This window comes from Mesorhizobium sp. M0663, assembly GCF_040320585.1.
Classification (GTDB): domain Bacteria; phylum Pseudomonadota; class Alphaproteobacteria; order Rhizobiales; family Rhizobiaceae; genus Mesorhizobium.
This window is the reverse complement of record NZ_JAMYPX010000005.1, coordinates 55564-110348: the sequence shown is the minus strand read 5'-3', so window position 1 is coordinate 110348 and position 54785 is coordinate 55564. Positions and strand designations below refer to the sequence as shown.

58 protein-coding genes and 1 pseudogene (2 of these 59 only partly in view) are annotated in these 54785 nt (G+C 61.8%); 29 read left to right on the top strand and 30 right to left on the bottom strand.

What is annotated here, in order from left to right; translation table 11 throughout:
- The 5 genes in view from pstC to phoB are tightly spaced (at most 32 nt apart) and all read left to right on the top strand, a layout consistent with a single transcriptional unit that may run on beyond the window.
- Positions 1-989: the 3' portion of a phosphate ABC transporter permease subunit PstC gene (gene pstC / locus NKI54_RS12705; protein ID WP_352691628.1), read on the top strand. The gene continues 1 nt to the left of window position 1, outside the view; only the last 989 of its 990 coding nucleotides appear in the window; its start codon straddles the left edge of the window (only 2 of its three bases are visible, at positions 1-2); its stop codon occupies positions 987-989.
- A 3-nt stretch (positions 990-992) separates the two neighbouring features.
- Positions 993-1844: a phosphate ABC transporter permease PstA gene (gene pstA, locus NKI54_RS12700; RefSeq protein ID WP_023678532.1), complete on the top strand. Its 852-nt coding sequence runs from the start codon at positions 993-995 to the stop codon at positions 1842-1844.
- The gene (pstB, locus tag NKI54_RS12695; protein ID WP_352691625.1) at positions 1841-2644 is read left to right on the top strand and encodes a phosphate ABC transporter ATP-binding protein PstB; all 804 of its coding nucleotides are present in this window, start codon (positions 1841-1843) and stop codon (positions 2642-2644) included. The genes pstA and pstB overlap by 4 nt, the downstream gene beginning before the upstream one ends.
- A gap of 32 nt (positions 2645-2676) precedes the next feature.
- Complete coding sequence (gene phoU / locus NKI54_RS12690; RefSeq protein WP_023678534.1) at positions 2677-3384, top strand: phosphate signaling complex protein PhoU; 708 nt, start codon at positions 2677-2679, stop codon at positions 3382-3384.
- 16 nt (positions 3385-3400) lie between these two features.
- Positions 3401-4090: a phosphate regulon transcriptional regulator PhoB gene (gene phoB / locus NKI54_RS12685; RefSeq protein WP_031212149.1), complete on the top strand. Its 690-nt coding sequence runs from the start codon at positions 3401-3403 to the stop codon at positions 4088-4090.
- A gap of 9 nt (positions 4091-4099) precedes the next feature.
- Here the strand turns inward: phoB and NKI54_RS12680 are convergent, their stop codons facing one another.
- Positions 4100-5344: an ROK family protein gene (locus tag NKI54_RS12680; protein WP_352634124.1), complete on the bottom strand. Its 1245-nt coding sequence runs from the start codon at positions 5342-5344 to the stop codon at positions 4100-4102.
- Positions 5345-5630: 286 nt separating this feature from the next.
- On the opposite strand from NKI54_RS12680, the gene xylF reads away from it, so the two are divergent.
- From xylF to NKI54_RS12660, 4 genes are all read left to right on the top strand, one after another.
- Positions 5631-6671 carry a D-xylose ABC transporter substrate-binding protein gene (xylF, locus tag NKI54_RS12675; RefSeq protein ID WP_352634122.1) on the top strand — a complete coding sequence of 347 codons (1041 nt, stop codon included), beginning with the start codon at positions 5631-5633 and terminating at the stop codon, positions 6669-6671.
- Between the two features lie 142 nt (positions 6672-6813).
- The gene (locus tag NKI54_RS12670) at positions 6814-8178 is read left to right on the top strand and encodes a sugar ABC transporter permease (protein WP_352634120.1); all 1365 of its coding nucleotides are present in this window, start codon (positions 6814-6816) and stop codon (positions 8176-8178) included.
- 77 nt (positions 8179-8255) lie between these two features.
- Positions 8256-9050, top strand: coding sequence for an ATP-binding cassette domain-containing protein (locus tag NKI54_RS12665; protein WP_292655543.1), 795 nt, complete (start codon positions 8256-8258; stop codon positions 9048-9050).
- A gap of 129 nt (positions 9051-9179) precedes the next feature.
- Positions 9180-10802, top strand: a complete 1623-nt coding sequence (locus NKI54_RS12660) for a CHASE domain-containing protein (RefSeq protein ID WP_352691620.1) — start codon at positions 9180-9182, stop codon at positions 10800-10802.
- A gap of 98 nt (positions 10803-10900) precedes the next feature.
- Here the strand turns inward: NKI54_RS12660 and NKI54_RS12655 are convergent, their stop codons facing one another.
- From NKI54_RS12655 to NKI54_RS12635, 5 genes are all read right to left on the bottom strand, one after another.
- Positions 10901-11146 (bottom strand): YMGG-like glycine zipper-containing protein, encoded by a 246-nt coding sequence (locus NKI54_RS12655; protein ID WP_006328050.1) that lies wholly within the window; start codon positions 11144-11146, stop codon positions 10901-10903.
- Positions 11147-11488: 342 nt separating this feature from the next.
- Positions 11489-11659 carry a hypothetical protein gene (locus NKI54_RS12650; RefSeq protein WP_023678539.1) on the bottom strand — a complete coding sequence of 57 codons (171 nt, stop codon included), beginning with the start codon at positions 11657-11659 and terminating at the stop codon, positions 11489-11491.
- Positions 11660-11791: 132 nt separating this feature from the next.
- Positions 11792-12826, bottom strand: coding sequence for a sensor histidine kinase (locus NKI54_RS12645; protein WP_023678540.1), 1035 nt, complete (start codon positions 12824-12826; stop codon positions 11792-11794).
- Positions 12827-13017: 191 nt separating this feature from the next.
- Entirely contained in the window at positions 13018-13182 is a 165-nt protein-coding gene (locus NKI54_RS12640) for a DUF1328 domain-containing protein (protein ID WP_023678541.1), read from the bottom strand.
- Between the two features lie 227 nt (positions 13183-13409).
- Positions 13410-14204, bottom strand: coding sequence for a response regulator (locus tag NKI54_RS12635; protein WP_023678542.1), 795 nt, complete (start codon positions 14202-14204; stop codon positions 13410-13412).
- Positions 14205-14421: 217 nt separating this feature from the next.
- Between NKI54_RS12635 and NKI54_RS12630 the strand changes: the two genes are divergently transcribed.
- Positions 14422-14625 (top strand): NepR family anti-sigma factor, encoded by a 204-nt coding sequence (locus NKI54_RS12630; protein ID WP_023678543.1) that lies wholly within the window; start codon positions 14422-14424, stop codon positions 14623-14625.
- Between the two features lie 3 nt (positions 14626-14628).
- A complete protein-coding gene (locus tag NKI54_RS12625) occupies positions 14629-15180 on the top strand; it encodes a sigma-70 family RNA polymerase sigma factor (RefSeq protein ID WP_023678544.1) in 552 nt (183 codons plus the stop codon).
- A gap of 29 nt (positions 15181-15209) precedes the next feature.
- Here NKI54_RS12625 and NKI54_RS12620 read toward each other — a convergent pair whose 3' ends face one another.
- Positions 15210-15590 carry a response regulator gene (locus NKI54_RS12620; protein ID WP_352634116.1) on the bottom strand — a complete coding sequence of 127 codons (381 nt, stop codon included), beginning with the start codon at positions 15588-15590 and terminating at the stop codon, positions 15210-15212.
- Positions 15591-15817: 227 nt separating this feature from the next.
- Between NKI54_RS12620 and NKI54_RS12615 the strand changes: the two genes are divergently transcribed.
- A complete protein-coding gene (locus tag NKI54_RS12615) occupies positions 15818-16144 on the top strand; it encodes an ElaB/YgaM/YqjD family protein (protein WP_023678546.1) in 327 nt (108 codons plus the stop codon).
- A gap of 10 nt (positions 16145-16154) precedes the next feature.
- Positions 16155-16634 carry a hypothetical protein gene (locus NKI54_RS12610; protein WP_023678547.1) on the top strand — a complete coding sequence of 160 codons (480 nt, stop codon included), beginning with the start codon at positions 16155-16157 and terminating at the stop codon, positions 16632-16634.
- 55 nt (positions 16635-16689) lie between these two features.
- On the opposite strand, the gene NKI54_RS12605 is transcribed toward NKI54_RS12610, so the two are convergent.
- Positions 16690-18216 (bottom strand): sensor histidine kinase, encoded by a 1527-nt coding sequence (locus NKI54_RS12605; RefSeq protein WP_352634114.1) that lies wholly within the window; start codon positions 18214-18216, stop codon positions 16690-16692.
- Positions 18217-18362: 146 nt separating this feature from the next.
- Between NKI54_RS12605 and NKI54_RS12600 the strand changes: the two genes are divergently transcribed.
- Complete coding sequence (locus tag NKI54_RS12600; RefSeq protein ID WP_292659198.1) at positions 18363-18536, top strand: hypothetical protein; 174 nt, start codon at positions 18363-18365, stop codon at positions 18534-18536.
- A gap of 58 nt (positions 18537-18594) precedes the next feature.
- Here the strand turns inward: NKI54_RS12600 and NKI54_RS12595 are convergent, their stop codons facing one another.
- Positions 18595-19515, bottom strand: a complete 921-nt coding sequence (locus NKI54_RS12595; protein WP_352634112.1) for a diacylglycerol/lipid kinase family protein — start codon at positions 19513-19515, stop codon at positions 18595-18597.
- A 252-nt stretch (positions 19516-19767) separates the two neighbouring features.
- Between NKI54_RS12595 and NKI54_RS12590 the strand changes: the two genes are divergently transcribed.
- Positions 19768-21144 carry a PRC-barrel domain-containing protein gene (locus NKI54_RS12590; RefSeq protein ID WP_352634110.1) on the top strand — a complete coding sequence of 459 codons (1377 nt, stop codon included), beginning with the start codon at positions 19768-19770 and terminating at the stop codon, positions 21142-21144.
- A gap of 52 nt (positions 21145-21196) precedes the next feature.
- Here NKI54_RS12590 and NKI54_RS12585 read toward each other — a convergent pair whose 3' ends face one another.
- The gene (locus NKI54_RS12585; RefSeq protein ID WP_352634108.1) at positions 21197-22789 is read right to left on the bottom strand and encodes an alkaline phosphatase family protein; all 1593 of its coding nucleotides are present in this window, start codon (positions 22787-22789) and stop codon (positions 21197-21199) included.
- A 208-nt stretch (positions 22790-22997) separates the two neighbouring features.
- On the opposite strand from NKI54_RS12585, the gene NKI54_RS12580 reads away from it, so the two are divergent.
- The 4 genes from NKI54_RS12580 (at position 22998) to NKI54_RS12565 (ending at position 26112) form a co-directional block, all read left to right on the top strand.
- Positions 22998-23930 (top strand): VOC family protein, encoded by a 933-nt coding sequence (locus NKI54_RS12580; protein WP_352634106.1) that lies wholly within the window; start codon positions 22998-23000, stop codon positions 23928-23930.
- Positions 23931-23940: 10 nt separating this feature from the next.
- On the top strand, positions 23941-24576 hold the full coding sequence (locus tag NKI54_RS12575; protein WP_352691615.1) for an alpha/beta hydrolase: 636 nt from the start codon (positions 23941-23943) through the stop codon (positions 24574-24576).
- On the top strand, positions 24569-24868 hold the full coding sequence (locus NKI54_RS12570; protein WP_352634102.1) for a GNAT family N-acetyltransferase: 300 nt from the start codon (positions 24569-24571) through the stop codon (positions 24866-24868). The genes NKI54_RS12575 and NKI54_RS12570 overlap by 8 nt, the downstream gene beginning before the upstream one ends.
- A 185-nt stretch (positions 24869-25053) precedes the next feature.
- Positions 25054-26112 (top strand): dipeptidase, encoded by a 1059-nt coding sequence (locus NKI54_RS12565; RefSeq protein ID WP_352634100.1) that lies wholly within the window; start codon positions 25054-25056, stop codon positions 26110-26112.
- Between the two features lie 42 nt (positions 26113-26154).
- Here the strand turns inward: NKI54_RS12565 and NKI54_RS12560 are convergent, their stop codons facing one another.
- Positions 26155-26415, bottom strand: coding sequence for a hypothetical protein (locus NKI54_RS12560; protein ID WP_352634098.1), 261 nt, complete (start codon positions 26413-26415; stop codon positions 26155-26157).
- Between the two features lie 2 nt (positions 26416-26417).
- On the bottom strand, positions 26418-26633 hold the full coding sequence (locus tag NKI54_RS12555; RefSeq protein ID WP_352634339.1) for a hypothetical protein: 216 nt from the start codon (positions 26631-26633) through the stop codon (positions 26418-26420).
- A 113-nt stretch (positions 26634-26746) separates the two neighbouring features.
- Here NKI54_RS12555 and betI point away from each other — a divergent pair, with 113 nt between their 5' ends.
- The 5 genes and pseudogenes from betI to NKI54_RS12530 all read left to right on the top strand — a co-directional run bounded on the left by betI (position 26747) and on the right by NKI54_RS12530 (position 30307).
- Positions 26747-27463, top strand: coding sequence for a transcriptional regulator BetI (gene betI / locus NKI54_RS12550; RefSeq protein WP_502898220.1), 717 nt, complete (start codon positions 26747-26749; stop codon positions 27461-27463).
- Positions 27464-27539: 76 nt separating this feature from the next.
- Positions 27540-28841, top strand: coding sequence for a flavin monoamine oxidase family protein (locus tag NKI54_RS12545; RefSeq protein WP_023678560.1), 1302 nt, complete (start codon positions 27540-27542; stop codon positions 28839-28841).
- A 20-nt stretch (positions 28842-28861) separates the two neighbouring features.
- A pseudogene (locus NKI54_RS12540) lies at positions 28862-29044 on the top strand (aspartate aminotransferase family protein); the annotation flags it as partial.
- Positions 29045-29210: 166 nt separating this feature from the next.
- A complete protein-coding gene (locus NKI54_RS12535) occupies positions 29211-29357 on the top strand; it encodes an SDR family oxidoreductase (RefSeq protein ID WP_502896713.1) in 147 nt (48 codons plus the stop codon).
- A gap of 155 nt (positions 29358-29512) precedes the next feature.
- On the top strand, positions 29513-30307 hold the full coding sequence (locus NKI54_RS12530; protein ID WP_352570624.1) for an inositol monophosphatase family protein: 795 nt from the start codon (positions 29513-29515) through the stop codon (positions 30305-30307).
- On the opposite strand, the gene NKI54_RS12525 is transcribed toward NKI54_RS12530, so the two are convergent.
- The 8 genes from NKI54_RS12525 to NKI54_RS12490 all read right to left on the bottom strand — a co-directional run bounded on the left by NKI54_RS12525 (position 30297) and on the right by NKI54_RS12490 (position 40955).
- Positions 30297-31373, bottom strand: a complete 1077-nt coding sequence (locus tag NKI54_RS12525; RefSeq protein WP_352589796.1) for an ABC transporter ATP-binding protein — start codon at positions 31371-31373, stop codon at positions 30297-30299. The two genes, NKI54_RS12530 and NKI54_RS12525, sit on opposite strands and share 11 nt — an antisense overlap.
- A complete protein-coding gene (locus NKI54_RS12520) occupies positions 31373-33661 on the bottom strand; it encodes an ABC transporter permease (protein ID WP_352574854.1) in 2289 nt (762 codons plus the stop codon). The genes NKI54_RS12525 and NKI54_RS12520 overlap by 1 nt, the downstream gene beginning before the upstream one ends.
- A 3-nt stretch (positions 33662-33664) precedes the next feature.
- Positions 33665-34693, bottom strand: coding sequence for an ABC transporter substrate-binding protein (locus tag NKI54_RS12515; RefSeq protein WP_352570620.1), 1029 nt, complete (start codon positions 34691-34693; stop codon positions 33665-33667).
- Between the two features lie 181 nt (positions 34694-34874).
- A complete protein-coding gene (locus NKI54_RS12510; protein ID WP_352570618.1) occupies positions 34875-37406 on the bottom strand; it encodes an NAD-dependent epimerase/dehydratase family protein in 2532 nt (843 codons plus the stop codon).
- Between the two features lie 190 nt (positions 37407-37596).
- Positions 37597-38544, bottom strand: coding sequence for an arginase family protein (locus NKI54_RS12505; protein WP_352691612.1), 948 nt, complete (start codon positions 38542-38544; stop codon positions 37597-37599).
- A gap of 316 nt (positions 38545-38860) precedes the next feature.
- Positions 38861-39361, bottom strand: coding sequence for a DUF6496 domain-containing protein (locus NKI54_RS12500; protein WP_352480832.1), 501 nt, complete (start codon positions 39359-39361; stop codon positions 38861-38863).
- Between the two features lie 122 nt (positions 39362-39483).
- Complete coding sequence (locus NKI54_RS12495; protein ID WP_352570616.1) at positions 39484-40161, bottom strand: dienelactone hydrolase family protein; 678 nt, start codon at positions 40159-40161, stop codon at positions 39484-39486.
- 11 nt (positions 40162-40172) lie between these two features.
- Positions 40173-40955: a phosphoribosyltransferase gene (locus tag NKI54_RS12490; protein ID WP_352634091.1), complete on the bottom strand. Its 783-nt coding sequence runs from the start codon at positions 40953-40955 to the stop codon at positions 40173-40175.
- Positions 40956-41206: 251 nt separating this feature from the next.
- Between NKI54_RS12490 and NKI54_RS12485 the strand changes: the two genes are divergently transcribed.
- A complete protein-coding gene (locus tag NKI54_RS12485) occupies positions 41207-41635 on the top strand; it encodes a CBS domain-containing protein (RefSeq protein WP_502898219.1) in 429 nt (142 codons plus the stop codon).
- Positions 41636-41723: 88 nt separating this feature from the next.
- On the opposite strand, the gene NKI54_RS12480 is transcribed toward NKI54_RS12485, so the two are convergent.
- Entirely contained in the window at positions 41724-42203 is a 480-nt protein-coding gene (locus NKI54_RS12480) for an Hsp20/alpha crystallin family protein (RefSeq protein WP_352634087.1), read from the bottom strand.
- Positions 42204-42468: 265 nt separating this feature from the next.
- Between NKI54_RS12480 and NKI54_RS12475 the strand changes: the two genes are divergently transcribed.
- The gene (locus NKI54_RS12475; protein ID WP_023677864.1) at positions 42469-42906 is read left to right on the top strand and encodes a DUF2267 domain-containing protein; all 438 of its coding nucleotides are present in this window, start codon (positions 42469-42471) and stop codon (positions 42904-42906) included.
- A gap of 49 nt (positions 42907-42955) precedes the next feature.
- Positions 42956-43426 (top strand): YbhB/YbcL family Raf kinase inhibitor-like protein, encoded by a 471-nt coding sequence (locus tag NKI54_RS12470; protein WP_352634085.1) that lies wholly within the window; start codon positions 42956-42958, stop codon positions 43424-43426.
- A gap of 24 nt (positions 43427-43450) precedes the next feature.
- Here NKI54_RS12470 and NKI54_RS12465 read toward each other — a convergent pair whose 3' ends face one another.
- The 5 genes from NKI54_RS12465 to dctP form a co-directional block, all read right to left on the bottom strand.
- Complete coding sequence (locus tag NKI54_RS12465; RefSeq protein WP_352634083.1) at positions 43451-44926, bottom strand: FAD-dependent oxidoreductase; 1476 nt, start codon at positions 44924-44926, stop codon at positions 43451-43453.
- 1 nt (position 44927) lies between these two features.
- A complete protein-coding gene (locus NKI54_RS12460; protein ID WP_352634328.1) occupies positions 44928-45923 on the bottom strand; it encodes a hypothetical protein in 996 nt (331 codons plus the stop codon).
- Positions 45924-46285: 362 nt separating this feature from the next.
- Positions 46286-47656, bottom strand: coding sequence for a TRAP transporter large permease (locus NKI54_RS12455; RefSeq protein ID WP_023677869.1), 1371 nt, complete (start codon positions 47654-47656; stop codon positions 46286-46288).
- 3 nt (positions 47657-47659) lie between these two features.
- A complete protein-coding gene (locus tag NKI54_RS12450) occupies positions 47660-48760 on the bottom strand; it encodes a TRAP transporter small permease subunit (RefSeq protein ID WP_031212033.1) in 1101 nt (366 codons plus the stop codon).
- Between the two features lie 58 nt (positions 48761-48818).
- Positions 48819-50105, bottom strand: a complete 1287-nt coding sequence (gene dctP / locus NKI54_RS12445; RefSeq protein ID WP_352634080.1) for a TRAP transporter substrate-binding protein DctP — start codon at positions 50103-50105, stop codon at positions 48819-48821.
- Positions 50106-50301: 196 nt separating this feature from the next.
- On the opposite strand from dctP, the gene NKI54_RS12440 reads away from it, so the two are divergent.
- The gene (locus NKI54_RS12440; RefSeq protein WP_352589771.1) at positions 50302-50676 is read left to right on the top strand and encodes a site-specific integrase; all 375 of its coding nucleotides are present in this window, start codon (positions 50302-50304) and stop codon (positions 50674-50676) included.
- Positions 50677-51054: 378 nt separating this feature from the next.
- On the opposite strand, the gene NKI54_RS36490 is transcribed toward NKI54_RS12440, so the two are convergent.
- Both NKI54_RS36490 and NKI54_RS12435 read right to left on the bottom strand, forming a co-directional pair.
- Positions 51055-51327, bottom strand: a complete 273-nt coding sequence (locus NKI54_RS36490) for a beta-barrel domain-containing protein (protein ID WP_502898218.1) — start codon at positions 51325-51327, stop codon at positions 51055-51057.
- A 116-nt stretch (positions 51328-51443) separates the two neighbouring features.
- Positions 51444-52541: a cupin-like domain-containing protein gene (locus tag NKI54_RS12435; RefSeq protein ID WP_352570606.1), complete on the bottom strand. Its 1098-nt coding sequence runs from the start codon at positions 52539-52541 to the stop codon at positions 51444-51446.
- A gap of 183 nt (positions 52542-52724) precedes the next feature.
- Between NKI54_RS12435 and NKI54_RS12430 the strand changes: the two genes are divergently transcribed.
- Positions 52725-52865, top strand: a complete 141-nt coding sequence (locus NKI54_RS12430; RefSeq protein WP_352589768.1) for a hypothetical protein — start codon at positions 52725-52727, stop codon at positions 52863-52865.
- A gap of 67 nt (positions 52866-52932) precedes the next feature.
- On the opposite strand, the gene NKI54_RS12425 is transcribed toward NKI54_RS12430, so the two are convergent.
- Positions 52933-54258 (bottom strand): HlyD family type I secretion periplasmic adaptor subunit, encoded by a 1326-nt coding sequence (locus tag NKI54_RS12425; protein ID WP_352618839.1) that lies wholly within the window; start codon positions 54256-54258, stop codon positions 52933-52935.
- A protein-coding gene (locus NKI54_RS12420; RefSeq protein ID WP_352691727.1) for an ATP-binding cassette domain-containing protein crosses the window boundary here: on the bottom strand, positions 54255-54785 show its 3' portion. 1113 nt of this gene lie beyond the right edge of the window; 531 of the gene's 1644 nt are visible here — the last part of the coding sequence; its start codon lies off the right edge, out of view; its stop codon occupies positions 54255-54257. The genes NKI54_RS12425 and NKI54_RS12420 overlap by 4 nt, the downstream gene beginning before the upstream one ends.

Below are 54785 nucleotides of genomic sequence, written 5' to 3'. Positions count from 1 at the left end.
TGACCATCGCTTCCGATGCCATGCCATCATCTGCAGCAGCCCGGGCCAGGGAAGCTACGGTGCGGCGCTTCGCGCTCACCGATGCCATATTCCGCGGACTCACCCGCGCTTCCGCAATTCTTGTGCTGGTCATCCTCGGCGGTGTCGCGATCTCGCTGTTTGCCGGCTCGTGGCAGGCGCTGTCGTCCTTCGGTTTCTCCTTCCTGACGACTGAAAGTTGGAATCCGGTCACGGAAAAATTTGGCGCACTGGCGCCGATCTACGGCACCCTGGTCACGGCGGCCATCGCCATCCTGATCGCGGTTCCGATCGGCATCGGCATTGCAGTCTTTCTCACCGAGCTCTGCCCGCGCCCGCTCAGGCGCCCGATCGGCATAGCGGTCGAGCTGTTGGCCGGCATTCCTTCGATCATCTACGGCATCTGGGGCCTGTTCGTGTTCGCGCCGTTCCTGCAGACGGCGATACAGCCCTTCATCATCAACGTCTTCCACGGCGTGCCGGGACTATCCAGCCTTTTCGCCGGCCCTCCTTACGGCATCGGCCTTCTGACCTCGGCGCTGATCCTTGCCATCATGGTGCTGCCCTTCATCACCTCGATCACCAAAGACGTCTTCGATACGGTGCCGGCGGTGCTGAAGGAATCGGCCTATGGCATCGGTTGCACGACCTGGGAAGTGACCCGGCGCGTGGTCATTCCCTATACCCGCATCGGCATCATGGGCGGCGTCATGCTTGGCCTGGGCCGGGCGCTCGGCGAGACCATGGCGGTGACCTTCGTCATCGGCAACGCCCACCGCATCAGTGCCTCCCTGTTCGCGCCGGGCACGACGATCTCGGCGACCATCGCCAATGAATTCACCGAGGCCGACGGCGACCTCTACACCTCCTCGCTGGTGGCGCTCGGCCTGATCCTCTTCGCCATCACCTTCCTGATCCTTGCCGCCGCCCGCTATATGCTGATGCGGATCGACGCCCGTACGGGAGCCTGACCGATGTCGACATCCTCATCGCTCCACAGCCGCCGCAAAGCCAGGAATTCGGTGATGATGGCGCTTTGCGTCGTCGCCGCCGGCATCGGGCTTGCCTGGCTGGCGCTCATTCTCGGCGCACTGGTCTATAAGGGCACAGCCGGGCTTTCGCTCGCGGTCTTCACCGAGATGACGCCACCACCGGGCGAGGCCGGCGGCCTGCTCAATGCCATCGCGGGCAGCCTGCTGATGACGATCATCGCCGTTGTCGTCGGCACGCCGATCGGCGTGCTGGCGGGAACCTACATGGCCGAGTATGGACGCTTTTCGCGCATCACCACCGTCGTCCGCTTCATCAACGACATCCTGTTGTCGGCGCCGTCGATCATCATCGGCTTGTTTGTCTATGAGCTGATGGTGCGGCCAATGGGACATTTCTCGGCCATTGCCGGCGCCGTTGCGCTTGCCATCCTGGTCATTCCGGTGGTCGTGCGCACCACTGAAGACATGCTCAACCTGGTGCCGAACGCGTTGCGTGAAGCCGGTGCCGCGATCGGCGCGCCACGCTGGGTGGTGATCCGTTCGGTCGCCTACCGCGCCGCATTGTCCGGCATCGTCACCGGCATATTGCTGGCGATAGCACGCATTTCCGGCGAGACGGCGCCGCTGCTCTTCACCGCGCTCAACAACCAGTTCTGGAGCAGCAATATCAACGCGCCGATGGCCAGCCTGCCGGTGACCATCTTCCAGTTCGCTCTCAGCCCTTACGAGGAATGGCAGCAACTGGCGTGGACCGGCGCACTCATAATCACCCTGACGGTTCTGGGCTTGAGCATCCTCGCCCGCAGCCTTACCGGACGCAGAGAGGACAGATGACACAGATGTTGTCCCCAGACATGACGATGGCCGAAACGGTCGCCGAGAAGACGAAGATCGAGGTCAAGAATCTCAACTTCTACTACGGCCAGAGCAAGGCGCTGAAGGACATCAGCCTGTCGCTGCCTGAGCGCAGTGTCACGGCCTTCATCGGCCCTTCGGGCTGCGGGAAATCGACGCTGCTGCGTGTGTTCAACCGCATCTATGAGCTCTACCCAAAACAGATGGCCGAGGGCCAGGTGCTGCTCGACGGCAAGAACATTCTCGACCGGTCGCAGGATCTCAACCTCCTCAGGACCAAGATCGGCATGGTGTTCCAGAAGCCGACGCCGTTCCCGATGTCGATCTACGAGAACATCGCCTTCGGCGTCAGGCTCTACGAGAACCTCGGCAAGTCCGAGATGGACGGCCGCGTCGAACAGGCGTTGAAGCGCGCCGCGCTGTGGAGCGAGGTCAAGGACAAGCTCAACGCCAGCGGCTTGAGCCTATCTGGCGGCCAGCAGCAGCGGCTCTGTATCGCCCGCACCGTGGCCGTGAAGCCGGAAGTCATTCTGCTCGACGAACCGGCTTCGGCCCTCGACCCGCTGTCGACTGCCAAGATCGAGGAACTGATCGACGAATTGCAAGCCGACTACACGATCGTCATCGTCACCCACAACATGCAGCAGGCGGCGCGCGTGTCGCGCCAGACCGCCTTCATGTATCTGGGTGAACTGGTCGAGTTCGACCGGACCGAGAAGATCTTCACGTCGCCCCGCGAGAAGCGCACGCAGGACTACATCACTGGCCGCTTCGGCTGAGCCGTTCCGATCATGCATATGAGGACAGGACCATGGGCGAACACACAGTCGCTTCTTTCGACGAGGATCTCGAGCAGATCAGCAAGCTGATCCGCGACATGGCCGACCTCGCCGGTTCGATGGTCGGCGGGGCGACCAAGGCCCTGTTGAATTCCGACAACGTGCTGGCGCAACGCGTCGTTTCCGACGACGCCATCATGGATGCGCGTCAACGCGAACTGGACGACCGCGCCATAACCCTGATCGCCAAACGCCAGCCGATGGCCCACGATCTTCGCCATGTGGTCGGAGCGATCCGCATGGCGGGCGACCTCGAACGCATCGGCGATCTTGCCAAGAATATCGCCAAGCGCGTGAGTGCGGTCGGCCTCAGCGCCACGCCGCGGGACCTGTCGCATTCCATCGACGCGATGGCGCAGCTGGTTCTCATCCAGGTGCAGGGTGTCATCGAGGAATATGCTGCAGGCGATGCGGCCGCGTTGGCCAAGCTGCGTGCCGCCGACGAGCGCATCGACGTCAAATACACGTCCGTGTTCCGCGAGCTCTTGACCTACATGATGGAAGATCCGCGCAACATCACCGCTTGCACGCACCTGCTGTTCTGCGCCAAGAATCTGGAGCGGATCGGCGACCATGTCACCAACATCGCCGAAAATGCGTATTATGTGCTGACCGGCGAGCAATTGCCGGTCAATCGTCCGAAGCAGGACGAAACGACAATGTCCGCACCGGTGACATGATGGGGGTGCCCAGCCGATGATCGCACCACGCATAATGGTGGTGGAGGACGAGGAGCCGTTGGGTGTGCTGCTCCGCTACAATCTCGAATCCGAAGGCTACCAGGTCGAGGTGGTGACACGCGGCGACGAAGCCGAGATCCGTTTGCAGGAGAATGTGCCCGACCTTTTGGTGCTCGACTGGATGATACCAGCGGTTTCCGGCATCGAGCTCTGTCGTCGGTTGCGGGTGCGCCCCGAAACCGAGCGGCTGCCGATCATCATGCTGACCGCGCGCGGCGAGGAGAGCGACCGGGTGCGCGGTCTTTCGACCGGCGCCGACGACTATCTGGTCAAACCGTTTTCGACACCGGAATTCATGGCCAGGGTCAAGGCGCTGCTGCGGCGCGCCAAGCCGGAAGTGCTGTCCAGCGTGCTGAAGGTCGGCGACATCGTGCTCGATCGCGAATCGCACAGGGTCTATCGCAAGAAGAGCGAAATCAGGCTCGGGCCGACCGAATTCCGGCTGCTCGAGTTCATGATGCGGCATCCGGGCCGTGTCTTCTCGCGCAGCCAGTTACTCGATAATGTCTGGGGCGAGACAATCTACATCGACGAACGCACCGTCGACGTGCATGTCGGGCGGCTGCGCAAAGCCGTCAACAACGGCCGGATGCCGGATGTCATCCGCACCATCCGCGGTGCCGGCTATGCGATCAGGGAAGATTGACCCGCCTGGTCAGGCTACGTTCTTTCTGACGCTGGGCCTCATTTGCGCGCCCGGCGCGAAAATCTCCTGGTCGACGAAGCTTAACGCCCGCATCGCGCAGCCTTCGCGGATCAGCGGCAATTCGTTCGGCTCTGTATCGAAGGAGATCGAGCCTGAATGCTGGCCGCCGGCGGTCTGGGCGATTGCCTTCCGCAAGGCCGGCTCGATCAGATCGAAGGCGGCGGCACTGGCGCCGACCATCGCGACCGGTGCCGGATCGATCAGCGCGAACAGCGAGCCGAGACCGAAACCCAGCGCTTCGCCGGCCTTGCGGTAGGCCTCGCGTTCCGGCCCATCTTTCTCGCGCGCCTGGGCCGCCAGTGCTCGCATGTCGGCGTCGCTGACGTCGGCGACCGGTTCGCTGTCTTCGCTCATCTGCCTGGCGTTGCGCCAGATGGCGTAGTTGCCGGCATAGGCCTCGATGCAGCCGCGCCGCCCGCAACGGCAGAGCGCGCCGCCCGGACGATGGATCATGTGGCCAAATTCGCCGCCCGAGGAATGCGTCCCGGTGAACAGTTCGCCCTTCAGCACCAGCCCCATGCCGATGCCATGCGAAAGCAGGATGGCGATGAAGTCGTCGCGATAGCGATCCGGATTGCGCCAGCGCAAAGCCACCGCCATCATGTTGCAGTCGTTCTCCACCGTTGCCGGGATGCCGAATTCGTCCTCCAGCATGTCGGCAAAGGCGATGTCGGTCTGCGGCGTGATCGGCGACCACAGCATGGCGCGTGCAGGGGAGTCGGTAATGCCCTGAATCGCCAGGGCGATGCGGGCGACACTGCGGACGTCAAGGTCTGGATCCTGCAGCCGGCGCCGGACGATGGCCATGCATTCACGGATCAGCTCGTCGCGCGGCATGGTCAGCGTGTCCAGCCGGCGCTGTTCCTCGGCGACCACCTGTCCCGTATAGTCGATAATGGCGGCCGACAGGAAATTCAGCGACAACACCACGGTCAGCACCGCCGCCGCTTCCGGGTTGAGGGCGAGGCCGACCTGCGGACGACCGCGTTTCAACGAAACGGGCTCGCTTGCCTTGCTCTCGGCGAGGATGCCTTCCCGTATCAGGTCGGAAGAGATCGCCGATATGGTCGAATGACTGAGGCCGGTGGTAGCTGCGATCTCAGTACGCGATGGCTGGCCGGCCCGGCGCACCGCCGAGATCACCATCGCCCGGTTGCGCCGGCGCAAATCGTCATGGCGGATTCCGACCGACATTGTTTTGCTTTCCTCCCGGTTGCCGCGGCCGCTCATGAACCGGAAGCCGTCGGTAATGTCCGACAAATAGTGTCGGATGCAGGCAAATAGTGTCAGATGCAGGTGGCGCTGTCATCGTTTATTCCGACGCTCGAAAAAACTCGCAGAGTCATCAAAATCCATCAGAATCGATGTTGACAGCAGCCGGAGATCGGGCCAGTATTTTTTCGAGGCTCGAAAAAATTAGAGCTTCTAAGCTGGTCTTTGAGCCAATTGGTCACGCCGTACGCGGCGCAGGGAGGATATGATGAAGAAATTCACGACCGCCATTCTGGCGGGTGTCGCCATGACGCTGGCGCTGGCGTCGGTGGCGCAGGCTAAAGACAAGGTCATCGGCGTTTCCTGGTCGAACTTCCAGGAAGAGCGCTGGAAGACCGACGAGGCCGCAATGAAGGCGGCCATCGAGGCCGCAGGCGACAAGTATATTTCCGCCGACGCACAGTCCAACCCCGGCAAGCAGCTCACCGACGTCGAGAGCCTGATCTCGCAGGGCGCCAACGCACTGATCATCCTGGCGCAGGACGCCTCGGCCATCGGGCCGGCCGTGCAAAAGGCACTGGACGAAGGCATCCCGGTCGTCGGCTATGACCGGCTGATCGAGAACAAGGACGTGTTCTATCTGACCTTCGACAACAAGGAAGTCGGCCGCATGCAGGCCCGCGAAGTCTTCAAGGTGAAGCCGGAAGGCAACTACGTCTTCATCAAGGGTTCGGGTTCCGATCCGAATGCCGATTTCCTGTTTGCCGGTTCGATGGAGGTGCTGAAGGAGGCCATCGACGGCGGCAAGATCAAGAATGTCGGCGAGGCCTATACGGACGGCTGGCTGCCGGCCAACGCTCAGAAGAACATGGAACAGTTCCTGACCGCCAACGACAACAAGGTCGATGCCGTAGTCGCCGCTAATGACGGCACTGCCGGCGGCGTCGTCGCCGCGCTGACGGCGCAAGGGCTGGCCGGATCGGTTCCGGTTTCGGGCCAGGACGGCGACCACGCCGCGCTGAACCGCATCGCGCTCGGCACACAGACCGTGTCGGTGTGGAAGGATGCGCGCGAGCTCGGCAAGAATGCCGCCGAGATCGCCTCGCAACTGGCCGACGGCAAGCAGATGACCGACATTGCCGGCGTGAAGGATTTCACCACGCCCGGCGGCAATACCGTCAAGTCGCTGTTCCTGACCCCGGTCGCCATCACCAAGGACAACCTCAACGTCGTCATCGACGCCGGCTGGATCAAGAAAGAAGAGGTCTGCGCCGGCGTGACGGCTAGCGCTGTTGCAGTCTGCAACTGAGCCGACGTTTCCGAGAAGTCCGAACGCCGCGGCCGCTCGCCGCGGCGTTTTTTCAACAAGAGTTGTTTTTCCGCTTCCGGCGGATAACTTCTAGGCTGCTTCCGGCATCCGCGGCAGACGGCAACCCGGCGGGAGAAACATCATGACCGACACGACGCCCAACACGCCGGTAGACAGCACGGCAGACCGGGCACGGGAATCCGAGCTCGGCATCGTTGCCCGATTTCTCAAGGCAACCGAACTCGACACGCGCATGCTCGGCATGATCGGCGCGCTGCTGGTCATCTGGGTCGGCCTGCATGTCATTTCCAGCGTACGGCTCGGCGTCAATCCGTTCGACTTCGACAGCCGGACCTTCCTGACGCCACGCAATCTCTGGAACCTGTCGGTGCAGACTTCCGCCGTGGCCATAATGGCCGCCGGAATGGTGCTGGTTATCGTCATGCGCAATATCGACCTGTCGGTCGGTTCCGCCGAAGGCCTGATCGGCGTGGTCATGGGTTTTGCGCAGGTGCATTTCCTGGTGCGAATGGTCGGTCTGCAATTAGGCAACCCCTGGATCTGGATCCTGGCACTGGCCATCGGCCTGGCGCTTGGCCTTCTGATCGGAGCGTTCCAGGGATACATCATCGCTTATCTCGAGGTGCCGGCCTTCATCGTGACGCTGGGCGGCCTTCTGGTCTGGCGGGGTGCCGCATGGTGGGTCGCCAGTGGGCAGACGATTGCGCCGCTGGATGCCACTTTCCAGCTGATGGGCGGCGGACCGACGGGTTCGATCGGTGCGCGATGGAGCTGGATCGTCGGAATTGTCGCGTGCCTGGCGGTTGTGTTCATGCTGCTCAACGGGCGGGTGCAGCGCAAGCGGTTCCGCTTCCCGTTACGCCCGATCTGGGCCGAGACGTTCCTCGGAGCCGTCACTTGCCTTGTCATCATGGGCGCCATATGGCTTGCCAATTCCTATCCTTGGCCGGTCGGCATCGTGAACAGATATGCGGCGGCCAACAATATAACCGTTCCCGAAGGCGGGCTGTTCATCGCCCATGGCATCGCCATACCCGTGCTGATGGCTGTAGCCGTAGGGCTGATCATGACCTTCATCGCCAAGCGTACCCGTTTCGGCCGCTATGTCTTCGCCATCGGCGGCAATCCGGAAGCAGCCAACCTTGCCGGTATCAACACGCGCTGGGTGACCATGAAGGTGTTCATGATCATGGGCGTGCTGGCGACGATCGCCGCAGCGATCTCGTCAGCCAGGCAGAACTCGTCGACCAATGCGCTGGGCACGCTGGACGAGCTCCTGGTCATCGCGGCGGCGGTGATCGGCGGCACGTCGCTCGCCGGCGGCTCCGGCACAGTGCTCGGCGCAATGCTCGGCGCGCTTTTGATGCAGTCGCTGCAGTCCGGCATGGTGCTGCTCGGCATCGATTCGCCGCTGCAGAGCATCGTTGTCGGAGCCGTGCTGGTGGTCGCGGTGTGGCTCGATACCGTCTATCGCAAACGGGTCTGAGCATGATCCCGCAAGGTGGAAACCGGTTTTCGTACAACTTGATGCTCAAGCAGGATCTATAGGGAGGAAGGACGAGCATGGCAGACAAAACCGCTCCCACGCCGCTGATCGACATGCGCAACATCTCCATCGCTTTCGGCGGCATTCGCGCCGTCGACGATGCCTCTGTCGACCTTTTCCCGGGCGAGGTGATGGCTTTGCTCGGTCACAACGGTGCCGGCAAATCGACGTTGATAAAAATCCTGTCCGGCGCCTACAAGCGCGATGCGGGCCAGATTTTCGTCAACGGCGAGGAGGCTTCGATCTCCAATCCCCGCGACGCCAAGAAGTACGGCATCGAGACGATCTACCAGACGCTGGCGCTGGCCGACAATGTCGATGCGGCCGCCAACCTGTTTCTCGGCCGCGAGCTGATGACCGGCTGGGGTACGCTCGACGACGTCGCCATGGAGGCCGAGGCGCGCAAGGTGATGGGCAGGCTCAATCCGCGTTTCCAACGCTTCAAGGAGCCGGTGGTAAAGCTTTCGGGCGGCCAGCGGCAGTCGGTGGCGATCGCCCGCGCCATCCTGTTCAATGCTCGCATCCTGATCATGGACGAGCCGACGGCGGCACTCGGGCCGCAAGAGACGGCGCAGGTCGGCGAACTGGTCAGGCAGCTCAAGGCCGACGGCATCGGCATCTTCCTGATCAGCCATGATATTCACGACGTGTTCGAGCTTGCCGACCGTGTCTGCGTCATGAAGAACGGTCGGGTTGTCGGAACGGCGCGCACGACCGACGTCACCCAGGACGAGGTGCTCGGCATGATCATCCTCGGCAAGTGCCCACCCGGCGCCATTCCGGGGCCGGGCGCGCTGAAGATCGCCGCATGAACGAGAATTAGCCGGCTAATCACAAGTCGCCAAAATGTGCCAGCCGTCACCATGCTTTGGCCTCGCCATTGTGTTGGCGTCGGGACTTGCCCATAAAGATGCCGAACCGTCCACGGGACGTATCAGCAATTGAAGAAGCTTTTTCCGACCGTCGCTTTTATCGCCGTCGCGCTGATCAGCCTGACGATGGCGGGTTTTGCCTATTTTGCCACCCAGGAGGCGGCCCGCATTAAATTCGAGGCGACGGCAGACGACGCGCTTAACCGGATCGAAAGCCGCATCGACCTGGACCTGTCGCTGCTGCGTTCGACCCGGGCGCTGTTCGACGCACGCAAGGGCGATATCTCGCAGGGCGAGTTCAAGGCTGTCTTAAACGCGCTCGACATCGACAATAATTTCGCCGGCCTGCGCGGCATCGGTTTCCTCCGCCTGGCGAAAACTGGCAACGAGGCGGCGGTCGAGCGCGACATCCTGCACGATCACGGCGCAAGCCATCCGATCTATCCCGACACGAACTTACCGTGGCGTACGCCCATCGTGCTGTTCGAACCGCTGGATCCGTCCAACAAATCCAGCATCGGCTACGACATGTTCACCGGGCCGGCGCGGCGCGAGGCGATCGAAAAGGCGATGGCCGACGACCAGCAGCACGCCAGCGGACTCGTGCAGCTCGGCAAGGATACGGGTGCCGCGCAGACCTTTACCGGGTTCCTCGTCTTCGTCCGGCTCAATGTCGAAACCGCGCCGGACGCCGTGAACGCGACGAGATCCTCGACTGCCGGCTTCCTTTATGCGGCCTTCCGCGCCCGTGATCTGTTCCAGGCTGCGCTCAGCCGGGCACCATTGCTGCCGGTCAACACCGAGATCTATGACGGCACGGTGGACAGCGACAACCTGCTGTTCCAATCGGAAACGCCGCCTGTTTCGAGCCTCGGCGACAGGCTGCTGGTCACCCGCAAGATCACCGTCGCCGGCCGGCCGTGGGTCGTCCTGTTCAGGCCGACAAGTGCTTTCTCGCAACCTTCCTCGCGCGCCATCCCGGTGATGCTCGGATTGTTCGGACTGCTGCTTGCGGGCGCCATCGCGCTGGTGGCCCGCTATCAGGAGCGGGCCTATGAGGCGGTCTCGCTGCTTCACGAAACGACCGAAAAGAGCCTGCTGGAAAAAGACCTGATGCTGCAGGAGATGAAGCATCGCATCAAGAACTCGATCACGCGGGTGCTGGCAATCGCGCGCCAGACAGCATCGCACACCACCGACGTCCAGGAATTCTCGGCTTCTTTCTCGGCCCGGCTGCAGGCGATGGCGGCTTCCCAGGACATGCTGACGCGCTCACGCTGGCAGAAAGCCGATCTCGGCGACCTGCTGCGCATCGAGCTAGGCCAGGTGTTCGGCAGTGAGCTTCCTGAAGGGCTGCTGTCGGGACCGCAGATTCTTCTCGATGAAAAGACGACGCAGGCACTCGGCCTCGTCTTTCACGAACTGGCGACGAATGCGCTGAAGCATGGCGAAGCCGGCAATTCAGTCGGTGCGCTGAAGGTCGACTGGTCGCTCGAAGCCCGTAGCGGCACCCGGACATTGGCTCTCAACTGGCGCGAGGCCGGTCAGAAGAAGCTCGAGACACCGGCAAAGAGCGGTTTTGGCACCAGACTGATCGATCTCAACGTCACGCGCGAATTGCGTGGCACAATCAGGCGCGATTTTCGCGAAGATGGCTTGAACGTGGAAATCAGGGTTCCGCTGCCGGCCTGAAACGCCGTCTCGTGGGCCGCGTCGCAACAGCGCTTTAAAGGGCAAACGCGGAGACAGGTGGCCTGCCTCCGCGTTTGCTGTTCGCCTGGAGCTCGAAACTAGTTGCAGCGAGCTGTGTAAATCCGGCCGTGACGATCTCTGTATTGGCAGTAGCCATTTTGCAGACGGCGAACGAGCAGACCGCCAATCGCACCAGCGCCGGCGCCGATCAAAGCGCCCTTGCCGCCGCCGACAGCGCCACCAATGAGCGCGCCGCCCACAGTGCCGATACCCACGTTCTCTTCCGTGGTGGTGCAGCCGCTGACCGCAACCACGGCAACCATGGCAATAATCATCTTCCGCATGGAGTCATCCTCACTTTTGTCCTCACTTTAATAAGCTCCAGCCGCCATTTAGCATGAAAGTACGGCCTTTGCCCGCACGATTTCATTGTTGATTAAGATAGTCTTTTTCGGGGCGTGCGCCGTTCGATGCTACCACGAACCCGGAAATCTCCAAGGACGCATCGAGCGTGCCGTTGGGACGCACGTTCCAGACGATCCTGTCATAGTCGGTCTCGCCGGATCGACGGCAAGGCATCTGGCGACGGCATGTTGGGCCTGGCCCTGCAGGTCGGTGACCGCGAACGGGCACGGCCGAGCACTCGGGCAGTGGTTTCAAAGCGATCAAGCAGAGGCGAGTTCGATTCAGATCAGTTGGGACGCGGCGGTCAGGACGATCGCGGCCATAAGCGCGACGGCGGCGAAGCGGAGGGGCGAAGCACGAGGCGCGGGCGCTGCGGACGCGTCGGGATCCTGAAAACCGCCCATCGAGACGCGAGCGGCCTGTTCCAGTCTGTTCAAGTCGGCAGCCGTCAAGGCCCATTCCCTTCATTTTGTGCCAAACTCAATCCGGTGGATCGGCACGTTCGGACAGGATCGGACTTTATGGTGAACAGTCGGTTAAAGATGGCGATGCGCAGCAAGCCTTCGCGCGCAGACCGCCGCTCGTTAATCCGTCTCGAAATTGCCGTGAGGAACGACAAGGCGGTATTCGAGGCGGTTCCCGGTGATCTCAAGTGTCGCCGTTCCATTCAATGAAGTGGGCACGACGCGTTCGAGCGCGACGCTGCCAAAACGCTTCTCACTGCGCTGATTGTCGTTGGCTCCGATCACTTCGGCCCATGTCAGCGACAGCGCAGGCTCGCCAGCGGAAGCTGCCGTCAGATCGGCCGTCACCTCGACGAAACCGTCGCTGCGCGACAGCGCGCCATAGCTGACCGAATTGACGGCGAGCTCATGCATGGCCAAGCCGATGTGCAAGGCGGCATTGGGGTTGAGATATGGATTTGCGCCGCGGAAGCGTAGGCTGTGCAAGGGATCCGCGCCGTACCTGCCGACCTGACCGGAAACCAGCTCGCGCAGCGCCGCTCCCCGCCAGTTGGATGACGTAACCAAATCCTGCGAGGAGGCCAGCGACTGCAATCGGCCCCGGAAGCGCGTCAGGAAATCGTCAATGCTGCCGGAATAACGGCCCGTCTGGGTGGCGATGCTCTGGATGATGGCCAAAAGGTTCTTGGAGCGATGACTGACTTCGCGCAGCAGCGCCTTCAACGTCTGCTCCCGGCGTTTCTGCTCGGTTGTTTCGACCATGGTGGTCACGACGCCCTGCACCGCGCCGGTCTCGCTGCGGTCGGCGTCTATCCACACCTGAAACCAGCGGGCGCCGTCATCGGCCGGCACGCTGAGTTCAAGATGTTGAGGATTGCCGGATGCGATGACGTCGTGCTTGGCGGCGCCGATACGCTCCGCCTGCGCCGGCGGCAAGATGCCGTTGTTGTCGGAGGCATCGGAAGTCCAGGGCGCGCGCATGTTGCGCGCCCACACCGTCTTCATCTCGCGATCCTGGTACAGGACGGAAATCCCGGCATTGTGCAGTGCATGGAGAAGGGCCCGGCCAAGCTGCATCCCGCTTTCGGCAGGATGCAAAGCGATGATCTCATCACTCTGGCCGCGGTCTTTCATTTTTCCGACTCTGGAACGCATCGGTCAATTTGCTCAACCCATGTCGGGCTGAACGGTTCGCGGAAAAATGGGTTCCAAAAGGAGGAGCTTCGTATCAAGCCTTAAAAAGCGGTCCGCCGAGCGGCATCCCGTTGGAGGACACTGCCCGGCGGTGGCTGGAAACCGTTTGAGGGGTGCGGCTTCCAGTGTTCGCTTGAATGGCCGCTTGGCATTCACGCTCGTCTGATCAGGCCGGCAATAAGCGATATGATCAGGAAGGCGAGAAAGATGAAGAACAATATCTGCGCTATGCCGGCCGAGGTGCCAGCGATACCGCCGAAACCAAGCGCACCGGCGATGATCGCCACGACGAGAAATACGAGCGCCCAGTAAAGCATGATCGATCTCCTTCCAATGCTGCGGTGAAAACGTGATTCGCCTCCGTTTGTTCCACCATTTTCCGAAAAAGACGATGCTGAAAATCTTCAGGGCCCGAATTGCCGCGGTGTGTGGAAAGGTCCAGTTGGTTGCCCCAGTTGGTTGCCAGTGAGTTGAGCCGGCGTCACGCCCCATCTGATCCAAGGGAGTGGCTATCCCGGCGGCCGCAGTTCGGCCGCCGGCTGTTTCATGCCGCGGCTTTCGCGTGCCGGTCAAAGAACAGGGCCTGGCTGATAAGAGCCTTGACCATGTCCGGATTGAACGGCTTGGTAACCAGGAAAGCCGGTTCCGGCCGCTCGCCGGTGAGCAGGCGCTCGGGAAAGGCGGTGATGAAGATCACCGGTACCGAGGTCGACGACAGGATCTCATTCACGGCCGCTATGCCCGAACTTCCGTCGGCAAGCTGGATATCGGCAAGCACCATCTTTGGCCGCGCCTTGCCGAACATCGCCACCGCCTCGGCGTGGGTGCGCGCCGTTCCGACGACGCGGTGGCCGAGGCTTTCGACCATTTCCTCGATATCCATGGCGATCAGCGGCTCATCCTCGATGATCAGCACGTCGGTTGCCACCTGACGGGAGATCTCGTTGCTCGCCTGCGCGAGGAGTTCGGAGAATTCCTGTTCGTCGACGTCGAGAATCTCCGCCGCCTCGTCTTCGCTGAAGCCTTCGACCGCCACCAGCAGAAAGGCTTGGCGGGGGCGAGGCGCAATTGCATTCAGATTGGCCGCGGCACGCTGTTCCCATGCCGACTGGGCATGCTCCTGCGGAACGCGAATGGCCACTGAGGTGAAGAGCTTGGCAAAGACCTTGTAGAGCGCGATGCGGTCGTTCGATGCGTCCGGAAAGATGTCGACATCGGCAATGATGGCCTCGAGCATTGCGGCGACCAGCGCGTCGCCGCTCTCTTGCGATCCGGATACGGCGCGCGAGAAGCGGCGCAGGAACGGCAGGTGCGGAGCGATGGTTGCTGATAGGCTCATAGTGGACGTCTCCCTCATATGACGTGATTGCATGTTACAGCTAAAAACGGTTTGCAAGCCTAGCAATTGAAACGCTGGCTCCTTGAAAAAGGTTCCAATCGTGCGGAACTAATATGTGAGGCTGGCGTTTAAAGGCGGGTTGGGCAACCAGACGAGGCTGCCGCTTGCATTACGTTATGTGTTGAAGGGCGGCTTAAGGCTGGGACAAAAGGGCGAAATGAAGAACATGACGAAAGCTACCATGGGTGGCGTTGGCAACGGGCGCCGGGCTGCTTCCCGCGACCCGCTTGGGCCGAACTCGGAAATCGGCCGCAAACTCAAACAATACTATGACGAGCTGGTCTCCGACAATGTGCCGGATCGCTTCGCCCAACTGCTCAGCCAGTTGGAAAAGGCCGAACCTGTACAAAAGAAGGACTGAGGCATGGCGGCCGTCTCCCAGGGCTTCAAGACCGACTTGCTCGGCTCGATCCCGAGCCTGCGGGCTTTTGCCGTGTCGCTGACGCAAAACGCCGACAAGGCCGACGACCTGGTGCAGGAAACATTGGTCAAGGCCTGGGACAAGCATGAAAGCTTCCAGCCCGGCACCAACCTGAAGGCATGGCTGTTCACGATCTTGCGCAACGAATTCTATTCGCAGATGCGCAAGCGCGGCCGCGAGGTGCAGGACAGTGATGGCGTCATGACGGCCAGGCTTGCCGTTCACCCGGCCCAGCACGGCCAGCTTGACCTCGAAGACTTTCGCGGCGCGCTCGAGTTGCTGCCAGAAGACCAGCGCGAAGCCATTATCCTCATCGGCGCGTCGGGCTTCTCCTACGAGGAAGCGGCCGAGATCTGCGGCTGCGCCGTCGGAACGATCAAGAGCCGCGTCAGCCGCGCCCGCACACGGCTGCAGGAAATTCTGAAGATCTCCGGTGAAGACGAGTATGGCCCGGACGCAATTTCGGCTCAGGTAACCGGGTCGACGGCTGCGTGAAGCGCGGCGTCTTCGAACCGCTCCGCGCCTCAGCGGAGAGGCGTTCGCCTGCAGGCCGCCGCCACTGCCTCGACGAGATCGTCTCCCGAATAGGGCTTGGTGACCAGTCTGACGCCGGGAAAGGATTTCTTGATCTCGTCCGTATCCGAATAGCCCGAGGCGAAGACGAACGGGATGCCCGCTTCACGCAGCCGCGAAGCAAATTGGAGCGTCGAAACGCCGCTCAGCATGAGGTCGACGATGGCCACATCGAACTGCGCGGCAACGTCTTGCTGTTCGATCTCAGTCAGATCACGGGCGATGACCACATCGAGCGCGCCGTAGTCGCGGCAAAGCTGCTCGATATCCATGGCAATCAGGAACTCATCTTCCAGGATAAGAATCCGCAAACCGTCAAGTGATGCGCGCACGCAGCAATATCTCCTTAAATGCGTCTCTAACGTGAAACGGGGGAAGTCATGATCGTTATTTGGCATGCTGTCATTTAAAAAAGACGTGCCGGCGCGGATGCGTCGGCCTCGGCCCGTGCAAGGCATTTGCAACGCGCGCTGCCGGAGATAGGGTTAGAAGAGGTTCGTGCCGGAACCTTGGGGTCTGTCGGGCGTTTCGACCGAGCAAAAGCATGGAGAGTGAAGCAATGGCGACTGCCGCAGGAAAGGCCGCGAACGAAGCCCGCACGAATTCCGATATTGAGGCCGACATCGCACAATTGAAGGCCGACATCGACCAACTTACCAAGCTGTTGGCCAAAACTGGCGAACATGGCTACGGGGCAGCACGGCGAGCCGCCGCCGAAAGCGTCGAGCAGTTGCGAACCCAGGGCGAGGCAGCCTTCGACAGCCTGCGCAGCAACGCCAGGGACATCGAGGCGCAGATGATAGCGCATATGCGCGAAAAACCGGTGACTTCGCTGGCGATCGCCGCAGGCGTCGGATTCCTCTTCGCTCTTCTCGCGCGCCGTTAGTTCTGCACGCATGGGAATGCTTGCATCGCTGATCTCGGGCCTTGCCTCGGGCGAAACCATTGCGGCGGTGCAACGCGCACGCGTCGCTGCGATTGTCTATTCGGTCGCAGCGCTCGCGGCGCTGTGCGGCCTCGGCTTCCTCGTCGGGGCGGCCTATATCTGGACGGCGGCCCGCTATGGGCCGATGGCAGCTTCCCTGAGCTTCGGGATCGGCTTTCTGGCAATCGCCGGTCTCATCCTGCTCGTCTACCGGATGTCGGCCGGCTCGCGCGCTAGGCGCCGGGCGAAGCGACGCAACGCCGACATGAAGGCTATCGGCATCACTGCGGTACTCGCCGTGCTGCCGGCGCTGCTCAAGGGCAAAGGTGGCCCGGGGAAGGCCGGACTGGGCGCGATTCTCGGCCCGGCGATAGCACTCGCCGCCTACGCTATCTACCGCGAGAACGTGAAGCGCGGCTCCGATGATCCGGATACCGGCAAACGCGAATAGTTCGGAGGGATAGTTCGGGGCAAACGATTCTGGCGCCGGTCGCAAAATGCTGGCGTCACAAATCTTCGAGCGGAATCGATATTTCGGCGACCACGCCTTCCGGCCGGAATTCATGGGTCACCTCGCTGGAAATGACCTTGGCCAGGCTGCGGCGGATCAGGATCGAGCCGAAGCCATGGCGTTCGGGCGGCGCAACCCGTGGGCCGCCGCTTTCACGCCAGGCCAGCAACAGACGCCGTGCGCCCTTCCTGCCTTGTACCCTCCAATCGAGATCGACCTTTCCGGAGGAAACCGAGAGCGACCCGTATTGCAGTGCGTTGCTAGCCAGTTCATGCAGGATCAGCCCGAGCCCGACTGCCTGGTCGGGTGACAGCAGGACATCGGCGCCGGAGATCGCCATGCGCGATTGTCCGGCGGCTTGGAACGGCTTTAGCTCGATCTCCACCAGCTCGCGGATGCCGATACCGCGCCACTCGCGGTCCGACAGCAGGCTGTGCGCAACGCCCAGTGCCTGCAGCCTGGCGCTGAAGGCTTCGAGGAATTCGCTTGGCTGGCGGGCATGGCGAACGGTCTGCGTCGCCAGCGCCTGTACGGTTGCCAAAGTGTTCTTGACGCGGTGATTGAGCTCGCGCAGCAACAGCCGTTGACGTTCGTCGCCAAGTTTGCGTTCGGTAATGTCGTAGTTGACGCCGAAGATCAGCGTTGGCTTGCCCTCGCCGTCGCGCTCTATGACGCGGCCGCGCGTTGCGATCCATCGCGGCGGATCGAGGCCTTTGACACGGTATTCGCCAAAATAATCGTCGCTGCCGGTCAGCGCGTCGCGAAAGCGTGTTTCGGTCTGGTGAACGTCGCGCGGGTCGATGGCGGTCAGGATGTCGCGCGCCCTCAGCCTGTTCGACTTCGGCAGGTTGAACAATTCGGACAGCAGGACATCGCAGTCGATCATATCGCTGCGGATATCCCATGCCCAGCTGGCAAGCGAAGCCGCGTCGAGCGCGATAGCGCGCCGCTTTTCCTCTCGAACCAGTGCTGCCTTGGCAATCGCCGCACTGCGGGTTGCATCCTTCAGCGTGAACAGGCTGGCGGCAAGGCCGGCCAGCGCCGACAGCTGGTCGAGCTGGACAGAGGAGGGACGTGCGTGCGGCTTCCGGTCGAGCACGCACAGCGTGCCGATCAGCGCGCCGTCGATTACGATGGGCACGCCTGCGTAAAAGCGGATATGATGCTCGCCGGTGACCAGCGGATTGGCTTTGAACCGCGGATCCGCCGCCGCGTCGGCCACCACCATCGGCACGTTGCCGGCTGCGATGGTATAGGCGCAGAACGATGTCTCGGTTGCGGTTTCGGTCTCGTCGAGGCCGATACAGGACTTGAACCACTGCCGCTCGGCATCGACCAGCGTGATCAGTGCGACAGACGTTTGCATCGCCGAAGCGGCAAGACCGCCGATACGATCGAAATCAGGGTCGGCAGCCCCGTCCAGCGTGTCGAGGCCGTGCAGCACGGCAAGACGGTCCGCGGCGCCCACCACACGGCGAATATCGGCCGGCAGGCCCGGCGTGTTCTGGCTATTGTCGTCCACTATGCCCCCGGTGGCCGGCTCCGCTGATTGGTCAGGCCAACCGGCCCGTCTGCCGCCTTGCAGAGCCGGAACTTTCGCGGCGGGGGACCGTTACCAGCCAACGCCCCGCCAGTTACGCCTGCCGGCGCCAAATATGGAGCCAGACAATGCCAAAAACCATTCCTGAAAACAAAGCCCGTCAAGGGCGGCGGGGTCGGCATGTCCTTCGTATCCTGATCGCCGCGCTGTTGCTGGCTTTTATCGCCTGGGGCGTCGCCGAAATCTACGGCTGGATGATCGAGACGCCGAAGACCGAACAGGGCAACACGCCCAGCGGCTAGGTTCTCTCCATCGCTCGCGCCAGTTTGCATCACGCAACCCCACATCACGCATCCCACGTCAGGCAACCTTTGCCTCGGCGGCGCGCGCCGGGACGAGAACATTCAACGCGCGCGGATGGATTTCGACGGTCGTCTCGCGATCGAGCTTTACCAGTTCGCCGTCCATGACGGCCTGAACTTTCCTGTTCGACGAATGGATTTTCAAAACGGCGCGGTTTGCCTGATGGATTTCGACATGCTCGTTGCCGCGCCATTTCCCACGGGCGACGTCAAAGAGGAACCTGATCAATTCGCCGCGCCGCCGCGCCACGGTGACATAGACGCCCAGCACGCCGCCTGCCGGATTATCGGCATAGGGCAGGTGGCCCTCGCCAAACAGATTGTTGGTGATGCCGATACCGGTGATCCGCGTTCTGATCTCGGCCTCGCCGATCGTCAGCGTTACGTTCATCGCCGGTGGATTGTTGATCGTCGCCCAAGCGGCTCGCACCGAGGCGCGCATCTTCCCCAACCGCGAGCCGAATTCCATCTTCTGGCGCAGTTGCACCATCCTGGCGTGCATGCCGATCGAGAATTGATGCACGAAAGGCCGGCCGTTGGCTGTTGCAATGTCAATCGCCATCACCTCGCCGTCGGCAAACGATTTCAGTGCCGCATCGAGGGTCTGCGGAATACCGAGGCCGCGCGCAAAAAGATTCATTGTGCCAGCCGGCAGAATTGCAAGCGCCTTCTCCCCATTCATCAAACGGGCTGCCGCGGCCGAGATGGTGCCGTCGCCGCCGCCCGCCAGCACGACGTCGATGCCGCGCCTGGAAGCTACGCCGTCCAGCGTGGCAACGATATCCTTGCCGGCGACGATTTCGATATCGATCGAGTGGCCGGCAGTCTCAAGCGTGCCGCGCATCCGACTGGCGAAGGCCTCAAGATCGATGGTGCGCAGGGTGCCCCCGTCCTTGTTCAGCACCGCTGCAAACTGCATGGCCGTTCCATTTTCCAGCACCTATCGGGCCGGGACGGAGCCCCAGCCGGGAGTGGAACGGGGCGGCCGAGAAAATGTTCCTTTCGACCAACGAGGCGAATCCGAGAACCATTGACATCGCACCGGGTGCACCACGGCTTTTTTCGGAACAACAGTGTGGTCACAACGTTGTGAACATGCAGAAGACGCTGCGCCCGCAGTGACGCTAGGCGGGCAGGGCGTGCACGAAATCACCGACGAGGAGACACTAAGATGATCCGCACCCTTTTAACCACGACAGCAGTCGCAACATTGATTGCGACGGGTGCATTTGCGCAATCGGCGACGACCCCGGCGCCGACGCAAGCACCCGCCGTAGAGAATTCCGCTCCAGCCGCTCCGGTGCAACGCGCCGAGGGCAGCCTTGTCACCAATATCATCGGCGAGTCGGTTTATAACGGCACCGGCGACAATGCAGAGAATATCGGCAAGGTCACCGATATCGTCTTCGACGAGCGCGGCCAGGTAAAATCCGTCGTCATCGGCGTCGGCGGGTTCCTCGGCATTGGGACCAAGAACGTCGCCTTCGACTACAGCAAGATGCAATGGGCCGAAAGAAATGGCGATCGCTGGCTGATAGCGCAAACGACGAAGGATGAGCTGACGGCTCATCCGGATTTCGACCGCAAGCCCTATGATCCGGCGCCTGCGGCGACAGACACCACGGCTACGGCTCCTGCCGCTCCGTCGACCTCCACCGATACGGCGCAGAACGCCCCGGCGGCGCCGACCGGTAACAACCCCGCTCCGGTCGTGAAGCGCGCGGAAGGCAATCTTGCCACCAATATCATCGGCGAGACCGTCTACAACGGTACCGGCGACGACGCCCAGAACATCGGCGACGTAAACGACATCGTCATCAACAAGGAAGCCAAGGCGCAATCGCTGGTCATCGGTGTCGGGGGCTTCCTCGGCATAGGTGAAAAGAACGTCGCCTATGATTTCGACAAGGCGCAGTGGGCCGAGAGGAACGGCGATCGCTGGCTGGTTGCCCAAACCACCAGGGAAGAGCTGACGGCGCAGCCGGATTTCGACCGCAAGCCCTATGATCCGGCCCCGGCGACCACAGCGTCGAACGATGCCGCGGCTAATGCGCCAGCCGTCGTCACGCCTACTGTGACGGCCAGCAACACTGCCACGACCGATAACACTGCGACGACCAACAACACTGACCAGGCCAGTAAGACGGCTCAAAATGCCCCAGCGCCCGCAACGACGGCAGACCAGACCAAGACCGGGTCGATCGACAAGTCGACACTGACTGAAATGCCGATAGGCGAAATCCGGGCCGAGGATCTGGTCGGAACAACCGTCTACGGCGCCAACGATGTCAATGTCGGCGAGATCGGCGATATCGTGCTGGGCGGCGACAAGAAGGTCGACGCAGTCATCATCGACGTCGGCGGCTTCCTTGGCATCGGCGAGAAGGAGGTGGCGGTCGGCATGGACAACCTGAAATTCATGACCGACAAGAACGGCAAGCGCTATCTCTACACGAACTTCACCAAGGAGCAGCTTGAGGCGCAGGCCCCCTATGACAAGGCCAGCTATGCGCAAAATCGCGAGAAACAGCGCATGATCATGCGCTAAGCTGCGCACAGGCCGACAGAGAAGCCCGCGCCGGCAACGGCGCGGGCTTTGCTTATCTCGAGGGGAAGCCGGCGACATGGCCGGCAACGCCATTGTCCGTCAATTCGGCGAGCGCCAAAGACTGGTCGAGATGCTCGGCCCGCCAGGCGAGCAAGTTCTCGGCAAATTCCAGCCGTTCCAGCAGATAGGCTGGGTCGTCAGCGACATTGGTCAACTCGCGCGCATCCTTCTCCAGGTCGAAGAGCAAGGGCGGCAGGCCTCCGCCGAAATGCACATATTTGAATTTTTGCGTGCGAACGACGGCGAGATTGCACTGACGCGGACCGACGCCGAAATACCGTTCGGCATCACCATCCGCGATCGAGCGGAAATCGAACTCCCAATGCGCCGCATCGCGCCAATTGTCCGGCTCCGTTGCGTCCAGGAAAGGCGCCAGCGAGCGGCCGTCGAGATGCGGCAGCACTTCGCCGCCAGTGAGCTCGAGCCCAGTGAGCTCAAGCAAGGTCGGCGCCAAATCCACCGCCTCGGTGAAGCGGTCGACGCTGCTGCCGGCAGCCTTGCGGCGGCGCGGATCGCGAATGATCAGCGGAATATGGAAGCTGCAGTCGAAGAAGCCGCCCTTGCCCAGCATGAAATGGTCGCCCATCATCTCGGCGTGGTCGGAGGTCAGCACGATGACGGTGTCGTCCCATGCATCGGCCGCCTTGACCGCTTGCCAGACGCGGCCAAGCTGCGCGTCGACCTCCGAGATCATGCCGTAATAGAGCGCCCGGATGCGGCGAAAATTATCGTCGCCCCAGTCGCGCACCTTGCCCTCCGAGCCGGGACGGAATTTCGACCGTTCCTGCCGGTTAAGTTCATAGGCGAGATAAGGGTGGCTTGCTGCTTCGGCCTGCCAGCTTTCCGCGCGGTCAAAAGCTGGACCGATGGCCGGATCGTACATGGCGTTGTAAGGCGCCGGCACGATGAAGGGCGGGTGGGGGCTGATGAAGGAAAGATGCGCGAACCACGGGGCATCGCGCTCCTGCTCGCCGAGCCAGCGGATGAATTCGCCGGCCAGGAAGGCCGACGGCGTCTCGTCCTTCGAATAGATTGGCGGACCGTTGCTGATCGCGCCGTCGTTTTCCAGGATTTCGCCCGCCGGGCGGTGAATGGCGGGGGAGCCGGCACCGGCATCGACGCCGCGCGCCTTGAGCCATGACAGCCAGGGCTTCTGGTGCTCGGGCAGAAGCTGGCGCACAGTGAAGCCGGGCAGCACGCCTTCATAGCTTTTCAGCTGCGGGTCGCCAGGCGCCAGCGTGCGCGGGTCGCGCGCCATGTCGGTATAACCGAACAGCGTCGGATCATAGCCGAGGGCGCGTGCCCAGAGGGCTATGTTGCCGTGGCGGGCGTCGAGCGGCGTGCCGTTGCGGCAGACACGATTGTTCATCTGGTAGAGGCCGGTGTAGAGGCAGGCGCGCGCCGGCGAGCAAGGTGCGGCGCCGCCATAGTGCTTCTGGAACAAAACGCCCTCGGCAGCCAGCGCGTCGGCATTCGGCGTCCTTACCACCTTGTGGCCAGCAGCTGACAGGCAGTCGCCCCGCCATTGGTCGCAGGTGATCAGGAGAATATTGGGGCGTTTTCCACTCAACCGCTGTATCCTCATGCTGGCTACATGCGTCGCTCATGGAGCGCAATTTCGACGAGTATGCAAGCCGGTCCAGTTTGCCGAATGGTGAACAAAACCTGCTTCGTCGTTCACTTTAACAGCACAGTCCATTCTGTGTTTGCCGCCTTTGCGGCCAGGAGGCGGATGCTCATATTTGCGTGGACAGCGGCAAGGGCCGCACCGGCACAAGGAAAGGAGCAGAAACATGCTCGACCAAGTCAAGGGCCTGCATCACGTCACCTCGATGGCCAGCGATGCGCGCCAGAACAATGAATTCTTCACCGGGACGCTCGGTCTGCGGCGGGTCAAGAAAACCGTCAATTTCGACGCACCCGATGTCTACCACCTCTATTACGGCGACGAGGTCGGCACGCCCGGCTCGGTGATGACCTATTTCCCGTTCCCGAACATCGGCAAGGGCCGCCATGGCGTTGGCGAGGTCGGTACCACCGCTTACTCGGTGCCCGAGGGCACGCTCGGCTATTGGGAGAACCGGTTTGCCGAGCAAGGTGTCACCGGGCTGTCCGGCGAGGAGACGTTCGGCGAGAAGCGTCTTGTCTTCGCCGGTCCCGACGGCGATGGGTTTGCGCTGGTGGAAGACAGAGCGGACAGCCGTGCACCATGGGCCAAGGGTGGCATTCCCACCGACGAGGCGATCCGCGGCTTTCACTCGGTGTCGCTCAGGCTGAAAGATGGCGGCGCCACCGAAGAGCTGCTGAAATTCATGGGTTATGAGGAGGTCGACAAGTCCGGCAACGTCAGGCGGCTGGCGGTGAAGAACGGCAACGGCGCCGACGTCGTCGATATCGAATCGCTGCCAGGGGCCGGCTTTGCCAATCTCGGCGCCGGCTCGGTCCACCATGTCGCTTTCGCCGTCGAGAACCGCGCCAAGCAGATCGAAGTGCGCAAGGCGCTGCTCGATACAGGTTATCAGGTGACGCCGGTGATCGACCGCGATTATTTCTGGGCGATCTATTTCCGCACACCGGGCGGCGTGCTGTTCGAAGTCGCCACCAACGAGCCGGGCTTCGACCGCGACGAGGATACCGCCCATCTTGGCGAGGCGCTGAAACTGCCGTCGCAACACCAGCATTTGCGGCCCTATCTCGAGCAGCATCTGCAGAAATTGGAAGACTGAGGGCAAGGTCATGAGCAAGGATTCGTATATTCACAAAGTGCTGCCCGGTTCGCCGGGCGGACCGCTGCTCTTCGTCTTCCATGGCACCGGCGGCGACGAGGCCCAGCTTCTGTCGCTTGGGCGCGATCTTGCGCCGCAAGCGACGATCGTCGCTCCGCGCGGCGATGTCTCGGAACAAGGCGCCGCACGCTTCTTCCGCCGGACCGGCGAGGGCGTTTACGACAGGGGCGACATCACGCGAGCGACGGACAAGATGGCCGGCTTCGTCAAGGCACATGTCGAGACGGCAAGGCCATCTTCGGTGCTCGGCCTCGGTTACTCCAACGGCGCCAACATCCTGGCCTCGGTGCTGTTCGCCGAACCGTCGCTGTTCGACGCAACGGTGCTGATGCATCCGCTGATCCCGTTCGAGCCGGAGGTCAAGGGCAGCCTTGGCGGCAGCCGCATCCTGGTCACCGCCGGCAGGCGGGACCCGATCTGTCCGCCTGATTTGACGGCACGGCTTGAAGCCTATTTGCGCGCCGATGGCGCCGATGTCACAGTCGAGTGGCATGACGGCGGCCATGAGGTGCGGCCGACCGAGATCGAGGCGGCGCGGCGACTGTTTGCCGTGGCGCCGGATGAAAGGACCGCAAGCCATGTCTGACCTATTGCCGAAGATCGAACTGGAGGACCGCGGTTCGAAGGGCCGCTACCTCCTGCGTGGGCCGGGCGGCGCCGAGGCTGAGATGACCTTCACCAAGATCGGCGAGCACCAGATCATCATCGACCATACCGAAGTGCCGGATGCATTTCGCGGCCAGGGCGCGGGGCTTCGCCTGGTCACCCGTGCCGTCGACGATGCGCGTGCGGCGGGCAAGATGATCATCCCGCTTTGCCCGTTCGCCAATGCCCAATTCCGCCGCCATCCGGAATGGGCGGACGTGCTGAAGCGGTAAGCACCGCCTCTCGATGAATGACAGGAGAAAGGGTGCGCGGCTTTACCGCGTGCCCCTTGAGCCATTGGAGGCGTACAAACACAGCGGCAACATGCGGGATTTGCGCAGAGCGCCAACCTTGCCTAAGTATTGCCAGCAACCGGCTCGCCATCCGCGGCCCGACCACTTCAACCGAATGGCCCTCCATGACCGAATCCGATCTCGTTCCCGTCTTCGACGGCCACAACGACACGCTGCTCCGGCTCTACCAGTCGAAGGATGCGGACGTCGAAAAGCTGTTCGTCGAGGGGACGCCAGGTGGCCACATCGACCTGCCGCGCGCGAAGAAAGGCGGGTTTGCCGGCGGCATGTTCGCGATCTTCCCGCCGCCTGTCGAGAAATCCAAACGCGGCGCGGTGCCGCTGGCGCCGAGCGACAGCGAGCCCTTGCCGCCCGAGGTTCCGCGCGCCGATGCGCTCAACTCCACCGTAGCGATGGCCTCGATCCTGTTCAGGCTGGAGCGGGCTTCGGCGCTCACCGTCTGCCGCACCGCCGGCGATGTGAGGAAGGCGATGGCGGAAGGCTCGATCGCGGCGGTCTTCCACATCGAAGGGATCGAGGCGATCGACCCTGAGCTCACCCTGCTTGACGTCCTCCACGCAGCCGGCCTGCGCTCGCTCGGCATCGTCTGGAGCCGTCCCAACGCCTTCGGCCACGGCGTGCCGTTCCGTTTCCCGTCATCGCCCGATACAGGGGCGGGGTTGACCGATGCCGGCAAGGCGCTTGTGAAAGCCTGCAACCAGCTGAAGATCATGATCGATCTTTCGCATCTCAACGAAAAAGGTTTCCGCGACGTCGTCGAGATCAGCGACGCACCGCTGGTCGCGACCCATTCCAACGTGCACGCGATCTGCGGCCATTCGCGCAACCTCACCGAATGGCAGCTCGGCGCGATCCGCGACTCCGGCGGCATGGTCGGGCTGAACTTCGCCACCGGGTTCCTGCGCGAAGACGGCAGGATGAACGCCGACACCGGCCTCGACATCATGGTGCGCCATGTCGATTCGCTGCTGCAGGCGCTGGGCGAAGACGGCGTCGGCCTAGGCTCGGATTTCGACGGCGCCATGATCCCGGCCGTGATAGGCGATGTTGCCGGCCTGCCAAGACTGCTCGACGCATTCGCGGCACGCGGCTTCGGGCGCGCGCTGATCGAGAAGATCGCCTATCGCAACTGGCTAGGCATGCTGGAAAGGACCATCGGCTAAGCGGGTGATGCCGGCTTGACCGGAACGCGTTTTGGGGGCGGACTATTCGAAACCCATGCGTTTAAGCCAGTCCTGGCCAATGCCGCGATCACGGATGATCGGCAGCGGATCCGTCGAATCCAGGCGTGCGCAGATGCGGTAGACCTCGAGCGTCTCGGCGTTCATCTCGCCGCGTTTGTAGAAGAACATGGCCGCGGCATAGCGGGTGCGGCCCGACCATTTTTCGCCGAGCGGCGTGTTGATCAGCTGCCACTGTTCGGCGGCTTCGGCGTCGAGTTCGGGACTATCGGTGTCGTCGGCCATATTTAGAAATCCGCGGGCGGACTGGTGCGGCGGTCGAGTTTGATGACCGGCCGCGGCGCCAGTTTGGCACGCCTCAGCAGCTTTTGATATTGCAGCTCGCGCCTGGCGTAGATCTCGACCCAAGGTCCGCTGCAGGCGGGCTCGGCGGCGCTGATCTGGTCTGCATCGCCGGGATCGCTGCCTTTCGCCGACGGTGCCTTCGACGTCGTTTTCTCCAAGGATGCAATCTCGACGAGAACATTCGAATATGGGCAGCCGTGCAGAAGGTGCTTGACAGTGGCAAACACCGTCCCACTGATCTTCGCGGCCGAAGCCGATCGGCTAGCCGGCGATGCTGGAGACCATCACCCCGATGAAGACAACAGAGGCGCGCGAAGCCCTCCTCGAACCGGCGCGAAAAAGCGATTCCGATAAGCGCGGCCGCAAAGCGTCGAAAGAGACAAGGCAGGTTCAACTGATCGAAGCGACTATCGATTCATTGGCCAAGCGCGGCTATTCGGAAACGACTATGGCCGACGTCGCCGACGGCGCCGGCCTGTCGCGCGGCATCGTCAATTTCCATTTCGAGAGCAAGGAGAAGCTGCTCGTCGCCACTTTGCAATACATGCATGACGAGTATTCGGCGCATTGGCGCAGCGCCTTGCAAAAGGCCGGCGATGATCCCGCCCGCCAGTTGCAGGCATTGGTGGTGGCCGATTTCGACCGCTCGATCTGCAACAAGCGCAAGCTGGCTGCCTGGTGTGCCTTCTGGGGCGAGGCCAAATCGCGACCGAAATATCAGGCCCTGAGCAGCGCACGCGATGCCGTCTACCAGAACATCTTCATCGATCTTTGCGCGGCGCTCAAGCAGAGCGGCTTCTATGCCTATGAGCCGCAGGTCATGGCGCTGGCGCTCAGCGCCATGCTGGATGGTCTGTGGCTGCGTTTGATGATGGGCACCGAGGACGCCACACGCGAGACGGCGCTGCAGGCCGCGAACGAGTTCCTGTCTGCGGCATTCCCCAAGCACTATCCGAACTCTGCAGCCCGCGGTGCCAGGCCGGCGTGAACCATCAAAAAGAGGGTGGACCAGCAATGAAGACAATGATCCGGCCCCTGACATTCGAGAAGATCAAGGCCGGCTAATGAAGTTCAAGATCGAACGAGCCGATGTGGCCATCGTCGGCGCCGGCTTCACCGGCCTGTCGGCCGCGCGTGAATTGAACCACGCCGGCATCGATGTCGTGCTGCTCGAAGCCCGCGACCGTGTTGGCGGCCGCGTCGAAGCCGTGCAGAACGGGCTCGGCGAGCGGATCGACAGCGGCGGCCAGTTCCTGTGCGAAGACATGCCGGAATTAATGGCGCTGGTGCGAGCGCGCGGCAAGACATTGGTCGAGACCCATGTCGCAGGCGAATTCGTCACGCAGCCGCGAATGAGCGAGGCGCAAGCCGGGCGCACTTACGGCACCGCGATGCGAATGCGCGAGCGGATGAATGCGATCGCACCGACCGACCCGACCATTGTCGGCTTGACGGTCGCGGCATGGCTCGATCGCCAGGCCGATCCCGACGATGCGAAGGCCGCCTTTCGGTCGATGATCGAGGGCCTGTGGTGCCTGGCAATGGAAAGGCTGCCGCTGTGGTACTTGATCGACAATGATCGCCGCATCACCAACGAGGTGTCGGAGCTGCAGTATTTCGTGGGCGAAACCATGCATTCGCTAGCGGATGATCTTGCGCGGGATCTCGGCGATCGACTGCGGCTGAATACAGCTGTCGAGGCCATTGAGCACGGGCCGGGAGGGGTTCGCGTCGTTTCGCCTGCCGGCGCGATCGAGGCACGAGCGGTACTGGTCGCCGTACCGCCGATGATGGCCTCGAGAGTGGATTTCGTGCCGCCGCTGCCGGCTGTGCTGAAGAGAGCCCTCGGCGTCTGGCAAAGCGGCGCGGTGATCAAAATGCTGGTGCGCTACCCCAAGGCTTTCTGGCGCGACAGGGGCTTGAGCGGCATGGTGATGTGGCGCGACCCGCACGGGCTTTTTGCCTGCGATGCCAGCAGGGACGAGGATCACGCAGCCCTTGTCGTCTTCATCGGCGGGCCGCTGGCGCAGCGCTGGCGGGATCTGGACGACGCGGCGTTGCGCGCAAAGGTGACGTCAAAGCTGGAAGAGGCGCTCGGTATCGAGGCGGCCGGCATCATCGATCTCAGTTATCGCGACTGGACTGGGGATCGCTGGAGCGGCGGCGGTTACAGTGATCTGATCGTCGATGCGACGGCAACCGATGCCGAACGCATTATCCGCGCCGGCGCGTCGCGGATCCATTTCGCCTCGTCGGAGCTGTCGCCATCATTTCCGGGCTACGTCGAGGGCGCCATCGTCGCCGGCCGCATTGCTGCGCTAAGAATTATTCAGTCTGCCATCGCCAGCAGAGCCTCGGGGTCATAAGCGAGGCGGATCAAGGTGCCGAGCGCATCGACGCGCATTGCCACGAGCTCGGCCTGCTGGTCCGGCCACTGATCAACATGCGCGTGATGTCGCCGCCATTGATCATCACGCGCGACCAGATCGACGACATGGTGTCGATCCTGCGCGAAGGCATTTCGCGCACGATGGACGATCTGCGCCGCGAAGGTGCCTGGCGGGGATAGGCGTTTATCGCCGGCAATCTCGCCATTGCTGACAACGATCGTCCGCGCCTACGATGTCCGGCAGGGGCCTCGATCGCCTGTCTCTGGCCGCATCTCTGGGGAAACAAAGCATTGATGACCTATCGGGCCTGTTCGGCCTCGCCGGTAAAACCGCCTTAATTTCCGGATTGAGCCGCGGCATTGGTCGGCCGCTGGCAACGTGGGCGAGGTCGATGAACTGGGCGGTGCCGCGATCTTCCTGGTTTCCGACGCGTCGAGCTTCATGACCGGCCAGATGATCTATGTCGACGGCGACATGACCGGACCCGTATGAGCGTGACTGTCGCTGTCGGGCGCATGGAAGATCGGTCGGCCTCGGGCCCGCCCCGCAAAAGGCAGGGCTCGTCATTTGCACACTCTTATCTTCACCGCTAAGCTTCTCTGGCTGGGGTATTTTCCTCAGATCACATTCGCCATCCCAAGGATATCATGACACCCGACACAGCAACGCGCGAACAGTTCGCCATCGATCTCGCGCGGCGCGCCGGCGCGCTCGGCCTGAAGTATTTTCGCGACCTCGACAGCCTCGCCATCGAGAGCAAAGGTCATCAGGACATGGTCTCGCAGGCTGACCGCGAGGTCGAGCTGTTCATCCGTGCGGCAATGAAAGCCGCCTACCCGACCGATGGAATTGTCGGCGAGGAGCATGCCTCGGTCACCGGATCGAGCGGGCATGTCTGGGTGATAGATCCGATCGACGGCACCGCGAACTTCGTGCGGGGCATCCCGGCCTGGTGCGTGGTCATCGCCTGCGCCAAGGACGGCGACACTGTCGTGGGTGTCATCCACGAGCCCTCTACCGGCGAAACGTTCCATTGCCGCAAGGGCGGCGGCGCTTTTCTCAACGGCAAGCCGATCAGGGCAAGCGCGGCCACCAGCCTGACCGACGGCTCGTTGGGCACCGGCTTTTCCAACCGCGCCGAAATGCAAAACGTCGCAACGCTCATCGGCTTGCTGTTTTCAAAAGGCGGCGTGTTTTTCCGTAACGCATCCGGCGCGTTGATGCTCGCCTATGCGGCCGCCGGCAGGCTGCTCGGCTATGTCGAAGAGCATATGAACGCCTGGGACTGCCTGGCAGGCATGCTGCTGGTGGAAGAAGCCGGCGGCACGATCGTCAAGCCCGACCCAAAGACGGTTCTGGAAAACGGCGCGCTGGTGATTTGCGCCGGCAGCGGTGTGTTCGCCCAGGTCCGCCAGCTCTGCGTGCAATCCTTCAAGCTTTGATCAGAACCGGTCCGCGCTCCGGAAAGCCGATGCCGACGCTGTCGCCTGCCTGAAACGGCGCATCGATGTTGTGCGATATTGCAAACACCTGGCCGTGCGGCGTGGCGATGACAAGCTCGAGATGGCTACCGATATAGGTGACCTTTTCCAGCCTGCCCGCGATCGTCCGTGGTGCACCGGCAGGGCCGATCTCGATGCGGCTCGGACGGACGGCCAGCTTCGCCGGGCCGACCAGCTGGCCTCGCGCCGGCAGTTTCAAGGCCAGCGAACCCAGCCGGACGGCAGCTTCATCACCTTCTACCGAAACCACCTCGCAATCGAGGATATTGGCTTCGCCGATGAAGTCGGCGACGAAAGCGTTGGCCGGTGCGTCGTAGAGTTCGCGTGGCGTGCCGTCCTGTGCGATCACCGCTTTGTTCATGACGATGATACGATCCGAAACCGCCAGCGCCTCTTCCTGGTCGTGTGTGACATAGACCACCGTCAGCCCAAGCTTGATCTGGATTTCCCTGATTTCCTCGCGCACGTGCCGGCGCAGCTTGGCGTCGAGATTTGACAGCGGCTCGTCGAACAGCAGCACTTGCGGTTCGAGCACCAGCGCGCGCGCCACCGCCACGCGCTGCTGCTGGCCACCCGACAGCTCGCTTGGCAGACGCGCCTCGAAACCGGTCAGGCCGACCAATTCCAGCCCGGCACGGGCCCGAGACGCAGCCTCCTTCTTGTCATGGCCGGAGAAGCGCAAGCCATAGGAGACGTTTTCCATCACCGTCATGTGCGGAAACAGTGCATAGGACTGGAAAACCATGGACACGTCGCGGTCGGTGGCGGGCAGGCGGGTGACATCTTTGCCGCCTATCAGAATGCGGCCGCTGGACGGCATTTCAAGGCCGGCGATCATGCGCAGCGTCGTCGTCTTGCCGCAGCCGGAGGGCCCGAGAAGCGTCACCAGCTTGCCGGCTTCGATCGCAAGCGAGATGTCGTCGACCGCCGGCATGCTGGCGCCCGGATATGTCTTGGTGACATGGTCGAAGGTTACCGAGGCGGCGTTGCTGCGAATTTCGGCCATCACCCGGCTCCTGCTATTGTGGTCGGGCCGCCGGCCGTTCCGGGCAGGCTGACATTGGTGCGCACGCTCCAGCCGCCGTCGCCCTGCTGGATGCCGCGCCGGCCGATATTGCGGCTGCCGACAAGCAGCTGCATCAAGCCAATTACCATCAGCATGACGACGATCAGCACCGTCGAATAGGCGATGGCGATGCCGTATTCATTGTTCTCGACACGTCCAACGATGTAGCTGGTCGAGAGATCGTAGCGCGCGCTGACCAGAAAGATGACGGCGCTGATCGCGGTCATGGCGCGCACGAAGGAATAGACGAGCGCCGCCAGCATTGCCGATCTCAGCAAAGGCAGGATGACGCGCCTGAAGGTCTGCCACGAGTTGGCGCCAAGCGTCAGTGAGGATTCATCCAGGCTACGGTCGATCTGCGACATCGAGGCGACGCCGGCGCGCACGCCCACCGGCATGTTGCGGAAGATGAACGACAGTACGAGGATGATGCCGGTCCCGGTCAGCTCGATCGGCGGCACGTTGAAGGCAATAATGTAGCTGACGCCGATGACGGTTCCCGGAATCGCGAACGAGAGCATGGTCGCAAATTCGAAGGCGTTCTTGCCGCGGAAATTCTGGCGGACCAGAAGATAGGCGGTCAGAAGCCCGATCCCGGCCGTCAGAGGCGCCGATATCAGCGCGATCTCCATGGTCGTCCAGAAGGAGCTCCATGCCGAGCCCGACCAGTGGATGCCGAATTCGTTCCAGCCGACGGAGAACGCCTTCCGGTAGTGCTCCAGTGTCAGGCTCTGGTCGACCCCCCACAGCTTGACGAAGCTGCCATAGAAGATCACCGTGTAGACCAGTACGGTGAATGCCGTCCACAGTCCGGCGATGACATAGAGCGCGTATGTCAGCCCGGCAGGCAAGCGCGGATGGACGCCGGCGTCGCCCTTGCCGGTGACGGTGGTGTAAGAGCGCCTGCCGATCCAGAAGCGCTGCGCATAAAAGGCGCCGAGCGTGAAGGCCAGCAGCACCAGCGCCAGGATCGCGGCAAGTGCCGCATCGTTCTGCGCGCCGACAATGGCAAAGAAGATTTCTGTCGACAGCACGTCGTAATTGCCGCTCAGCACCAGCGGATTGCCGAAATCGGCCATGCTCTCGATGAAGCCGAGCAGAAAGGCGTTGGCAAGGCCCGGCCGCATCAGCGGCAGGGATACGGTCCAAAAGGTCTGCCAGCGGCTGGCTCGGAGCGTCTGGGAGGCCTCTTCCATGGACGGGCTGACGCCTTCGACGACGCCCATCAGCACCAGGAAGGCGATCGGCGTGAAGGCGAGAACCTGGGCAATGAGCAGGCCGGGAAGTCCATATACCCAGCGTGTCGGCTGGAAACCGAAGAGACCGGCCACGCTCTGCGTCACTGCCCCTGACAGTCCGAACAACAAGATGATGGCAAGGCCGATGACGAAAGCCGGCGTGATGATCGGCAACACGGTCAGGGCGCGGAGCAGCTTGCCGTGGCGGAAACCGGTACGGGTCACGACCAGCGCGAACACCAGCCCCAGAAACATGGTCAGCAGGCCGACGAGCACGGCCAGCAGCAGCGAATTCCAGGCCACGCCGCAGCGGCTGCCGCCGGCAAGACAAGCCAGGCTCCACAGCCGCGAACTGAACAGCTTGGCCAGGAACGCGACAGGCGAGTAGCCGCCGTCGTCGGTCTGCATGGCATTGGCCAGCATCATCAGGATCGGCATGAAGATGAAAATGGCAACCATGGCGACGACAAAGCCGATCGAGCCGACGACGAAGACGTCGCCAGAGACGGCGCCGCGCGCGGCAACACCCAGGGTGAAAAGGAACAGAAAGGCACCGCTGACCAGCAAGGCGCCGTAGCCCATGCCGAATTGGCGGTCGCCAAGTTCGCCGAACAGGCTGGTGAGCCAGCCGAACTGCCAACCGCGCAGCCCGATGGCGAAGCCCTGGAACAACAGCCAGCCAAATCCGGCGGCGCCGACAATGATCAGCAGCCGGCTGAAAACCGGATCGGATTTGGTGCGGCCCCACAGAAGCAGCGGCACCACCAGCAGCAGGCCGAGCGGCGCCAGCCACAGTTTCTCGCCCTTGAGGGCCAGAACCAGTGCCGGCGCGAATTCGCTGTCGGACGGGTAACCGTCGAACAGCCAGGAAAAGCCGAAGAACCCGTCCTCGATGCCGTACCAGGGCAGCACGGCAAACCCCAGCCATCCGACCGCCATCCAAAGGACGGCGACCGGTTCAATCGGCCAGCGGGTTTCGCGGAAGCGCATCTGCTATTGCGGCAGCGATGCGACCTCCTCGTCCCATTTTTTCAGCAGCCGCTTCCGCTCTTCGCTCGAGCCGTACTTCTTGAAGTCGTAGTCGATCAGCTTGATGGTGGAGAGGTCGGGCGCCTTGTCGGAGGTTTTTGCCGCCTTGTTCGACGGAACCTGGAACGACCCCGCCTTTTGCGCCATGGACTGGACGTCGGCCTCGAGCGCCCAGTCGTAGAATTTTTTCGCAGCCTCCAGGTTCCGCGCCCCCTTGATGATCGATTCCGAGCCGATCTCGTAGCCGGTTCCCTCGCAAGGGGTGACCGGAACGATCGGGAAACCTGCGACGACCTGCGACACGGCGTCGTGGATGAAGACGATGCCGATGGTGGTCTCGCCGAGACCGGCGGCCTTGATCGGCGCCGAACCCGACTTGGTGTACTGGTTGACGTTCTTGTGCAGGGCTTTCATGTATTCGAAACCCTTGTCCTCACCAAACAGCTGAACGATGGTCGCCAGCATATTGTATGCGGTCCCCGAGGAATTGGGGTTGGCGACCTGGATGTGCCCCTTGTATTCGGGCTTGATCAGATCGGCCCAGCATTTCGGTTCGGGCAGATTGTTCTTGGCCAGCAAATCCTTGTTGTAGCCGAAGCCCAGCGCACCCGAATAGATGCCGACCGTGCGGTAGCCGGACGTTTCCGCCTGCTTGATCGCCCAGGGCTGCAACTGGTTGAGCAGCGGCGATTTGTATTCCACTGTCAGGCCCTCCTCGGCTGCCTGCAGATGCGGATCGCCGGTGCCGCCCCACCAGATGTCTGCCTTTGGGTTGGCGGCCTCGGCGCGCAATTGCGCATAGATTTCGCCAGCGCTCTTGCGGGTCATATTGACGGTGATGCCGGTCTTCTCCTCGAACGCCCGCGCCGTCTGCTGGCACCAGACCTCGTCAACGCCGCAATACATGGTCAGGCTTTCGGCGGACGCCGATGACGACGCGGCCCACATACCGGCGGCGAGGATGCCGGCGCCGAGAATTGCCCTTTTTATCATGTTGAAATTCCTCCCTAAGTTATTTGCCGACTTATGAAACCCAGATACGCGGAAAATTCAAGTTGGAAGGGTACGGCCGCCTTTGCGCCTTTCGCCGACTTCCCGCTCGATATGTTCGACAGGTTGATGCGGATCAATCTTTGCAGTCACCTGGCCGATCGTCCAGCGCTGCTGAACATCCTCAGACGATGGCCCGGTCCCAGCCGCCATAATGCGCAGCGCTGCGCGTGCCGCGCGGCAGGCTGAGCCCGACCAGCAGCGCTCCGATCGCCAGATTGGCGAGGCTCGCGGCCGCGCCGCCGGCGAGGATGAACGGAGAGAGGGCAATCCAGGCTCCAAGCGCGATGTTCAGAAAGCGGACGGCGCGCGCCACTTCGGCCATCGCAGTAACGGCGATCATGATGATGAGGCAACCGGTGACATGATCGCTAAGGTAGAGCGGCGGACTTGTGCCGAAGACAAGCGGCGTGATCATCAGCAGGGCGCCGGCGAGCGTGCTGGCGACAAGGGTCCACGGGAAGTTCACACCGCCGGTGATGAAGTCCCGCGCCACTGCCGATAGCGACCGGTCGAGATCCGGCGTCGGCGTCTGGTCCTCCGAAAGCGCCGGGCCGCCGCACCAGAATGTGCGCCAGAACGGCTCTCCCGCCTGTTTCGCACGCCAAAGATACTGGCAGCTCGCCAGCACCTCGTCCACCGAATAGGGGATGAGCACGACCGTGACGGCGGCCTGGACGATGCAGAGCGTGCACAGCGCCCCGATGAGCGGTGGCTGGATGATGATGAAGCCGACGCTGACCACACCGAGCGGAACGACCAACAAACCGAACAAAAGCACTATCCACGGCATGGTGCGCCAGCGGCGGCGATCGCCGATCGCGCCCGCGAGGATATCCAGCGCATAGGCAAAGGCGCCCAGCCCGGCATCGGCGATCGGAAAACCCTTGGAGACCCAGGAGGTGACCACCGCCTCGCTGCCATTGCCGGCCGGCGTTTCGCCCGGGCCGAAGAACGGATCCCAAAGACTGTCGATGTGCCCTAGCTGATAGGCAGCGAGATAGCGCGAGACGAACAGGCCGACAAAGGCGAGGCCGATTATGGGAATGCGCTGGGTGAAGAGGGAGGGCGAATAGCTCCAGCCGAGCGGGCGGTCGTCATCGGCGGCAAGGGCACGCCGGCTGATACCCGGCGTCGGCGGGATCATCACCGCGAACGCGACGATCAGCATGCCGGCCAACGTGTCGGTCGCGTAGGCTCCGGCGCTGGTGGTCCAGAACAGCAGCGGCGCGAACATCACCCAAACCCCGATCGAGGCGGTGATCCATTGCAGCCCGTGCCAGCGCCGGCGCATGCCGACAAGCGCCAGCGACAGGATGGCGAGGCCGGATACAATCTCACTGATGCCGAGCCTGCCGTCGCGCGTCTCCGGCGAGGCGATCTCATGTCCGAGCGCCGGCGGAATCGGTGCTGAAGCGGGATCGAACAGGCCGAGCGTGAAGGGCGACGCCACGAGCCACAGCCCGATCGCAACGTTGGTCAGCGGCGCCCAGAGCGTTGCGGCCCGGTGGCGTTCGGTTTCCGCCTCGACCTCGTCGTCCGAGCGCTCGAGCGGGCGCTGCAGCCGTTCGGCGGCCTGGTCGAGCTCGGGCGCGGAAGCGGCGACCGCCGACGGTTCAAGCTTGTTCTTCTTGTACCAGTCGGTAGGATCCGCCTTCAGCCGCCGGATCATTTCCGGCAAGGTAGCGGTCAGGCTGTGTCGCGGGTTCCAGCCAAGCAGGCGCCTGGCGCGGGAGATGTCGATCTCGTAGTGATCGTCAGCGTTCTCGATCATCCATGGCTTGATGTCGGTCTCCTGGTCGAGAACCTTCTCCTGCATCCAGGCGCCGAGCTTCGTCACCTCTTTCGGCAGGGACAGGGTCCGCCAGGTCTCGCCGTGCAGGAGCTGCCCGATCTGCTTCTGCATCTCGTCGTAGGACGGCGTCTCTTCTTCGCCGATCAGCAGTACGGTCTCGTTGGGAAGCGCGCTGCGCCGGTCGACGGTGCGGACCACGGCGTCGACGAGATCGTCCAGATGCAGGTAGGGCTGGCCGGTGGTGATGTCGCCGGTGAAAAGATAGGCGGTCGGCATGCGCTCGAAAATGCGGGCGATCTGCTGGGCGATAAAGGCCGCGTGACAATTCTCGTCATAGACGCCCGCCAGTCGCAGGATCGCAACCTTGACGTGGCCGTGCTCTTTCAGGATCAGCGTCTCGGTCTCAGCCTTCGATCTCGGATAGGCCCAGGCCGGATCGATCGGCGATCGCTCGTCGATCCTGGCGCCCTTTGCCGGGCTCGGCGCATGCACCAGCAACGTGCTCGAAAACACGAACTGCTCCGTCTCGAGCCCTCTCAGCGCGTTCAGCAGCCGGCGCGTTCCCTCGACGGTCACCGCGCCGTATTTCGGATTATCCTCGCCGGTCGTGTCGTAATAAGCCGCGAGATGGATCACCGAGGCAACGCGGCCGCCGCTCCGCTCGCGCACCTCGGCCAGTGCCTTCGCCACGCTCGCGTCCGAGGTAAGGTCGATCTCGATCGTCTCGACGCCGGGCAAGGATCGTCTGGCAACATCAAGGCCGATGATGTCGTAGCGCTCCATCAAGCCGCGAGCGATGGCTTGGCCCAGAAACCCGCTGCTGCCTGTGATCAGGACGGTGGGACGGGTTTTGCCGGTCATGGCGAATCTCCTTGGCGATAGCCGGGTAGAAGAAGCCGAATGCTTCGGTCGCACACTCGGAACCATGTTCGTTGAGAACGGTTCCCGATGAGGTAGCACCACAGAATGGGTGCGCGCGGCGATCCGTCAGACCGACGGCCATTCGTGCCGGCGGATTGCGTTCGTGCACAAGTGCAGGACTCCCATTGGTCTACCGGCCGCGAAGGGAAGCGACCAGAATGTCGATCAGCAGCTTGCCGCAGCGACGATCCGGATCGCGGTCGGGATCATAGATCGTCACCTCCATCCCAATCACGCGTGGATCGTTGCACCATGTGCGAAGGGCTTCGACAGCTTCGTCGGGCAAGACACCGCCGGCCTCCGGCGAATCGACAGCCGACATGATCTCGCTGTCCAGCACGTCGACATCGAAGTGAACGAATACACCCTCGACGTCCTGCCCTGCGACCGCGTCAAGCGCTATGCGTGCCGCATCGGCGAAGCCGCGCCGCCGCACTTCAGCCAAATCCATCCGGTGAACATCGGTGTCGAAGACGGCCTTGGACGTGTAAGTCGCGGGGTCCTGCACATCGCGATAGCCAAACGCGACTACGTCGGCCTCACGGACCAAAGGAGTGTGCTCGCCGAAATCGGTCAGGAGCGTCGGGCCATGGCCGGTCACGAAGGCCAAATCCATGCCCGCGGCTCCCTTTGACGGCGAGGTATCCGGCAATTTGAAATCGGTGTGCCCATCGAAGAAGATAAGGCCGTAGCGGCCACGACGCCGTAGCGCGAGCGCAGGGCCAAGCAACACACTGCAATCGCCGCCGAGCATGAGCAGGAACCCTCCCGAGTTCAGCTCCTCGTCGACCGCTTCGGCAAGCGTCTTGGAATACTGGCGCAGGGCCTGGGCATTGCGCACGCCCGTCGCAGGATCCACCTCAGGCCGATAAAGCGGAGCCCGAACCGAGCGCAACGGACCGGCGCCCAAACGGTCGGCGAGACCAAGCGATTGAAGTGCCTCCGGCGCCTTCCACACGCCGGGCTCCGGCTCACCCTCCTGCGGCATCAGCCCAAGATTAGAGGGCGCGCCGAGCAAAGCGATATGTCTCGTCTGCGTGGTGGCTCGCGGCATTGTCGTGCTGGCAGTTGAGGTCATGATCAGAGTTCCCCGCGTTATGGGCGATACGCATCATGCTCAAGAAGCAGGCTGCGCTTTCCTGACCGGTCTCCCGCTGCCCTTGCCGCCGAGTATCTCCGGTCGGTGTCACGCGTCGGGCAGCATTGCGAGCGACGAGTATTGCTCGTTCAGCGCCACCGTGTCGTCAGCGGTGATTTCGAAGTCGATGTTGTCCCGCGGATGCAGGCTCTGGTTCGCCTTGGGCAGCGGCGTTGTCCCGCGCTGCCGGGGCAGAGCTCGATACCGGTCGTTTGGGCCATATCGGATTTCCAGGAGGCGAACTGCCGTCTTTGAACTATGCGTGGTGCGCGCGCGTTCTGGCGGCCTTCTGCGCCGCCGCCTTCCTTCCGCTGGCGCCTTTCGTCTCGGCGGCCTTCTTGGCGGCGGCCGAGCGCTCCTCAGCCGTCCGGCGCGAGGCCGCACGCTTCGCCTGCTGCGCCAGCGCCGCGTGCGACGCCGTGCTCTTCGGCTCGTGCTCGAGCACCTTGGAGACGGCTTTCGAGACCCGCGGGCGGCGTTTCGGCGTGCGTTCACCCTGGCCGGCCTCATAGGCGTATTCGGCGCTTTTGCGCGTGCTCTCCTTCACCTTGCCCTTTTTGGGCGGGGGCAGGTCTACGCCTGCGCGTCTTGCCTCGGAAAGCCCGATGGCGATGGCCTGCTGGGTCGAGCGCGCGCCGTGCTCGCCGCGGCGGATTTTATCGATCTCCTCGTGCACGAACTCGCCGGCCTGTGTGCTCGGCGATTTGCCCTCGCGCTTGTCCTTTCGGGCCTTCTCGATGGTTTTCTTGTCCGGCATTGTCTTTCTCCCACATGCGGGTTGCGACAGCCATTCGGGTTGCAGCTGCGCGCGGTCTTATGAGGATCATAACGCGTTGAGGACGCAAATGATCCCGGCACTGATGATCCAAGCCCCAGCTGTCAGGACGTCGACGCCGATCTGTCCGAAATCAGATGGCGCAAGAACCATCGGCTCGCCAGACCCGCGACTTCGTCCAGGGCGCCGGGCTCCTCGAACAGGTGCGTCGCGCCAGGGACGATGGCGAGCTCCTTCTCGCAGTGGAGCGCCGCCAGCGCCGAGCGGTTGAGCGCGATCACCTGCTTGTCCGCGCCTCCGACGACGAGCAAGGTCGCCGCCCGGACGCGCGGCAGGGCGAGCGCTGCAAGATCGGGCCGGCCACCACGCGAAACTACGGCCGCGGCCTGGTCGGGCCGCTCGGCCGCCGCCACCAGGGCGGCACCGGCGCCCGTGCTCGCGCCGAAATAGCCAAGACGCAACCCCGACGTGTCCGGCGAGGCGCCGAGCCAATCCGTGACGCCGACCAGCCGGTCGGCGAGCAGTCCGATATTGAAGCGCAACTCGGCCGTGACCTGGTCGATCCGCTCCTCTTCGGCCGTCAACAGGTCGATGAGGAAGGTGGCGAGGTTCGCCTCGTTCAGCCTTTCGGCCACGTGGCGGTTGCGCGGGCTGTGGCGGCTGCTTCCGCTGCCGTGGGCGAAGAGCACAAGGCCGCGAGCATCCGGGGGCAACGAAAGATTGCCCTCAAGCGTGACAAGCCCCGCGGGAACATGCACGACGTGCTCGCTATCCCGGTCCATATCCACCTCCGCTATGTCGATCTGGTGCCAGGCGCCGGACCCGCGCTCGCGCGCCCAGCCAATTCCTCTTCGCAAGCGGCAGGCTTGTGGGAAGCCGCAGGCTTGGGCACGGACCTGGCGAGGAGCGCGCGGACCTCTTCATCGCTCGTCTGCGAGAAATCCACGTACCAGCGCCCGACACCCAGCAATGGCTCTGGTGTCGTCGCGCAAACGACCTCGTCGGCGTCCGCCCGCATCGCGTCGCAAGTGTCGGGGCTACCGACGGGAACGGCCGCGACAATATGGGCGGCGTGGTTTTTTCGCAGCGCCTTGATCCCGGCCCGCATGGTCGATCCGGTCGCAAGCCCGTCATCCACGAGGATAATGGTTCGTCCATTCAACTGCGGTGGGGGTCGCCCGTCCCTATAGAGGTGCTCGCGGCGCAGAAGCTCTTTTTCCTCCTTTGCAGCGACCGCGTCGATGACATGTGGCGGGATCGCGAGACCGTTGACGATTTCGTCGTTCAGGACACGTACACCTGAGGGCGCGATCGCCCCCATGGCCAGTTCCTCGTGACCGGGGACGCCGAGCTTGCGCACGACGAAGACGTCGAGCGGTGCCTTGAGTGCCTGCGCGACCTCGTAGCCGACCGGCACGCCGCCTCGGGGCAGCGCCAATACGATCACATCGTCGCGGCCGGCAAAGCGAACGAGTTCCCCGGCGAGTTGCCGCCCGGCCTCGCGGCGATCTGAAAAGATGATAGCCATGACCTTCAATCCGCGTGCATCTGTTTTCCCGGTGGATGTTTTTTTCACCAGCCTGCGGCCACATTCCGTGGGATGGCTGCGGCACCGGTACCATTTTGGAACTCGCTCGCTGCCTGGACGTTCCAAGAATAGTTTCGATCGCGAGGTGCCGGCACCGGCACGCGCCTCAGCGCGGATCGGGAAGATCGGAAGATAGTGATCCGTACATGCCTCGTCCGGCCAGCTGGCAATCTAGCGATGCGTGGCAACAGGCCCGTCTGGCGACTTGTTGCCTCAGCAATCAGGGAAAGGAATATCCCATGCAAGTTCAGGAGATCATGAGCCGTCGGACCGAACTGGTCGGCCCGAACACGACAATCAGGGATGCCGCCCGGAAAATGCGGGCCGACAATCTCGGCGCCCTTCCGGTCGGCGAGAATGACAGGCTGGTCGGCATGGTGACGGACCGCGACATCGTGATGCGCGGCGTCGCCGAGGAGCGCTCAGCCGGCAACACGACCGTTCGCGAGGTCATGTCCGAGCATGTCTATTGGTGCTTCGACGACGCCGAAATCACCGATGCGGCGAAGATCATGGCCAAGCATCAGGTGCGTCGCCTTCCGGTGATCAACCATGACAAGCGCCTCGTCGGCGTCATTGCCCTGGCCGACCTCGGGCGGACCGATGAGGAAGCCGCCAAGATCGCACTCGAAGGCGTTTCCGAGCCGACGGACGATCCCCGGCGCTAGACGCTCGCCTGGGCGGCTGCCGCCGTGCTCGCCGTTCTTCTCCATCTGGGCTGAACGCCGCCTGCTCAGGCAGCCTTCAGTTTGGCAACTATCGCGCTTTCACTTCTATGCGGCGTGTCTTGTCCTTTGCAGCGGGGTTCTTCGGAAGCTCGACAGCCAAAACGCCGTTCCTGAAAGTGGCCTGCACCTTGTCGGCATCGATCTCCGCTTCCAGGGGGATGGTCCGCTGAAACCGGCCATAACTGCGTTCGCTGTAGGTGCGGCCGCCGTCGCCTTCCTTGTGCTCCGAACGCTTCTCGCCCGTAATAAAGAGGGTGTTTTCGCGCAGCTTGAGCTCAACGTCCTTCTGCTCGAGCCCCGGCAATTCGGCGGTGACCTTATAGGCTTGGTCTGTTTCATGTACGTCGACGCTCGGCCAAAGATCGCCGGCCGTAGTCGCTTCGGCCATCGGCGCGAAGAAGTCGTCGAACAGGCGGTCAATCTGCCGGTGGAATGACGTGAGCGGGTCGCGCGCGGATGGGTAGAGGCTGCGCGATGGCGTCCGGGGCGAAAAATCGTGATGTGCCATGGTTCTTCTCCTGTTTTTTGTGTCTGCATCACTCGTCGCCATGTGATCGGCGACGGCAAACAAAACTCGTCCACCCATGAGGATGTTCCGGGTGCCGGCCAAGAAAGGTAGTCGAAAAACAGCGGCAAAAAAGCCGGCCCGAATTCCCTCATGACGGGACCTCCGACAATAAATGCGCATCAGGACATGCGCATCGGGGAACAACGGGCAGGTACGGCTGTTTGGTCACATCACCTAGTCGGATTTGAACGAAAGGAGGATTTCGATGAATGCCACCGGACTCGACGTATTCGACAAGACACTGCAGACCACAAACATCTGGCTCGACGAGATCATGGACGAGATTGGACCGGATCGGCAGGTCGCCTGGCACGTTCTCGGAGCGGTGCTGCACGCCCTGCGCGACCGTATGCAGCCGGATCTTGCAGCCCACCTCGGCTCGCAGCTGCCGATCCTGGTGCGCGGTGCCTTCTATGACCAATATCAGCCTTCCAAAGCTCCCGAGAAGATGCGGTCGCTCGACGAGTTTCTGGCCAAGATCAAGGCGGAGCTGGAATTTACCCGTCCGGTCGATTCCAAGGATGCATTCAGGGTCGTGTCCAAGGTGCTCGCCCATCACGTCGGAGAAGGACAGATGCACAAGGTCTGGGAATCCCTGCCAGGCGAGATAAGACGCGTCGCCGAAGCTCAGCAAGCGGCGTGAACGGCGCAGGCGCGGGCTTCTCGGTCGCAACCTCCTTGGGGAAATAGCAATGCCACTCACCCTTATCAGCCCGGCGTTCCGGGCAGGCGGAAGACTTCCCGAAAAATATGCGCGTGACGGCCAGAACGTCTCGCCGCCGCTGAAGTGGTCCGGTGTCCCGGATGGTACCAAGAGCCTTGTTCTTGTCGTGCGGGATCCCGATGCACCAAGCGGGATTTTCGGGCACTGGGCGGTGTTCAACATCCCGCCGGATGCCGGCGGACTCGCCGAGGCCGAAGACGGCAAGCCCGGCCCGTCGGCACTCAGGCAAGGCACCAACGATTTCGGCAATGCCTACTACGATGGTCCGCAGCCGCCTGCAGGGCACGGCGTCCATCATTACCACTTCCTGCTGGCCGCGCTCGATGTGCCGAGCCTCAGCGTACCAGGACAGGCGGGCGTGCATCAGGTCTGGAGGCAAGCCCAGAAACACGCATTGGAGGAGACGGAGTTGGTCGGAACCTACGAACGGCCGGCGTGACGCGGGCCGTGTCGGTCGCCGCCTTCACAATGTAATCTGGGCAAGCGGTTTTCGGGCAGGGCCGTGGATGACCGAACCGTCGGCGGCGAAGATCGAGCCGTGGCAGGGACAATCCCAGGTGTGGTCCGCATTGTTCCAGGTTACGGTGCAGCCCTTGTGGGTGCAAATCGCCGAAACCGCCTGGAGTGCGCCTTCGGTGTCTCTCCACGCCGCAATCTTTTCGTCTCCCCTGACGATCACGCCACCCATGCCAGGCGCAATGTCGTGGGTGCTCGAGACGATCGATTGACTGCGGCCGTTCTTGTGGAAGTCCTCGGGATAGGGCCGCGCCGGATCGTAGAGTTTTTGCCAAGGGCTCGGGCGGCCACAGATCAGGTCGGCGATCATCGTGCCCACGGCCGTCCCGTTGGTGATGCCCCAGGCGTTGAAACCCGTGGCAATGTGGAAGCCGGCGGCCTTGGCGGGATCGGGTTCGCCGGCATATGGGATCCTGTCGGCCGTATCAGAATCCTCGTTGCACCAGCGCCAGGCGACATCGCCGACCGGAAGGTTCTTTCTTGCCCATTTTTCCAGTTCGACAAACCGCCTCGCCACGTCGCCGTCCCAGCCGGTGTTGAACTTGGGGCCGAGCGCGACCAGCAGTGGACCTTCGGCATCACGGCCTGTGCGAATGGAATGCGTCGGGTCGTCGATGCCGATGAACATGCCGTCGACAGGGAGGGGATCATCGATCCGAAAGGCCATGGCGGTGTGGCAGCGCGGTTGCGTCCGGTTCGCTATGCCGACGGGGCTCTTCACCGTCATGTTGGTGGCGACGACGACGTGCCCGGCATCAACGGCGCCGCCATCTGTGACGACGCGCCAGCGGCTTGCCTCGTCGATCGAGGTGGCGCGGCTGTTTTCGAAGATCCCACCGCCACGGGCCGTCACCGCTTCCGCCAGGCCAACCAGATACCTCGCCGGATTGAACTGCGCCTGGTCGGGGAACCGTAATGCCGCGGCCGTTTCGAAAGGCAGCGGTACGCGTTCGAGGACCTCGGCCTCCAGCCCGACCTGGCGCGCTGCCTTCGCCTCGGCCGCGACCTCCGCGCGCCGGCTTTCATCGCAGGTGTAGCTATAGGCGTCCTTGCTCTCGAGATCGCAGGCGATAGCGTAGTTGTTAACCCAATCCCGGATTTGATGGGCGCCGGCGGAATTCGCATCGGCATAGGTCCGCGCCAGGTCCCGGCCTACGCTGTCAATGAGATGACGATAGATCAGCGCATGCTGCGTGGTGATCTTGGCCGTCGAGCGGCCGGTCACCTGGCCACCTGTCCGCAAGCCTTCCAAGACGATCACCGACCGGCCCGTCTCGCAAAGGCGAAGCGCCGTCGTCAGCCCGACGATTCCAGCCCCCACGACAACGGCGTCCGCACGGACCAAACCTTCGAGCTGGGGATAGTTCGTGGAGGTGGCCGTCGCCACCCAACAGCTCCCCGGTTTTCCCAAGAGAGTGGCCATTTCAACCGCGTTCCTTGCTTTTGCTTTTCGATGCACTTTCATCGACAACCGCGCCGGCTGAGGAACGTTCCCCAGGTTCGTCGCTTTCAATCGTTCTCTCGCCACCCCGGGTCAGAAAAGCACCGGGAAGGTGCGAGGTGCAGGCCATCACCCAGGTGATCGCCTCGCGGTCGTATTCGTCGCCGGAGCGCCAGTCCTCGAAGAAGGCGTTCAGCCTATCGACACGCCCCGGCCAGATACCGGCGGCCTGCAGGCCGAGCGAAACGCCGTAATTGGTGAAGGCGAACTTGGTATCGCGCAGCCATGGCGCGCGGCTGAAATAACCGGGCGGGTCGACCCACATCGTTTCCAGGGTTCGCAGCGAACGCCTCGTCTGGGCCTCGGCCCACGGCTCGTCGGGAAAGAAATGGGCGAGCCACAGCATCATGCCGAGGCCGAGGTCCTGGTCGATGTCGAGGCTGCGCCAATCGCGCTCCATCAGGTCACGCATCTGCGCGATCTCGGGCGCCAGTTCCTCGTCGTCGAGCATTCGGTAAGAGACGTAGCCGTCATAGGCATCCATGCTGCCGAGGCCGTAGCCGGGGTAAGGACCGCTCAAATCCTCCTGCATCTTCCAGATCACGCCGCGGCCGGGGACCACAAACGCCGGGTGAATGTCCCGCGCCAGCGTAATGCCGCGCTTGCGGTATTCCGGCTTCAGATCGCCGAGACGCGCCAGGGCGAACAGCCACATCGCCAGATAGTGGAAATACTGGCCGTCGCGATCGGCCGCTTCGCCGATCCTCAGTCCGCGCCGGCGGCCGAGCACACGCTCGACATCGGCCACCAGCCGCTCGGCTTCGCCCAGCCAGCGCTCTTCGCCAGTTTCCGCATAAAGCGAGACGTAGAGCACGACCCCGAATGCATCGGTCCACAGATATCGCAAGCCGTTGGGCCAGATGCCTTCGCCGCGCATCCAGTCGAGTTTTTGCAGGACATAGTCGACGTCACGCAGCATCGTCACGCAGCATCGCGCCAAGCCCCGAACTGGCAGAGCCGGCCCGTGTTCGGTGTCCCGCGATTGTGAGCATGCAGAATTTCGAGCATGTCTCTCCTCGTCCGGTTGATCTATCGCGAAACGATCTGATCGGCGGCGGGTTCCTTGGCCATCTCGGCAAGGACAGATGGCGCGGCATTCCCGGGGCGGCGTAGGCGAGATAACCAAGACTGGTCGAGTGCGATACACCCGCACTCGCAGCCAGGATTGTTTCAAGAAGCGATCTCATGACGACGCGCAAAGGAAGGCAAAAAGGTGACGCCGTTCAAGCGAAAAGCTATCAAATTCGACTGATCCTCGGTGTCGGCAAGCCGCAAATGTGGTCAATTGCCTCCGTACATGACCTTCGGGAGCCAGACGACGATTGAGGGGAACACGATGCACAGTCCCACTCCGATCGCCTGCAGGCACAAGAAGGGGACTGCGGATCGAAAGATCGTCGCCATCGAGATCTCCGGCGGCGCAACGCTCTTCAGATAGAACAGCGAATAGCCGAAAGGCGGGCTAAGGAACGCCATCTGCATGTTGACCATGAAAATGACACCATACCACAGTGGCACGTCTTCAGGAGCCACACCGGCTAGCCCAAACGTGCCGCCGAATTCGAGTGTCTTTAGGATGGGCAGAAATATCGGTACGGTGAGAAGGAGAATGCCCACCCAGTCCAGAAACATGCCCAGGACGAACAGAATGATCATCATCAGAACAAGAACGCCGTAAGGCGCCAAGCCTGTTCCGAGTATCGATTCGGCTACGAAGTTCTGCCCACCTTTCAGGATGAAGAAACCGACGAACATGGTGGCGCCGAAGAATATCCACATGACCATCGCCGTGGCCTTGAGCGTCGCGACACAGGCCTCCCGGATCGTGTCCCAGGTCAGGCGCCGATGTGCGGCGCAGACGATGAAAGCCCCGAACGTACCGATGCCGGCGGCTTCGACCGGCGTGGCAATGCCCATGAAGATGACCCCGAGCACAAGCAGGATCAGCAGTATCGGCATGAACGTCCGGCGCAAAAGCTTGAGTTTTTGGGCGAAGTCAATGCGCTCGTTCGGCGGCAACGCCGGGCCGAGTTTGGGGTCGATGTAACAGCGCGCCGTCACGTAGGCGACATACATCCCGGACAGCAGCAGCCCGGGAAATACCGACCCGATCAAAAGCTCGCCCAGCGACTGCTGCGCCACGACGGCATAGACGATCGCCATGACGGAAGGGGGTATGAGAATGCCAAGGGTCCCGCCAGCAAGAAGCGAGCCGCAGGCAAGCTTGGCGTCGTAGTTGCGGCGCAGCATGGCCGGGAGCGCGATCATGCCCATCGTCACTTCCGTCGCCCCGACGACACCGACCATCGCGGCCAGCAGAGTGCAGGAGATCACCGTGGCCGATGCGAGCCCGCCTTTGAGTCCGCCCAGCCATTTGTAGACGACATCGAACAGCTCCTCGATGATGCCCGCCTTCTCGAGAATCGCGGCCATGAAGATGAAAAGCGGCACCGCCGAGAGCTGATAATCCGTCATGAACGGGAAGACCCGAGACGGCAGCATGTTCAGCATGGCCGAATTGCCGAACAGAAAGAGGAAAAGCACGGCAAGGCTGCCGGTGCAAAAGGCCATCGGTAATCCGAGCAGCAAAAGTACGCCCAGACCCCCGAACATCAATATGCTGAGCCACAGGATCGGAAGCTCGAGGCCCATCGCTCAGCCGATCCTTCCAAATGCAGTGGCGATGTCTCGCATCAGCCGGGATAGGCCCTGAAGCAACAGGAGCGCTGCCCCGATGGGGATCGCGAGCTTTACCGGCCAGTATTGGATGCCCCATTCGGTGAATGAGCGTTCGCCAACCGCCGTGGCATCGCTCGCAAATCGCCATCCTGTGACCAGCATGGTGCCGGTGAACAAGAAGAAGAAGGCCGAGGTGATGATGTCGCAGACAGCACGACCGCGTTCGGAGAGATGGCTGTAGACGATGTCTACCCTGACATGCGTTTCGTCACGGTAGGCATAGGCGCCTGCCAGCATGTACTGGATGCCGAACATAAGAAACATGCTTTCATGTACCCAGTTGGTCGGTGAGTTGAAAACAAAACGGGCCACCACTTCGTAGTAGTACGCCACCACTGCGAGAACCGACCAATACGCGACGAACTCGCCCGTCACGCGTACCAGCCAGTCGACCGGCTGGAACAACGCGAGCGGTTGCTTGACGGGCGTGGCTGGCACATCGACTACGAGCGGATGGTCGGCCGCGGCGCGCGCGATCTCACGGGTGCGGGTGCGCCGCACAAGACCGGGTATTAGAAGGGCGTCGCCTGCGAGAGCGAGACCAAGCAGGAGTCCGGCAATTCGGCCAATGCTGTTGGCGCGCTCGAGCCCATGGGCGGCGGCGCTCAGATTATCGCGCGCCACCGTGGCGTCTGCCTCAGCTTTCGCCAGGCGATCGGCAGCGCCTTCTTTGCTGGCTGCTACATCTGCCTTGGCACGCGGCAACAGCCTTTCGGCGTGTTCGCTCAGGGATCGCGCGAGCGACACTGCCTCACGTCCGTCGCGTACCTGGGCGCTCGTCCAAAGCACTGCAATGAACAGCGGGATAAAAATGAATCCCCACCTGCTCTTCAGATAAAACCGGTGCATGCCGAGGAAGCCTGCAGTGACCAGGAACAGGTAAGCAAGAAAGAGATTTGGACGGCCGGCATCGCGCTGTGCCCGCTCGCGATGGACAAGGAAGACCGCAACGAGCGGGAAAAGCACGAGGCTTGACCAGTATAGCCAGTGCGGCAGCACAAATGTGAGTGAGGGCATCGGCGACTGCCTCTTGCAGGAGAGTGCGCCCGCCCGGACAGGACGGGCGCGGAGAGCCTCAGAGGTCGATCGACAATCCCTGATACATGTCCGGCGTCACGTAACCGACGGTCGGGTTCTCCATCACCTCAAGCTGCAGTTTGAAGATGCGCGCCGCGTCCTTATCCTTGTTGGCCCACTCGAACCAGATTGGCACCGCGATTTCCTGGAACTTCTGGAGGTCCTCCGGTCCAAGCCGATTGATTTCAATGCCGGCATCCAGGAATTTCTGCCAGGCCTCCATGTCGGCCTTCTGGATGGCCCCGAAATGGACATTGGAATAGACTTGGATTTCGTCTTCCACGAACTTCTTGAGGTTGTCCGGGAGTTGGTTCCAGACATTCATGTTGACGGCAAAGTCCATCAGGTCGACGGGCTGGTATACGGACATCAGACCGGCTGGGCCCATGGAAATGTACTTGGTCACCTGCTGGAACCCGAGCGCCCAGTTTACCGCCGGCCCAGTGTAGTCGGCTGCATCGATCGTGCCTTTCTCCAGCGCGGAGAACACCTCGCCGCCCGGCAGCAGCGTCGTCTTGGCGCCGGCTTTTGCGAATGTCTCGGCGATCATGCCGCCAGGCACGCGCAGCTTCAGGTCTCTGAAATCCTCGATCGAGCGGATCGGTGTCTTTGAGTGGATGATGTTCGGGCCGTGATGAATGCGGTTGACGTAGTAAAGACCTTGTTTCGCATAAAGGTCGCGCGCGGCCTGCAGACCACCTTTCGAATAGAAAAAGATGTCCCATTCGTGCGGATAGCGTAGCCCCATCGTGTAAGAGGAGAGGAACGCCGCAGCGGGAAGCTTACCGGCCCAGTAAAGTGAAAACGAGTTCATCGCTTCCAGAACGCCGTTCTTCACCCCGTCGAGGAGTTCGAAGTCACCAACGATGTCCTTTGCCTTGAACGGCTGAAATTCGAGTTGGCCTCCAGTCTTTTCCTTGATGGTCCCACACCAGCTCTGGAAAGTTTCAAGTCCGACGCCAGCCGGCCACGAGGTTTGAATTTTCCAGATGATTGTGTCAGCGGCTCCTGCCCTTCGAACCCAGGGAGCGGTAACCGCCGTCGCCGTCAGCCCGGCGACAAGTCCGCTCGACTTCAGAAAGCTTCGCCTTGATTTGGAATGCGATTCTCCGTCCATTGTCTTCCTCCCTGTTCGGCAAACGATAGGCCCACCGCCGGTCTCAAAAACTGAAAACCAATGACACATCCTTTTTGAGGGATCAGAGCATGCCAGCGCCACGAACGACAGAGAAAGAAACGGCGCAGCATGCAAATAACATAGCGCGACGCAAGCATTTTCAACCACTGCGCGCCCGACCCGTAATATGCTCGTGCGGTTTCAATAAATCCACGGTTTTAGTGGGTTATCGGCTAGTCAACGCGGCGTTCCTTCGGCTTATACGAAGCTCGGTGCGGCTTCCGTCCCTGCTTCTCAAGCCGAAACATTGGCCGGGTGACTGCACTCCATGGTCCTGGTCTGCGTCCGCTGCCTGGTTCGAGTGATGCGCATCGGTAGGGCTCTCTACCCCGAGCAATCGCGTGACTGGCTATTCCCAGCAGAGAGCGAACGCGGTCACGTCATCGAGCACAAGGAGAAACGCAGCGATCTGTCGAAATGGGGGAATGACCTGCGGCAGACTTTCCGGACAATCGCCCAGGCTGCAGGCGTTGCGGAGTTGGACGTCCATCTTCTGATGAACCACTCGATCCCGGGGGTTAACGCAGGCTACATCACGCGCAACAAGCTGCTGAAGCGATCACCTGCGACAGCAACAGGAAGCAATCTCACGTTGGATGCTCGAAGCTGGGCGGTCGCGAGGGAATCAAACGAGGCTTCGCGCCTGGCCCGTCCTTCCCAGCAGGCGCCTACTTTCTGAGCTGATGAGCGGCAAGGATTAGCGGCATCAAACGTGTTCGGGGGGTCGAGTCGGTAGAGCGCTACCGCCTTTCCCCACACTCGTCGAGCTGCCAATTCAAGCTGCGTTGCTGCCGGTGAGCAGAGTCCGCTTGCCGGCGCGCCATATGAAGCACTATAGCAAGGAAAATCGTAAGCGGTGTTTCCGCGCGCCAAAACAAGATCGCCAGAGACGGGCTGTATGGGTCCGGTGACAAGTGTGCGCATGTGAAATGCCGCGACCCGGCGGGTAGAGAATTCACGTTTAGCTCTCTTCTAGTCCCGCGAATTCTGGAATAAGACATTATATTCGCCCAAATTATACTTTAACTTGAGCTCCAAATTCTTTTTGCCCGTCCCTTTATCCACGAAGGGCGCGACCCATAGCGGCGTAGACAGGAGCGCTGAGATACTCCCATGCTGACCTCGCTCCAGTTTCGATCATGACTTGCGTGCCCATCCCAGCTTGCAATGCTACAGGCGCTGCTTTCAAAGACTCCGGTCTCGGAACAATTCGAACTGAATAGAAAGTTTGACCGGTCCGAGGATCAATCAGTTGGTCAGCTGAAAGAGTGCGAATGTCGCCGCTCATCGCTTGCTGGTAACGTCTGCTCACAGCGCTCAGCCAAACCATCGCGTAACCGCCGTCCCCTCCTCAGCTTGTCGCAGGATGAAGGCGATCTGCACCTCCGAAAACTTCAACTCAGTGGAAAATTCCAGCTCAGAATGGTCAGAAATCCGGGATGCAGGTCACTGCCGAACAGGTAGTCCAACCGCGGGATGCGAGAGCGCTTCAAACTCTGCCTTCGTTAGGTCTTGCTCGGTCTGAAACCACCGCGCCATGAGGACTCCGAGATCTTCGGGGATCCGCAACGCCTTTGCTTGGTCCCGCCCCAACTGCGCCAGGAATGCGCACCATTGATCGTATTCGGTTTTGCCGGTGTCGCTCTTCCACTCAACATAGGCATGCTGGGCCAGAGTCTTAATTTCGTCGGTGGGGATCGGTTCGATGCCGTAACGGTATGCGCCTTGCAGGACCTGGTAGCCGAATACAAGCAGAGCGCCGGCCCAGTCCAGCGCACTCCGTCTCAAACGCCGGTTGATGCTGACAGAGAATCCCTCGGTTTCAACCTCATGCCACCAATCGACCGGCATATACAAAACGTCACCTGCATTCAGTACGGCAATCTCTCCATGCAGTTGATTCAACAACGGGAACTGGTCAAAATCGGGATTATTCAAATCCACAAGCGCCCGCCTGGGCTTGTCGGCCGTCTTTTCATGCTGCGGATAGATGAAACTATAATCCCAAGGGGGGAACATTTTTACGGCTTTTGTCCCGTGTAGCTGCACCAGGAATGCGTACCAATGATCATAATGCGCCTTGGCGGTAACCCCTTCGGAAGCAACATAGGGAGACGAGCCAACGAACTCCAGGTCGCTTGGCCAAGGCAATGCCTCCAGAAGACTGCTCGGGACTTTCCCACCAAACATGTAGTAGCGCTCGTTTGCATCGATCAGTGGTTGCCATTCCCCCTGGCCTAGGATCCGCTCGAACAACTCACGGAAGGTCATTTCGTGTGTCATCCCGCTCTTGCGTAAGACATAGGATGCAGTGGAAACCGTGGTCTCGTCCCCTGGAACCACCGTAACCTGCCCGGTATGCCGCGCCCATTTGGGGTCATCCAATCCCCAACCGTCGGAGGCTGCAACCCAGCCTCGAACAACAAACGGCCGATTTTGTCGGATTGCCGTGGAGATTTGCTTGCTGTCAATCTCCTCGATCGGTTTCATGTTAAGCTTTGGCGTTTCGCGAGCTGATTCAGCGAGTTTGGCGTTGCTGGCCATGGTTTCCACCCTTATTGAGATGACCTTAATCAAAGAAATGAAATACAAATTGCGTTTCAGTTGGATGATATGTGGCTGTCGGGAGCAATGTCGTCGTGCATTCGAATGGCAGCGATCCAGACACTTGGTGTTCAATGGCCGTGCTGATCGACGAAAGCCGTCAACTGGCAGCGGGATACGCCGATGGCCTGGCAGAGCTTGGCGCTGTTTCCATTCCTCACCGTGCGCGAGAATGTCGAGTTCGGCCTGCGCATGCGCGGCGTCGACAGGGCCGAGCGGCGGCGACGCGTCGACTGGTGGCCGCGAATCTGGGAGAAGACATAATACTCGATACTCGCCCCAATTATACTTGAACGGGAGCGTAAAAGTCTTTGTCTATTGCTCGTTCTCTTTATTCACGAAGAGCACGTCCCATAGCGGCATAGACCGGCGCGCTGAGATACTCCCATGCTGACCTCGCTCCAGTTTCGATCATGACCTGTGTGCCCATTCCAGCTTGCAATGCTCCAGGCTTCAAAGACTCCGGCCTCAGAACAATTCGGACTGAATAAAAAGCCTGACCGGTCCGAGGGTCAATTAGCCGGTCAGCTGAAAGAGTGCGAACGTCACCGCTCATCGGTTGCTGGTAACGTCTGTTCACAGCGCTAAGCCACACCGTCGCGTGCAGCCCCACTTTCACCTGATCGACGTCGAGGGGGTCAACGTTTGCCACAACAACGAAGCTATCCTCCTGAGGGACGATGTCCATCAGCGGCTCTCCCGCCGTTACGACCCCTCCGTTCGTGTGGACCTTAAGTCCCACTATGGTGCCTCCGATAGGAGCACGTATCTCGGTACGCGTCGCCACGTCATCAGCAGCGGCCATTCGCTGCTCGTATTCGTATATTTTGGCGCGGGTTTCTCCTAGTGTCTCGACGATATCGGCCGTCGTCGAGGCGCTAAGTTCGGCAATCTTGAATTTCGTCTCCTCCATCTTTTGCTGGGTCGCGCCGATCGACGCTACATACCCGCTTAGGGCACCTCCCACGTCCGCCTTTTCTCTTTCCAAATCTACAAGGCGCGTCCTGACTACCAACTTCCTTTCGTACAGGCTGCGCACATCACCTAATTGCTCCTCGATCAGCTCGAGCTTCCGGGTAGCCGCTACCACTTGCCCTTCAAAACCCTCTATCTCCTTCGCCATGCTTCCGGTTGCTTGCTGCAGCAGGGAGAGCTGCTCTCTGAAGAGGTTTTGACGTGTCCGAAAGACACTCTCCTGCCCGGAAACAGCATCCGCTGCCAATTTGCCGGACGCTTTCAATTCAGGCGGAATTTCGATCGAGTCCTTTCCATCTCTTTCCGCGACCAAGCGCGCTTCCGTAGCCTTCGCCTCGTACCACTGCGCCTTGATTTCATTTGCAGCAGCCGCCGAAGCGGTGTTTTGCAATCGTATCAACACCTGGCCTGGCGACACGCGATCTCCTTCTTGAGCCAATATCTCTGATATGATGCCGCCTTCGAGGTGCTGAACTGTCTTTACGTTTGACGCGACATTCACCACCCCGGTGGCCAAGACCGCACCCTGGATAGGTGCCGCGACAAGCCACATGCCGGTCAGGGTCGAGAAGGCAGCGACAATCGCGAAACCAGAGATCACTAAACGCCTACCAAACGGCGGCGGATCTTCGGCTCGCTGGGTACCGGGGTGTTTGGTGCCAAGGGCGAGCGAAGCTATCACTTAACGCTCCGCAATTCAGTTTTCCCGAAAGCAACGGGACGAACGGAACCTCCGGTGAGCTCGGGCGATCGACTTCCTAGGATCAGCGACCTATCAACTAATCCGGCAAGACGGTTGGTCTGTCCGGATATGGTGACAATTACCGAGCTTCCCGCATCCTTCATAAGCCTAACCGCCGACTCGAGGGTCTTCTTCGAGGCAGCGTCCAAATTGGCGAATGGCTCGTCCAAGACAATAAGTCTCGGCGCGCGAAAGAGCGCGCGGGCAAGGGCTACTCGCTTCCGTTCACTCCCGGACAGGCCGACCGAGTCGTTAAGCAAAGTGTCATAACCCTGGCCCAGACGAATGATAACTTCGTGTATTCCGGCTATTTTTGCTGCGGAAACCACGTCATCGATAGAACTTTGTTGAAAACGTGCAATATTTTCCGCGACGGTTCCCTCAAAAAGTTCAACATGCTGAGGTAAATAGCCGATGCCTCCAACTCTAACATTATCCGGAAGCCTGGTTATGTCCATGTCTCCCAA

What these genes read in the sequence shown, in the direction of transcription:
- NKI54_RS12500 (WP_352480832.1), bottom strand. Translation starts at nt 39,361, where the DNA reads ATGCCGGACAAGAAAACCATCGAGAAGGCCCGAAAGGACAAGCGCGAG.
- NKI54_RS12465 (WP_352634083.1), bottom strand. Translation starts at nt 44,926, where the DNA reads ATGGCCACTCTCTTGGGAAAACCGGGGAGCTGTTGGGTGGCGACGGCC.
- NKI54_RS12600 (WP_292659198.1), top strand. Translation starts at nt 18,363, where the DNA reads ATGCCAAAAACCATTCCTGAAAACAAAGCCCGTCAAGGGCGGCGGGGT.
- NKI54_RS12565 (WP_352634100.1), top strand. Translation starts at nt 25,054, where the DNA reads ATGACCGAATCCGATCTCGTTCCCGTCTTCGACGGCCACAACGACACG.
- NKI54_RS12485 (WP_502898219.1), top strand. Translation starts at nt 41,207, where the DNA reads ATGCAAGTTCAGGAGATCATGAGCCGTCGGACCGAACTGGTCGGCCCG.
- NKI54_RS12580 (WP_352634106.1), top strand. Translation starts at nt 22,998, where the DNA reads ATGCTCGACCAAGTCAAGGGCCTGCATCACGTCACCTCGATGGCCAGC.
- NKI54_RS12615 (WP_023678546.1), top strand. Translation starts at nt 15,818, where the DNA reads ATGGCGACTGCCGCAGGAAAGGCCGCGAACGAAGCCCGCACGAATTCC.
- NKI54_RS12640 (WP_023678541.1), bottom strand. Translation starts at nt 13,182, where the DNA reads ATGCTTTACTGGGCGCTCGTATTTCTCGTCGTGGCGATCATCGCCGGT.
- NKI54_RS12435 (WP_352570606.1), bottom strand. Translation starts at nt 52,541, where the DNA reads ATGGCCAGCAACGCCAAACTCGCTGAATCAGCTCGCGAAACGCCAAAG.
- NKI54_RS12575 (WP_352691615.1), top strand. Translation starts at nt 23,941, where the DNA reads ATGAGCAAGGATTCGTATATTCACAAAGTGCTGCCCGGTTCGCCGGGC.
- NKI54_RS12645 (WP_023678540.1), bottom strand. Translation starts at nt 12,826, where the DNA reads ATGCGTTCCAGAGTCGGAAAAATGAAAGACCGCGGCCAGAGTGATGAG.
- NKI54_RS12595 (WP_352634112.1), bottom strand. Translation starts at nt 19,515, where the DNA reads ATGCAGTTTGCAGCGGTGCTGAACAAGGACGGGGGCACCCTGCGCACC.
- NKI54_RS12635 (WP_023678542.1), bottom strand. Translation starts at nt 14,204, where the DNA reads ATGAGCCTATCAGCAACCATCGCTCCGCACCTGCCGTTCCTGCGCCGC.
- NKI54_RS12585 (WP_352634108.1), bottom strand. Translation starts at nt 22,789, where the DNA reads ATGAGGATACAGCGGTTGAGTGGAAAACGCCCCAATATTCTCCTGATC.
- NKI54_RS12455 (WP_023677869.1), bottom strand. Translation starts at nt 47,656, where the DNA reads ATGGGCCTCGAGCTTCCGATCCTGTGGCTCAGCATATTGATGTTCGGG.
- NKI54_RS12505 (WP_352691612.1), bottom strand. Translation starts at nt 38,544, where the DNA reads ATGACCTCAACTGCCAGCACGACAATGCCGCGAGCCACCACGCAGACG.
- NKI54_RS12430 (WP_352589768.1), top strand. Translation starts at nt 52,725, where the DNA reads ATGGCCTGGCAGAGCTTGGCGCTGTTTCCATTCCTCACCGTGCGCGAG.
- NKI54_RS12590 (WP_352634110.1), top strand. Translation starts at nt 19,768, where the DNA reads ATGATCCGCACCCTTTTAACCACGACAGCAGTCGCAACATTGATTGCG.
- NKI54_RS12655 (WP_006328050.1), bottom strand. Translation starts at nt 11,146, where the DNA reads ATGCGGAAGATGATTATTGCCATGGTTGCCGTGGTTGCGGTCAGCGGC.
- NKI54_RS12625 (WP_023678544.1), top strand. Translation starts at nt 14,629, where the DNA reads ATGGCGGCCGTCTCCCAGGGCTTCAAGACCGACTTGCTCGGCTCGATC.
- NKI54_RS12515 (WP_352570620.1), bottom strand. Translation starts at nt 34,693, where the DNA reads ATGATAAAAAGGGCAATTCTCGGCGCCGGCATCCTCGCCGCCGGTATG.
- NKI54_RS12545 (WP_023678560.1), top strand. Translation starts at nt 27,540, where the DNA reads ATGAAGTTCAAGATCGAACGAGCCGATGTGGCCATCGTCGGCGCCGGC.
- NKI54_RS12630 (WP_023678543.1), top strand. Translation starts at nt 14,422, where the DNA reads ATGAAGAACATGACGAAAGCTACCATGGGTGGCGTTGGCAACGGGCGC.
- NKI54_RS12560 (WP_352634098.1), bottom strand. Translation starts at nt 26,415, where the DNA reads ATGGCCGACGACACCGATAGTCCCGAACTCGACGCCGAAGCCGCCGAA.
- xylF (WP_352634122.1), top strand. Translation starts at nt 5,631, where the DNA reads ATGAAGAAATTCACGACCGCCATTCTGGCGGGTGTCGCCATGACGCTG.
- NKI54_RS12480 (WP_352634087.1), bottom strand. Translation starts at nt 42,203, where the DNA reads ATGGCACATCACGATTTTTCGCCCCGGACGCCATCGCGCAGCCTCTAC.
- pstA (WP_023678532.1), top strand. Translation starts at nt 993, where the DNA reads ATGTCGACATCCTCATCGCTCCACAGCCGCCGCAAAGCCAGGAATTCG.
- NKI54_RS12525 (WP_352589796.1), bottom strand. Translation starts at nt 31,373, where the DNA reads ATGGCCGAAATTCGCAGCAACGCCGCCTCGGTAACCTTCGACCATGTC.
- NKI54_RS12495 (WP_352570616.1), bottom strand. Translation starts at nt 40,161, where the DNA reads ATGGACCGGGATAGCGAGCACGTCGTGCATGTTCCCGCGGGGCTTGTC.
- NKI54_RS12680 (WP_352634124.1), bottom strand. Translation starts at nt 5,344, where the DNA reads ATGTCGGTCGGAATCCGCCATGACGATTTGCGCCGGCGCAACCGGGCG.
- betI (WP_502898220.1), top strand. Translation starts at nt 26,747, where the DNA reads ATGCTGGAGACCATCACCCCGATGAAGACAACAGAGGCGCGCGAAGCC.
- NKI54_RS12470 (WP_352634085.1), top strand. Translation starts at nt 42,956, where the DNA reads ATGCCACTCACCCTTATCAGCCCGGCGTTCCGGGCAGGCGGAAGACTT.
- NKI54_RS12450 (WP_031212033.1), bottom strand. Translation starts at nt 48,760, where the DNA reads ATGCCCTCACTCACATTTGTGCTGCCGCACTGGCTATACTGGTCAAGC.
- NKI54_RS12510 (WP_352570618.1), bottom strand. Translation starts at nt 37,406, where the DNA reads ATGACCGGCAAAACCCGTCCCACCGTCCTGATCACAGGCAGCAGCGGG.
- pstB (WP_352691625.1), top strand. Translation starts at nt 1,841, where the DNA reads ATGACACAGATGTTGTCCCCAGACATGACGATGGCCGAAACGGTCGCC.
- NKI54_RS12440 (WP_352589771.1), top strand. Translation starts at nt 50,302, where the DNA reads ATGCGCATCGGTAGGGCTCTCTACCCCGAGCAATCGCGTGACTGGCTA.
- NKI54_RS12530 (WP_352570624.1), top strand. Translation starts at nt 29,513, where the DNA reads ATGACACCCGACACAGCAACGCGCGAACAGTTCGCCATCGATCTCGCG.
- NKI54_RS12610 (WP_023678547.1), top strand. Translation starts at nt 16,155, where the DNA reads ATGGGAATGCTTGCATCGCTGATCTCGGGCCTTGCCTCGGGCGAAACC.
- NKI54_RS12520 (WP_352574854.1), bottom strand. Translation starts at nt 33,661, where the DNA reads ATGCGCTTCCGCGAAACCCGCTGGCCGATTGAACCGGTCGCCGTCCTT.
- phoU (WP_023678534.1), top strand. Translation starts at nt 2,677, where the DNA reads ATGGGCGAACACACAGTCGCTTCTTTCGACGAGGATCTCGAGCAGATC.
- NKI54_RS12670 (WP_352634120.1), top strand. Translation starts at nt 6,814, where the DNA reads ATGACCGACACGACGCCCAACACGCCGGTAGACAGCACGGCAGACCGG.
- phoB (WP_031212149.1), top strand. Translation starts at nt 3,401, where the DNA reads ATGATCGCACCACGCATAATGGTGGTGGAGGACGAGGAGCCGTTGGGT.
- NKI54_RS12570 (WP_352634102.1), top strand. Translation starts at nt 24,569, where the DNA reads ATGTCTGACCTATTGCCGAAGATCGAACTGGAGGACCGCGGTTCGAAG.
- NKI54_RS12475 (WP_023677864.1), top strand. Translation starts at nt 42,469, where the DNA reads ATGAATGCCACCGGACTCGACGTATTCGACAAGACACTGCAGACCACA.
- NKI54_RS12665 (WP_292655543.1), top strand. Translation starts at nt 8,256, where the DNA reads ATGGCAGACAAAACCGCTCCCACGCCGCTGATCGACATGCGCAACATC.
- NKI54_RS12460 (WP_352634328.1), bottom strand. Translation starts at nt 45,923, where the DNA reads ATGCTGCGTGACGTCGACTATGTCCTGCAAAAACTCGACTGGATGCGC.
- NKI54_RS36490 (WP_502898218.1), bottom strand. Translation starts at nt 51,327, where the DNA reads ATGGTTTGGCTGAGCGCTGTGAGCAGACGTTACCAGCAAGCGATGAGC.